This is a genomic window from Centipeda periodontii DSM 2778, assembly GCF_000213975.1.
In the GTDB taxonomy this organism is placed as follows: Bacteria; Bacillota; Negativicutes; order Selenomonadales; family Selenomonadaceae; genus Centipeda; species Centipeda periodontii.
This window is the reverse complement of record NZ_GL892076.1, coordinates 2,265,980-2,321,846: the sequence shown is the minus strand read 5'-3', so window position 1 is coordinate 2,321,846 and position 55,867 is coordinate 2,265,980. Positions and strand designations below refer to the sequence as shown.

59 protein-coding genes, 1 tRNA gene and 1 pseudogene are annotated in these 55,867 nt (G+C 55.0%); 46 read left to right on the top strand and 15 right to left on the bottom strand.

Annotation, left to right across the window (positions count from 1 at the left end; translation table 11 throughout):
- The first annotated feature begins 177 nt into the window (after positions 1-177).
- A complete protein-coding gene (locus HMPREF9081_RS10585; protein WP_006307300.1) occupies positions 178-936 on the top strand; it encodes a YdcF family protein in 759 nt (252 codons plus the stop codon).
- Complete coding sequence (locus HMPREF9081_RS10580) at positions 933-2,276, top strand: MATE family efflux transporter (RefSeq protein WP_006307299.1); 1,344 nt, start codon at positions 933-935, stop codon at positions 2,274-2,276. Before HMPREF9081_RS10585 ends, HMPREF9081_RS10580 begins: the two co-directional genes overlap by 4 nt.
- Before the next feature lie 78 nt (positions 2,277-2,354).
- Here the strand turns inward: HMPREF9081_RS10580 and HMPREF9081_RS10575 are convergent, their stop codons facing one another.
- Positions 2,355-3,152 (bottom strand): DeoR/GlpR family DNA-binding transcription regulator, encoded by a 798-nt coding sequence (locus HMPREF9081_RS10575; protein WP_040395086.1) that lies wholly within the window; start codon positions 3,150-3,152, stop codon positions 2,355-2,357.
- Positions 3,153-3,395: 243 nt separating this feature from the next.
- Between HMPREF9081_RS10575 and ulaG the strand changes: the two genes are divergently transcribed.
- The 12 genes from ulaG to HMPREF9081_RS10520 all read left to right on the top strand — a co-directional run bounded on the left by ulaG (position 3,396) and on the right by HMPREF9081_RS10520 (position 13,363).
- Positions 3,396-4,499 carry an L-ascorbate 6-phosphate lactonase gene (ulaG, locus tag HMPREF9081_RS10570; protein ID WP_006307297.1) on the top strand — a complete coding sequence of 368 codons (1,104 nt, stop codon included), beginning with the start codon at positions 3,396-3,398 and terminating at the stop codon, positions 4,497-4,499.
- 8 nt (positions 4,500-4,507) lie between these two features.
- A complete protein-coding gene (locus HMPREF9081_RS10565; protein WP_006307296.1) occupies positions 4,508-4,954 on the top strand; it encodes a PTS sugar transporter subunit IIA in 447 nt (148 codons plus the stop codon).
- A 25-nt stretch (positions 4,955-4,979) separates the two neighbouring features.
- A complete protein-coding gene (locus HMPREF9081_RS10560) occupies positions 4,980-6,467 on the top strand; it encodes a PTS ascorbate transporter subunit IIC (protein ID WP_006307295.1) in 1,488 nt (495 codons plus the stop codon).
- Positions 6,468-6,506: 39 nt separating this feature from the next.
- The gene (locus HMPREF9081_RS10555; RefSeq protein ID WP_006307294.1) at positions 6,507-6,785 is read left to right on the top strand and encodes a PTS sugar transporter subunit IIB; all 279 of its coding nucleotides are present in this window, start codon (positions 6,507-6,509) and stop codon (positions 6,783-6,785) included.
- A gap of 62 nt (positions 6,786-6,847) precedes the next feature.
- Positions 6,848-7,696: an L-ribulose-5-phosphate 3-epimerase gene (locus HMPREF9081_RS10550; RefSeq protein ID WP_006307293.1), complete on the top strand. Its 849-nt coding sequence runs from the start codon at positions 6,848-6,850 to the stop codon at positions 7,694-7,696.
- Between the two features lie 12 nt (positions 7,697-7,708).
- The gene (locus HMPREF9081_RS10545; RefSeq protein ID WP_006307292.1) at positions 7,709-8,758 is read left to right on the top strand and encodes a hypothetical protein; all 1,050 of its coding nucleotides are present in this window, start codon (positions 7,709-7,711) and stop codon (positions 8,756-8,758) included.
- Positions 8,759-8,770: 12 nt separating this feature from the next.
- Positions 8,771-9,469 carry an L-ribulose-5-phosphate 4-epimerase gene (gene araD / locus HMPREF9081_RS10540; RefSeq protein ID WP_006307291.1) on the top strand — a complete coding sequence of 233 codons (699 nt, stop codon included), beginning with the start codon at positions 8,771-8,773 and terminating at the stop codon, positions 9,467-9,469.
- A 155-nt stretch (positions 9,470-9,624) separates the two neighbouring features.
- The gene (locus HMPREF9081_RS10535; RefSeq protein ID WP_040395080.1) at positions 9,625-10,374 is read left to right on the top strand and encodes an adenine nucleotide alpha hydrolase family protein; all 750 of its coding nucleotides are present in this window, start codon (positions 9,625-9,627) and stop codon (positions 10,372-10,374) included.
- The gene (locus tag HMPREF9081_RS10530; protein ID WP_006307289.1) at positions 10,371-11,345 is read left to right on the top strand and encodes a glycosyltransferase family protein; all 975 of its coding nucleotides are present in this window, start codon (positions 10,371-10,373) and stop codon (positions 11,343-11,345) included. Before HMPREF9081_RS10535 ends, HMPREF9081_RS10530 begins: the two co-directional genes overlap by 4 nt.
- A 4-nt stretch (positions 11,346-11,349) precedes the next feature.
- Positions 11,350-11,607: a hypothetical protein gene (locus HMPREF9081_RS13965; protein WP_154647319.1), complete on the top strand. Its 258-nt coding sequence runs from the start codon at positions 11,350-11,352 to the stop codon at positions 11,605-11,607.
- Positions 11,604-12,650, top strand: a complete 1,047-nt coding sequence (locus HMPREF9081_RS10525) for a hypothetical protein (RefSeq protein ID WP_006307288.1) — start codon at positions 11,604-11,606, stop codon at positions 12,648-12,650. The genes HMPREF9081_RS13965 and HMPREF9081_RS10525 overlap by 4 nt, the downstream gene beginning before the upstream one ends.
- Positions 12,542-13,363: a hypothetical protein gene (locus HMPREF9081_RS10520; RefSeq protein WP_154647318.1), complete on the top strand. Its 822-nt coding sequence runs from the start codon at positions 12,542-12,544 to the stop codon at positions 13,361-13,363. The genes HMPREF9081_RS10525 and HMPREF9081_RS10520 overlap by 109 nt, the downstream gene beginning before the upstream one ends.
- Before the next feature lie 69 nt (positions 13,364-13,432).
- Here HMPREF9081_RS10520 and HMPREF9081_RS14610 read toward each other — a convergent pair whose 3' ends face one another.
- The 8 genes from HMPREF9081_RS14610 to HMPREF9081_RS10485 all read right to left on the bottom strand — a co-directional run bounded on the left by HMPREF9081_RS14610 (position 13,433) and on the right by HMPREF9081_RS10485 (position 17,347).
- On the bottom strand, positions 13,433-13,615 hold the full coding sequence (locus HMPREF9081_RS14610; protein WP_040395073.1) for a hypothetical protein: 183 nt from the start codon (positions 13,613-13,615) through the stop codon (positions 13,433-13,435).
- 47 nt (positions 13,616-13,662) lie between these two features.
- A complete protein-coding gene (locus tag HMPREF9081_RS13955; protein WP_006307285.1) occupies positions 13,663-13,839 on the bottom strand; it encodes a hypothetical protein in 177 nt (58 codons plus the stop codon).
- An 18-nt stretch (positions 13,840-13,857) separates the two neighbouring features.
- Positions 13,858-14,100 (bottom strand): DUF2442 domain-containing protein, encoded by a 243-nt coding sequence (locus HMPREF9081_RS10510; protein ID WP_006307284.1) that lies wholly within the window; start codon positions 14,098-14,100, stop codon positions 13,858-13,860.
- A 69-nt stretch (positions 14,101-14,169) separates the two neighbouring features.
- Complete coding sequence (locus HMPREF9081_RS10505; RefSeq protein ID WP_006307283.1) at positions 14,170-14,952, bottom strand: amino acid ABC transporter ATP-binding protein; 783 nt, start codon at positions 14,950-14,952, stop codon at positions 14,170-14,172.
- The gene (locus tag HMPREF9081_RS10500; protein ID WP_040395071.1) at positions 14,933-15,577 is read right to left on the bottom strand and encodes an amino acid ABC transporter permease; all 645 of its coding nucleotides are present in this window, start codon (positions 15,575-15,577) and stop codon (positions 14,933-14,935) included. Before HMPREF9081_RS10500 ends, HMPREF9081_RS10505 begins: the two co-directional genes overlap by 20 nt.
- 58 nt (positions 15,578-15,635) lie before the next feature.
- Entirely contained in the window at positions 15,636-16,442 is an 807-nt protein-coding gene (locus tag HMPREF9081_RS10495; RefSeq protein WP_006307279.1) for an amino acid ABC transporter substrate-binding protein, read from the bottom strand.
- Between the two features lie 276 nt (positions 16,443-16,718).
- Positions 16,719-17,138: a type II toxin-antitoxin system HicB family antitoxin gene (locus HMPREF9081_RS10490; RefSeq protein WP_006307277.1), complete on the bottom strand. Its 420-nt coding sequence runs from the start codon at positions 17,136-17,138 to the stop codon at positions 16,719-16,721.
- A 41-nt stretch (positions 17,139-17,179) separates the two neighbouring features.
- The gene (locus HMPREF9081_RS10485) at positions 17,180-17,347 is read right to left on the bottom strand and encodes a type II toxin-antitoxin system HicA family toxin (protein WP_006307276.1); all 168 of its coding nucleotides are present in this window, start codon (positions 17,345-17,347) and stop codon (positions 17,180-17,182) included.
- Positions 17,348-17,533: 186 nt separating this feature from the next.
- Between HMPREF9081_RS10485 and HMPREF9081_RS10480 the strand changes: the two genes are divergently transcribed.
- Together HMPREF9081_RS10480 and HMPREF9081_RS10475 are read left to right on the top strand one after the other, a co-directional pair.
- Positions 17,534-17,803 carry a hypothetical protein gene (locus tag HMPREF9081_RS10480; RefSeq protein WP_006307275.1) on the top strand — a complete coding sequence of 90 codons (270 nt, stop codon included), beginning with the start codon at positions 17,534-17,536 and terminating at the stop codon, positions 17,801-17,803.
- Positions 17,804-18,009: 206 nt separating this feature from the next.
- A complete protein-coding gene (locus tag HMPREF9081_RS10475) occupies positions 18,010-19,029 on the top strand; it encodes an HD-GYP domain-containing protein (protein WP_006307274.1) in 1,020 nt (339 codons plus the stop codon).
- 494 nt (positions 19,030-19,523) lie between these two features.
- Here HMPREF9081_RS10475 and HMPREF9081_RS10470 read toward each other — a convergent pair whose 3' ends face one another.
- Positions 19,524-20,747 (bottom strand): EAL and HDOD domain-containing protein, encoded by a 1,224-nt coding sequence (locus HMPREF9081_RS10470; RefSeq protein WP_006307273.1) that lies wholly within the window; start codon positions 20,745-20,747, stop codon positions 19,524-19,526.
- Between the two features lie 208 nt (positions 20,748-20,955).
- Between HMPREF9081_RS10470 and HMPREF9081_RS10465 the strand changes: the two genes are divergently transcribed.
- Genes HMPREF9081_RS10465 through HMPREF9081_RS10445 form a run of 5 tightly spaced genes read left to right on the top strand, consistent with a single transcriptional unit; the run spans position 20,956 to position 26,007 of the window.
- Complete coding sequence (locus HMPREF9081_RS10465) at positions 20,956-21,771, top strand: energy-coupling factor transporter transmembrane component T family protein (RefSeq protein ID WP_040395065.1); 816 nt, start codon at positions 20,956-20,958, stop codon at positions 21,769-21,771.
- A 13-nt stretch (positions 21,772-21,784) separates the two neighbouring features.
- A complete protein-coding gene (gene truA, locus HMPREF9081_RS10460; RefSeq protein WP_006307271.1) occupies positions 21,785-22,561 on the top strand; it encodes a tRNA pseudouridine(38-40) synthase TruA in 777 nt (258 codons plus the stop codon).
- A gap of 5 nt (positions 22,562-22,566) precedes the next feature.
- The gene (locus HMPREF9081_RS10455) at positions 22,567-23,811 is read left to right on the top strand and encodes a GspE/PulE family protein (protein WP_006307270.1); all 1,245 of its coding nucleotides are present in this window, start codon (positions 22,567-22,569) and stop codon (positions 23,809-23,811) included.
- Positions 23,804-24,799: a type IV pilus twitching motility protein PilT gene (locus HMPREF9081_RS10450; protein ID WP_006307269.1), complete on the top strand. Its 996-nt coding sequence runs from the start codon at positions 23,804-23,806 to the stop codon at positions 24,797-24,799. Before HMPREF9081_RS10455 ends, HMPREF9081_RS10450 begins: the two co-directional genes overlap by 8 nt.
- Positions 24,796-26,007 (top strand): type II secretion system F family protein, encoded by a 1,212-nt coding sequence (locus HMPREF9081_RS10445; RefSeq protein WP_006307268.1) that lies wholly within the window; start codon positions 24,796-24,798, stop codon positions 26,005-26,007. The genes HMPREF9081_RS10450 and HMPREF9081_RS10445 overlap by 4 nt, the downstream gene beginning before the upstream one ends.
- Positions 26,008-26,133: 126 nt before the next feature.
- On the opposite strand, the gene HMPREF9081_RS10440 is transcribed toward HMPREF9081_RS10445, so the two are convergent.
- A complete protein-coding gene (locus HMPREF9081_RS10440) occupies positions 26,134-26,496 on the bottom strand; it encodes a PTS glucitol/sorbitol transporter subunit IIA (RefSeq protein ID WP_006307267.1) in 363 nt (120 codons plus the stop codon).
- Positions 26,497-26,698: 202 nt separating this feature from the next.
- Here HMPREF9081_RS10440 and HMPREF9081_RS10435 point away from each other — a divergent pair, with 202 nt between their 5' ends.
- Both HMPREF9081_RS10435 and HMPREF9081_RS10430 read left to right on the top strand, forming a co-directional pair.
- Positions 26,699-28,564: a glucose PTS transporter subunit IIA gene (locus HMPREF9081_RS10435; protein ID WP_006307266.1), complete on the top strand. Its 1,866-nt coding sequence runs from the start codon at positions 26,699-26,701 to the stop codon at positions 28,562-28,564.
- Between the two features lie 5 nt (positions 28,565-28,569).
- On the top strand, positions 28,570-30,024 hold the full coding sequence (locus tag HMPREF9081_RS10430) for a sucrose-6-phosphate hydrolase (RefSeq protein WP_040395061.1): 1,455 nt from the start codon (positions 28,570-28,572) through the stop codon (positions 30,022-30,024).
- A gap of 58 nt (positions 30,025-30,082) precedes the next feature.
- Here HMPREF9081_RS10430 and HMPREF9081_RS10425 read toward each other — a convergent pair whose 3' ends face one another.
- Positions 30,083-30,283, bottom strand: coding sequence for a hypothetical protein (locus HMPREF9081_RS10425; RefSeq protein WP_040395058.1), 201 nt, complete (start codon positions 30,281-30,283; stop codon positions 30,083-30,085).
- 337 nt (positions 30,284-30,620) lie between these two features.
- On the opposite strand from HMPREF9081_RS10425, the gene HMPREF9081_RS10420 reads away from it, so the two are divergent.
- From HMPREF9081_RS10420 to HMPREF9081_RS10385, 9 genes are all read left to right on the top strand, one after another.
- Positions 30,621-31,073, top strand: coding sequence for a CtsR family transcriptional regulator (locus HMPREF9081_RS10420; RefSeq protein ID WP_006307263.1), 453 nt, complete (start codon positions 30,621-30,623; stop codon positions 31,071-31,073).
- 58 nt (positions 31,074-31,131) lie between these two features.
- Entirely contained in the window at positions 31,132-31,662 is a 531-nt protein-coding gene (locus HMPREF9081_RS10415) for a UvrB/UvrC motif-containing protein (RefSeq protein WP_006307262.1), read from the top strand.
- The gene (locus HMPREF9081_RS10410) at positions 31,652-32,722 is read left to right on the top strand and encodes an ATP--guanido phosphotransferase (protein WP_006307250.1); all 1,071 of its coding nucleotides are present in this window, start codon (positions 31,652-31,654) and stop codon (positions 32,720-32,722) included. The genes HMPREF9081_RS10415 and HMPREF9081_RS10410 overlap by 11 nt, the downstream gene beginning before the upstream one ends.
- A gap of 13 nt (positions 32,723-32,735) precedes the next feature.
- Positions 32,736-35,246 carry an ATP-dependent Clp protease ATP-binding subunit gene (locus HMPREF9081_RS10405; RefSeq protein ID WP_040395054.1) on the top strand — a complete coding sequence of 837 codons (2,511 nt, stop codon included), beginning with the start codon at positions 32,736-32,738 and terminating at the stop codon, positions 35,244-35,246.
- Positions 35,236-35,385: a hypothetical protein gene (locus HMPREF9081_RS14140; protein WP_006307247.1), complete on the top strand. Its 150-nt coding sequence runs from the start codon at positions 35,236-35,238 to the stop codon at positions 35,383-35,385. Before HMPREF9081_RS10405 ends, HMPREF9081_RS14140 begins: the two co-directional genes overlap by 11 nt.
- A gap of 28 nt (positions 35,386-35,413) precedes the next feature.
- Positions 35,414-36,802 carry a DNA repair protein RadA gene (radA, locus tag HMPREF9081_RS10400; RefSeq protein ID WP_006307246.1) on the top strand — a complete coding sequence of 463 codons (1,389 nt, stop codon included), beginning with the start codon at positions 35,414-35,416 and terminating at the stop codon, positions 36,800-36,802.
- A gap of 41 nt (positions 36,803-36,843) precedes the next feature.
- Positions 36,844-38,547, top strand: coding sequence for a flagellar hook-length control protein FliK (locus tag HMPREF9081_RS10395; protein ID WP_006307245.1), 1,704 nt, complete (start codon positions 36,844-36,846; stop codon positions 38,545-38,547).
- Positions 38,548-38,569: 22 nt separating this feature from the next.
- Entirely contained in the window at positions 38,570-39,109 is a 540-nt protein-coding gene (locus HMPREF9081_RS10390) for a flagellar hook assembly protein FlgD (RefSeq protein ID WP_006307244.1), read from the top strand.
- 138 nt (positions 39,110-39,247) lie between these two features.
- Positions 39,248-39,661 carry a hypothetical protein gene (locus tag HMPREF9081_RS10385; RefSeq protein WP_245529886.1) on the top strand — a complete coding sequence of 138 codons (414 nt, stop codon included), beginning with the start codon at positions 39,248-39,250 and terminating at the stop codon, positions 39,659-39,661.
- Positions 39,662-39,712: 51 nt separating this feature from the next.
- On the opposite strand, the gene HMPREF9081_RS10380 is transcribed toward HMPREF9081_RS10385, so the two are convergent.
- Positions 39,713-40,603, bottom strand: a complete 891-nt coding sequence (locus HMPREF9081_RS10380; RefSeq protein WP_006307242.1) for a LysR family transcriptional regulator — start codon at positions 40,601-40,603, stop codon at positions 39,713-39,715.
- A gap of 286 nt (positions 40,604-40,889) precedes the next feature.
- Here HMPREF9081_RS10380 and HMPREF9081_RS10375 point away from each other — a divergent pair.
- From HMPREF9081_RS10375 to ahbB, 13 genes and pseudogenes are all read left to right on the top strand, one after another.
- Positions 40,890-40,980, top strand: a tRNA-Ser gene (locus HMPREF9081_RS10375).
- 68 nt (positions 40,981-41,048) lie between these two features.
- Positions 41,049-42,383 (top strand): NCS2 family permease, encoded by a 1,335-nt coding sequence (locus HMPREF9081_RS10370; RefSeq protein WP_006307241.1) that lies wholly within the window; start codon positions 41,049-41,051, stop codon positions 42,381-42,383.
- Positions 42,384-42,405: 22 nt separating this feature from the next.
- On the top strand, positions 42,406-43,314 hold the full coding sequence (locus tag HMPREF9081_RS10365; protein WP_006307240.1) for a ComEC/Rec2 family competence protein: 909 nt from the start codon (positions 42,406-42,408) through the stop codon (positions 43,312-43,314).
- Complete coding sequence (locus HMPREF9081_RS10360; RefSeq protein WP_006307239.1) at positions 43,311-43,511, top strand: DUF3006 domain-containing protein; 201 nt, start codon at positions 43,311-43,313, stop codon at positions 43,509-43,511. The genes HMPREF9081_RS10365 and HMPREF9081_RS10360 overlap by 4 nt, the downstream gene beginning before the upstream one ends.
- A gap of 13 nt (positions 43,512-43,524) precedes the next feature.
- Entirely contained in the window at positions 43,525-44,616 is a 1,092-nt protein-coding gene (locus tag HMPREF9081_RS10355) for an N-acetylmuramoyl-L-alanine amidase family protein (RefSeq protein ID WP_050795030.1), read from the top strand.
- Positions 44,613-45,200: a GerMN domain-containing protein gene (locus tag HMPREF9081_RS10350; RefSeq protein ID WP_006307237.1), complete on the top strand. Its 588-nt coding sequence runs from the start codon at positions 44,613-44,615 to the stop codon at positions 45,198-45,200. Before HMPREF9081_RS10355 ends, HMPREF9081_RS10350 begins: the two co-directional genes overlap by 4 nt.
- A 149-nt stretch (positions 45,201-45,349) precedes the next feature.
- Positions 45,350-46,639 carry a trigger factor gene (gene tig / locus HMPREF9081_RS10345; protein ID WP_006307235.1) on the top strand — a complete coding sequence of 430 codons (1,290 nt, stop codon included), beginning with the start codon at positions 45,350-45,352 and terminating at the stop codon, positions 46,637-46,639.
- 24 nt (positions 46,640-46,663) lie between these two features.
- Positions 46,664-47,275, top strand: coding sequence for an ATP-dependent Clp endopeptidase proteolytic subunit ClpP (gene clpP / locus HMPREF9081_RS10340; protein ID WP_006307234.1), 612 nt, complete (start codon positions 46,664-46,666; stop codon positions 47,273-47,275).
- A gap of 14 nt (positions 47,276-47,289) precedes the next feature.
- On the top strand, positions 47,290-48,555 hold the full coding sequence (gene clpX / locus HMPREF9081_RS10335) for an ATP-dependent Clp protease ATP-binding subunit ClpX (RefSeq protein WP_006307233.1): 1,266 nt from the start codon (positions 47,290-47,292) through the stop codon (positions 48,553-48,555).
- 69 nt (positions 48,556-48,624) lie between these two features.
- A pseudogene (lon, locus tag HMPREF9081_RS10330) lies at positions 48,625-50,939 on the top strand (endopeptidase La).
- An 11-nt stretch (positions 50,940-50,950) separates the two neighbouring features.
- Positions 50,951-51,574 (top strand): ribosome biogenesis GTP-binding protein YihA/YsxC, encoded by a 624-nt coding sequence (gene yihA / locus HMPREF9081_RS10325; protein WP_006307230.1) that lies wholly within the window; start codon positions 50,951-50,953, stop codon positions 51,572-51,574.
- 118 nt (positions 51,575-51,692) lie between these two features.
- The gene (ahbA, locus tag HMPREF9081_RS10320) at positions 51,693-52,151 is read left to right on the top strand and encodes a siroheme decarboxylase subunit alpha (RefSeq protein WP_040395048.1); all 459 of its coding nucleotides are present in this window, start codon (positions 51,693-51,695) and stop codon (positions 52,149-52,151) included.
- A 20-nt stretch (positions 52,152-52,171) separates the two neighbouring features.
- Positions 52,172-52,663: a siroheme decarboxylase subunit beta gene (gene ahbB, locus HMPREF9081_RS10315; RefSeq protein ID WP_006307228.1), complete on the top strand. Its 492-nt coding sequence runs from the start codon at positions 52,172-52,174 to the stop codon at positions 52,661-52,663.
- Between the two features lie 117 nt (positions 52,664-52,780).
- On the opposite strand, the gene HMPREF9081_RS10310 is transcribed toward ahbB, so the two are convergent.
- Entirely contained in the window at positions 52,781-53,341 is a 561-nt protein-coding gene (locus HMPREF9081_RS10310) for a hypothetical protein (RefSeq protein ID WP_040395046.1), read from the bottom strand.
- A 10-nt stretch (positions 53,342-53,351) separates the two neighbouring features.
- On the bottom strand, positions 53,352-54,440 hold the full coding sequence (locus HMPREF9081_RS10305) for a dipeptide epimerase (RefSeq protein ID WP_006307226.1): 1,089 nt from the start codon (positions 54,438-54,440) through the stop codon (positions 53,352-53,354).
- A 170-nt stretch (positions 54,441-54,610) separates the two neighbouring features.
- Between HMPREF9081_RS10305 and HMPREF9081_RS10300 the strand changes: the two genes are divergently transcribed.
- On the top strand, positions 54,611-55,774 hold the full coding sequence (locus HMPREF9081_RS10300) for a DUF819 family protein (protein WP_006307225.1): 1,164 nt from the start codon (positions 54,611-54,613) through the stop codon (positions 55,772-55,774).
- The last annotated feature ends 93 nt before the right edge of the window (positions 55,775-55,867 follow it).

Sequence of the window (55,867 nt, the reverse complement as noted above, 5' to 3'; positions counted from 1 at the left end):
GCCTGTGGTATGCCATTTTCTATTTCTTTTGTTTGTGATGCCTACAAAAATTCCCTAAAATATCCTATAATATGATTCGTTGCACACGCACCTCATATCTGTGCAAAATTGCGTAACGATACGAGGTTTGGATTATTTTTGATGTGTTGTATTGTGTTTTGACAGGGCTGATGATACTTGATCTATATTTTGAAATTCGGTGCGGCATGGATACTCCCGCCGGGGATCTTTATTCTCGCAATGCTCGGGATTGCCGTCTATCTCTGGAAAAAACGACACCAACATCGTGCGGCAGGAGCGCTCACAGCACTTGTTCTTGCGCTCTATCTGCTCTCCATCGGAGCGGTTGCTGATCGTCTGATGGGAGACCTTGAGCGGACATATGATGTGCCTGCGGAAGCGCAGGGGGATGTGATCGTCATGCTCGGTGGCGGGGCGATCGCAGAGGTGCAGGATGTGGATGGTGTGGGGATGCTCGCGCAGAGTCCGTCGTCGCGGCTCCTCACAGTGCTGCGGCTCTATCACATCCATCGTCTGCCAATCCTGCTCTCGGGCGGGCAGGTGTTCAGCGACACCGGCTCAGAGGCGGAGATTGCGCGGCGCGTCCTGCGCTCGCTCGGCGTGCCCGATGAAATGATCTATGTGGAGGGGAACAGTCTCACGACAGGGCAGAATGCGCGCTATTCGGCGGAGATTCTGCGGCGTGAGGGCTTCACACAGCCGATCCTTGTGACCTCGGCGTTCCACCTGCCGCGTGCCGTGCTGAATTTCGAGAAGGAGGGGGTTACGGTGACACCGTATCCGACGGATTTCTGGGTGAGCGGCGATCCGCAGATCTATCTCATCAAGTTTGCACCAAACGCGGGGGCACTTCTCACAAATACGGTCTATCTCCAAGAGAAGCTGCGCATCTTTGTGACGAGGTACCTCGAATGACGAAGAACATGACGGAGGGCGATCCGACACGGCTCATCTTCTTCTTTGCCCTGCCGCTTGTCGCGGGCAATATGATGCAGCAGCTCTATGCCTTTATTGATACGCTCATTGTCGGACGTTTCCTTGGGGTGAACGCGCTCGCGGCGGTCGGCTGCACGGGCAGCCTCATGTTCCTGACGCTCGGCTTTATCATGGGGTTCTGTACGGGTGTTACGATCTACACGGGACAGCGGTTCGGCGCGGGTGATCGGCGGGGCGTGCGGCAGAGTGCTGCGGCGTGCATTCTACTCGGCGTTGCCGTGACACTCACACTCACCGTAATCGTCTTGCCGCTCACGCACACGTTGCTCGTGCTGATGGAAACGCCGCCCGAGATTTTGGACGGAGCGTATGACTTCATCTCGATCATCTTTGCGGGACTTATCATCTTTCTCCTGCTCTACATGCAAAACTGCCTCATCCGTGCGCTCGGTGACAGCAAGATGCCGACGATTCTGCTCGCCGTCACGCTCGCAATCAATGTTGCACTCGAGCCGATTGCCATCCTCGTACTCGGCTGGGGAATCCCGGGCGCGGCGCTTGCGACGGTTTTCTCACAGGGCATCGGTGCGCTCCTCTTCTGGATCTATATACGGCGACGTGTGCCTGCGCTCCATACGCACCTCTCGGACTGGAAGCCGAACACCTTCGTCCTTATGGCACATCTGCACATGGGGCTGCCGATGGCGTTTCAGTCCTCCGTCATCGCCATCGGTGCGATTATCCTGCAAGTCGCACTGAACAACCTCGGTGCACTGCCCGTTGCAGCGTACGCAGCGACGCAGAAGATCGACGCTGTCGCCGTTATGCCCATGCTCTCGTTCGGCTACGCGATGGCGGCGTACACGGCGCAGAACTACGGCGCGCAGAAATACGAGCGCATTCGCATAGGCGTGCGCGCGTGCCTCAAAATGTCGATGGCGTTTGCCGTCGGCATCGGCGTCCTCCTCATCGCGTTCGGCACATTCTTCCTCGAACTGTTCGTCGGTGCGGATGCGGCGGGGGCTGCGGAGGTCATCGCCTACGGGCATACTTACCTCATCGTCAATGGTTCGTGCTACGTTATCCTCGCACTCCTGCTTGTCTATCGCAACGTCCTGCAGGGACTCGGGCAGAGCGTCGTTCCGACCATTGCGGGCGCGATGGAGCTCATCATGCGCACGGGCGCGGCGCTCCTCCTCTGCGCGCCCCTCGGCTTCCTCGGCGCGTGTCTGGCGAATCCACTCGCATGGATCGGCGCGGCAATTCCTGTTGTGATCGCGTATTTTTGGACGGAGAAGACATTGCGGTGTGCGTCCTGAGCCGTGGTGCATTCGATCCATCAAAAAACTCGCTTTGCGTTATGCAAGGCGAGTTTTTTCGTGCTTTCGTGTAGTTCTTCAGATATTCTCCTCAACTTCAATGACGCGTATGCCTGTAGCAGCAATCTCGGCGAGGGCATCCGCATCCGCACCATTGCAGGTAATAAGTGTATGGACATGGCGGATGCTGCCGGAGCGGAAATTGTGCGTGTGCCCGATCTTACCGCGCGCGGCAAGCACATAGCAGTTGCCCTGACAGTGTCGCATCATCATCTCGTTGATGGCGGTTTCCGGCAACACTGAGGTTGTTATGCCGCTTTTCGCGTTGATCCCGGAGACGCCAAGGAACGTTTTGTTCGCATTGATCTTACTGAGTGTTTGGAGAGCAAAATCCCCGACGAGCGACTGCCGCCGCTCATAGATCTCCCCGCCCGTCAGGATGATCGTCACAGATGGGGCGTGCGGGTAGCCGATGACGTGGCTGTTGTTCGTCACGATAATGACACGCTTGTCCTTGATGTAGTCGAGAAGCAGCATCGTGGTCGAACTCGAGTTCATAAAGATGGTATCGCCGTCTTCGATGAGCTCGGCAGCACGGCGGGCAATGGCTTCCTTCTGGCTGCGGTCGATGCGCGCTTTCGGGTCTCCGTTCTCGGGGGGATCCTCTTCTTGTAAGGTGCCCGCGATCAGCTGCGCCCCTCCATGAAAACGTGTGACTAGCCGTTGCTTTGAGAATTCTTGCAGATCGCGCCGTATCGTTGTGGGCGAGACACCGAGTTCCTGTGCGGCGCTTTCCACCTCAATGGTCTTCTCCCGTTGTAGGAGCTTCAGGAGGTTTTGCTGACGTCTGTATATGACGGCTTTGCTGCTTTTCATTACATATTCCTTTCTATATTTGAGATATTTTCTCATAAAATATGCTTATCGTATTTGATATGCTCATTATATCAAAAATCGAAAAGGAATCAACCGTTAAAATAAAAAATGAACGTATAACGCATGATGAAAATAATTATCTTCCATAAAAATACTTGAAATGAGCATAAAATGGTGATATAATGACATAAAAGTTCCACAAAGCTATGTTTTATAATTCAATGAGCAAATAGGAGGAGCATTATGAGCAAGGTATCAGACATGACGCGTGAGAGCTGGATCATGAACACGTTTCCCGAGTGGGGGACATGGCTGGTCGAGGAGATCGAGGGCTATGAGGTTCCGCAGGGGCAGGTCGCTATGTGGTGGCTCGGCTGTACAGGAATCTGGTTCAAGACCCCCGGCGGCGCGAATTTGACGGTCGACCTCTGGTGTGGCAATGGCAAGCGCACGCACGGCAACGGCAAGATGGCGGTCGGTCATCAGATGGCGAATATGTGCGGCTGTCGCAACATGCAGCCGAATCTGCGCAACGTCCCCTTCGTCATCGATCCGTTCGCGTTCAAGCATGTGGATGCGGTTTTGGCAACGCACTATCATCAGGATCACATGTCGGCAGAGTGGGCGGCGCACGTCATTCAGAGCGGCATGACGACGACAGACGAGGACGGCAGGGACATTCCGGTTCCCTTCATTGGTCCGAAAAAGTCCGTGGAGACATGGATCAAATGGGGCGTACCTGCAGAGCGGTGCCGCACGGTTGTGCCGGGCGATGTCATCAAGATCAAGGATATTGAGATCATCGCGCTTGACAGCTTTGACCGTACCTGCATCGTGACGACGGATTCGACGGGACCCGATCGGGAGGAACTGACAGGCAAGTGTCCGACGGATATGGATGAGAAGGCGGTCAACTATCTCCTGAAGACGCCAGGCGGCAACATCTACCATTCGGGCGACTCTCACTTCTCGATCTACTTCGCAAAGCATGGCAAGGACTACGACATTGACGTCGCGTTTGGTTCGTTCGGTGAGAATCCGATCGGCATGCAGGATAAGATGACCTCCATTGACATCCTGCGCATGGCAGAGAATCTGCGATGCAAGGTGGTCTGTCCGATCCACTGGGATGTGTGGTCGAACTTCCAGGCGGACTGCGATGAGATCAAGCTCATCTATGATTTCAAGAAGGATCGCAACGAGTATGGGTTCCATCCGTTCTTCTGGCAGGTCGGCGGTCGCTATGTCTATCCGCAGGACAAGGACAAGATCTACTATCATCATCGCCGCGGCTTCGAAGACTGCTTCGAGCATCCGCAGAACATTCCGTTCCGTTCCTGTCTGTAAGAGAGAGGGTGACAGTATTGTTCAAGGAATTTGTTGCACAGAAACACTATTCGTTCCACGAGGGCTTTGACGACTGGCGAGATGCGATCCGCGCCGCCTGCGCACCACTCGAGGCGGACGGTAGCATCGAGCCGGAGTATGCCTCCTTTATCATCGAAAAGGTGGAGGAGCTCGGCCCCTACATCGTGATTGCCCCCGACATCTGCATCCCGCACGCGGAGCGCGGGCGCGGCGTGAACCATACGGCAATGTGCTTCATGAAGACCGAAAAGCCCGTACGTTTCCATGAGGACGGGGAGCATGACGCACGCATTTTCGTTGTCCTTGCGGCAGCGGACGACGAGGAGCACATCCAAAATCTGATGGAACTCTCGGAGTGCCTGTCGGATGAAACAATTGTCGCAAAGCTTCTTGCGGCAAAAACGCCCGAAGACCTGCGTGCGATTGAGGAATAGGATTCAGCCATAAGGAGGCAGGGGAATGGAAATTGTATTGTCTGTCTGGGAATTCTTCCAGAACAACATCCTCACGAAGCCACAGTTCTTTATCGGCTTCATCGTCTTTGTCGGCTACGCTCTTCTGAAAAAACCCATCTACGAATGCATAGCGGGCTTTATCAAGGCGGTCGTCGGCTACATGATCCTGATGGTTGCATCGAGCGGACTTGTTGGGAACTTCCGTCCGGTGCTGGCAGGGCTGAAGGATCGCTTTGACCTTTCGGCAGCGGTCATCGACCCATATTTCGGGCAGGCGGCGGCGCAGATGAGCGTGGAACACATCGGACGCTCGTTCTCGATGATGATGATGGTGCTCCTGATCGCGTTTGCCATCAACATCCTGCTCGTCATGCTGCGCAGGTATACGAAGATCCGCACGCTCTTCATCACGGGGCACGTCATGGTGCAGCAGTCCTCGACAGCGCTCTGGCTCGTCCTCTTCTGTTTCCCCGAACTGCAGGATCCGGGTGTTGTGCTCATGCTGGGCGTCCTGCTCGGTACCTACTGGTCGGTCGCCTCGAACCTCACCGTCGAGCCTGTGGCGAAGCTCACCGAGGGCGGTGGCTTTGCGACAGGTCATCAACAGATGTTTGGCATCTTCCTCGTTTCGAAGCTCGCCAAGAAGATCGGCAATCCGCAGAAGTCGCTTGAGAATCTGAAACTGCCGGGCTTCCTCTCCATCTTCAACGAGAATGTCGTTGCGACCGGTATTCTCATGACATTCTTCTTCGGCGCGATCATCTCGATTCTCGGTGCGGATCTCATGCACCAGATCGACAAGGGGTTCAGCGAGAAGCAGAATTTTGTCTTCTATATTGTTGAAAAATCGTTCAACTTCGCCGTCTACCTCACGATCCTGCAGCTCGGCGTCCGTATGTTCGTCTCGGAGCTGACCAACTCGTTCCAAGGCATCTCCGAGAAGCTGCTGCCCGGCTCCGTGCCTGCGGTTGACTGTGCAGCGACCTACGGCTTCGGTCATCCGAACGCTGTGACGTTCGGCTTTCTCTTTGGTGCGTTCGGTCAATTTCTCGCGATTATCGGTCTGATTGTCTTTGAGAGTCCGATCCTCATCATCAGCGGATTCGTACCGCTCTTCTTCGACAACGCGACCTTTGCCGTCTTTGCAAACCGTCTCGGCGGCGTGCGCGCGGCGGCGATCATCCCGTTCTTCAGTGGCATGATCCAGGTGCTCGGCGGCGGCTTTGCAGCGTACTACTTCACGACAGGGATGTTCGGCGGCTGGCACGGAAATTTTGACTGGGATACGATCTGGCCGTTCATCGGCGTCATCATGAACAACTTCCAGTATGTCGGCGTTGCAGTGGTGGTCATCATTCTGCTCACCATTCCACAGATCATTTACCGGCGCAATAAAGACACCTACTTCCTCATCGCCGAGGACTTCGACGAATACAAGGAAGTCATGGCGAAGAAGCAGGGCGTGCCTGTGGACAAGGTGGTTATCGACTAAGGTCAGTCTGTTGTATTTACTATAAAGGAGTGCATTAAAATGTTGAAAGTCATTGCAGCATGCGGCAGCGGTATGGGATCCTCGCAGATTATCAAAATGAAGCTCGCGAAGGTCTTCAAGAAGCTCGGCATTGATGCAGAGGTCTATCACACGAACGTCGGTGATGCGAAGTCACAGGCGAACAACTACGATGTTGTTTTTTGCTCGGCATCGCTCGTGGACACGTTCAAGGGGACGAAGCCAGTCGTCATCGGGTTGAAGAATCTCCTGTCCGAGGGCGAGATGGAGGAAAAGATTCAGGCTGCCGGCATTAAGTAAATCATACGAGAGGGGAGTCGCCGGCGGTGGCTCCTCTTTTTTCCAAATGAACGGGGGCAATTATGGGAAAAAGCTATCAGCTCGGACTCTATGAAAAGGCCATGCCGTCTGCGCTCACATGGCGCGAGAAGCTGACCGCTGCGAAGGAGGCGGGCTTTGACTATGTGGAGATGAGCATTGACGAAACGGACGAAAAGCTCGCGCGTCTCCATATGAGTGCGGCGGAGATGGAGGAGATCCGCGCTGCGATGCGCACGACGGGGATCCTGTTCGGCTCAATCTGTCTCAGCGGACATCGAAAATATCCGCTTGGGAGTCCCGATCCTGCGAAGCAGGTGCGGAGCATAGAGATCATGGCAGACGCCATCGACCTTGCGGTAGAGCTCGGAATTCGGACGATTCAGCTCGCAGGCTACGATGTCTACTACGACAAGGGCACAGAGGAGACGCGTGCGGCGTTTGCGCGCAATCTCGCGAAGTCTGCACTGCTTGCGGCGCGCAGCGGCGTGCAGCTCGGCTTTGAGACGATGGAGACGCCGTTTATGGATACGGTCGAAAAGGCGATGCACTACGTCGACCTCGTGGACTCGCCCTACCTCGGCGTTTACCCTGACAGCGGCAATCTGACGAATGCCGCGCTCATCTACGGCAAGAGTGTGCTCGATGATATGGAGACGGGACGCGGTCACATGGTCGCATTGCATCTGAAGGAGACTGTGCCCGGGAAGTATCGTGAAATTCCGTTTGGAACGGGGCACGTCGATTTCGACGCCATCGCACGGAAGGCGTGGGCACTCGGCGTGCGACGCTATGTCGGCGAGTTCTGGTACATAGGAAGCGCGGATTGGAAAGCTGACCTCGCCTTTGCCAATACATTCCTGCGCCGCGCACTCGATGCGGCAGCAGAGTAGAGAGGAAACAATATGCTGAATGTAAAGAAGAAGATCATTGGCGAACTTGCCAAATGCTACTCACTTACCATGCTGAACTACAAGGGCACGCGGCACTTCCTCTGCGCAGCGGAAAAGGTGGACAAGTGCTACCTTATCAACCTCGACGGTGACATCGAGGAGACCGTCTGGGAGGGACCCGGAGGTGTCATGACGATGGTGCAGGTTCCGGGCACGGATGGGCAGTTCCTTGCCACGCGCAAGTTCTACTCACCGAATGACGGCAAGGAGGCATCCATTGTCATCGTTACTCCGCGCGGAAAAGATGATTGGGAGGTGCGGACGCTCTGCGACCTGCCTTTTGTCCATCGTTTCGACATCCTGCAGTCGGGTGGACGGAACTATCTCATCGCCTGTGCGCTGAAGTCAGGGCATGAGTACAAGGAGGACTGGCGCTTCGCGGGCAGAGTTTTTGCCGCAGAACTGCCCGCCGATCTCTCGTCGTATAACGATGAGAACCAGCTGCAGCTCGAGATCCTGAAGGAGGGGCTGCTCAAGAACCACGGCTACTATCGTCACGTCGATGAGAGCGGCGCGATGAGCAGCATCGTATCGACGGACAACGGCGTGTTCCGCTTCTACCCGCCAACGGAGGAGGGCGATGCGTGGTGCATCGACGAACTCATTTCCGATGCGGCGAGTGATGGCCTGCTGCTTGATCTCGATGGGGACGGCGTGGAGGAGCTGTGTACGATCGCGCCGTTCCACGGCGACACGATCAACATTTACAAGCAGGAGAACGGGAAATTCACGCTCGTCTACACCTATCCTGAAAAACTCGAATTCCTCCACGCCATCTTTGGCGGCATGATCTGCGGAAAACCGACGTGGATTCTCGGACACCGCAAGGGCGAACGGCTGCTCCTCGCCTTTACCTATGAGGAGGGCAAGGGCTATGTCGCGCAGGAACTCGATCGTGGCTGCGGCGCGGCGAATGTCCTGCACTATGTCTACGAGGGCAAGGACATCCTCATCGCGACGAATCGCGAGATCGACGAGATCGCGCGCTACGAACTGACCTAAGGAGGGAACAGTATGCTGGAACAACTTAAGGAGCAGGTCTATCAGGCGAATATGCTTCTGCCGAAACACCATCTCGTGACGTTTACATGGGGGAACGTGTCGGGCATCGACCGCGAAAAGGGGCTTTTCGTCATTAAGCCGTCGGGTGTGGAGTACGATGAAATGAAGCCGTCGGATATGGTCGTCGTCGATCTCGACGGCAAGCGCGTTGAGGGAGATCTGAATCCGTCCTCGGACACCGAGACGCATCGCATTTTCTATCAGAAATTCCCGAACATCGGCGGCGTCGTGCACACGCATTCGCGCTGGGCAACCCTGTTTGCACAGGCGGGGTGTGGTGTGCATGCCTACGGGACAACGCACGCCGACTACTACTACGGCGAGATTCCGTGCACACGTGATATGACCGAGGAGGAGATCAAGAGTGGCTACGAGTACAACACGGGAGTGGTCGCTGTCGAGCGCTTTGAAAAGGCACATCTGAACCCCGACCACGTCCCCGCCGTCCTCGTCAAGAATCACGGCCCGTTCTGTTGGGGCAAAGATCCCTTTGATGCCGTGCACAACGCCATCGTTCTTGAGGAGGTCGCCATGATGGCGTTCCACACCGAGATGCTCATGCCGGGCGTGCAGGCAATGCAGCAGACACTCCTCGACAAACATTTCCTCCGCAAGCACGGCGCAAACGCCTACTACGGGCAGAAGAAGTAATACACATACGAATCATCCAAAGAGCAGACTATCTCTGCTCTTTTTTTGTATCGCCAACGTCTTTACGGGGGGGGTGAAAAGTGCTAACATAAAAGACAGAGAGAATCTGTGGATAAGTGCGTACGATGTACGCGCGAGAGAAAGGGATAAATTCTATGGAACAATATTCTAGCATGAATGAAGAAAACAGCTGCTCTTTGCAGTTTACGGGCGGGCGCGATTCTACATTGACAGCAATTCATTTGATAGAGAAATATCAGATGAAGACGTTGCATTTATTGACATTTCAGACGGACTTGATGACAGATATAGATAAAGTTTACAAAAACGTAGAGAAGCTGGAAGAGTACTTTAGGAAAAAAGCGAGGATAAACCACCACCTGCTGGATACGAACCAATTACTTAGAGATCTGGTACAAAAAAATTATTTCCATGATCTTATCCAATTCAAAACATATAATGCGGCAACATTTTGTCCATCATGTAGATTATCTCATCACGCAAACACGATTATATTTTGCAAGATCAATGGAGTTGGTAACTCAGCGGATGGTGTAAATGAGCTTACCGGCTTTGATCTGTTTCAGCAGGAATGGGCTGTTGATATGGTTCGTCAGCTTTACAAAGAATACGGAATTTCCTATCACACACCTCTCTTGCATCAGAAAACATCATCGGAAGTTCTTTTAGAAGAATATAATGAGAAAAATGCCTTGGACAACCCTTTTTATGAAGAACAGCCAAGGTGTATTGGCGGAGGACAATTCCATAATTTGTATTTGCGGTGTTATTATTTACCTCTGAAAGGAAAGCAAGCCTACATTGAGGTATCAAAAAAATGGATTGCGAAAAAATTGCCATTCATACGAGAGTATATAGATCGTGCATTGAGAGAAAAACTATGAAAAAAATATTAATGCTGTATCGGGATTTTGGATTTGATACGGGGGTGAAGGTATCAAATTATCATTTGGAGAACCTCATACATTCAGAAGGCATCTTGTGTCATTCGTATGGTTATCAAAATGATGAGGATTTACTTTCATATGTAAAATGCAACCCTGTTGATGTTGTTTTACTCCAAGCTCCGACTTTCAGGCGTGGCTGTATAGAGCAACTATTGGAAATAGGATGTACAGTATGCCTCGTTATTCATTCTACAATTTCGTTTTTGCAGGTAGAAGAAGAGGCATTTGACAATGTTCAGGAATATTTACAAATATCGCATCCTCGATTCTTTCTTGCAAATCCCTGCTGTTATGAGGTGGTGGGCTTTCTTTCGTATGCGAAAGCCAATGTGATCTATCTCCCCAATACATACAATTCCATAATAAAGCCGAGAAAGAGAAAACGAAATCATGATTTTATCCGCATAGCGTTGTTTTGTGCATATCGTCCATTTAAGAATATAATGACGCAGATTACTGCATGTAGTATTCTGTATAAGTATTTACCCATTGAACTTCATTTGTTAGAATCTAAAATGAACTCAGTATACCATAATACACTTTCCTTGTTGAGCAATATGAATTTTCCGTTTGTTCTTCATCCACAATGCAGTAACTCTGAGATGCATCAAATTTTAGAACAAATGGATATCGGTCTCCAAGTATCGTACTCAGAAACATTCTCGTACATTATTTATGAGCATATGATACATGGAACACCGACTGTTTCTTCGACAACTGTCCCATTTGCTACCAAGATAGTAGACTTTAATGATGCAGAAAAAATAGCAAGCGCCATTCTCGAACTTGTAGATAACGATGAAGTTTATGAGAATGCATCCGTGCAGGCAGTTGAAACAGCTAAAAGAATTAGAGAAGAAAATAATAGAGATGCGATGAAAGCTGTGCGACAGCTATTGGAGGTATAAAACCGTGAAAAAAGCAATCAAATTTTTTGGAATACGAGTTTTTGGAATAATCATTAGCATGTTTTCTCTATGCTGGATGCCATGGCATATTCGTGTAAAATGGGCACGATTTGTTTATTTTTTGACGTATGTAGACCCAAGAAAATTTCCTTCATATATGCAATTCATTGAAGAAACAAATGCTAAGTATCAAATGGGAAAACGTACGCGTGATGCTTATAAGAACATCGTATTAGTTCGTGAAAGCCATCTAGAAAAATGAAAAAGATAGAAAATAAATCATTCTTTATGGCTTTTCAAGATGAACAATTGATTGTCCTCAATGATAAATGCATAGGAGAAATTAGTCGATTTTGCCAACTCGTTGAACATGGAGGGGAAGTGCGTGTTCACCGTTTTTCTGATACTGCAGTATTACTTGAGTTAAGGAAGGAAAACACTACAAAGAGAAAGCAAAACTTTACGGTGACATTTCCCTCCTTAAAAGTGTTAAAACAAGAAAACTGGAAATACTGTTTTCCATCGCTTGAACCGTTTATTTCATCGGATTGTGCAGAATATGACCTTGAATATAGCACTTGGTTTCCTATGCAATTTCTTAGTATCTTTGGTGTAGGAGGACGCGTGCTAACCCTTGTTTCGTTAGATGAAACACAAGATCGGAAGAGGTTTTATCTCAACAAAACGAGCGATGGAGAAATTTACGCGAAGATATACTATCAAGGAGAGATTTCTCCTCAAGATATACTTGTTCTGCAGATAGTGCTTGATATTCGTGATGGAGATTGGCATGAAAGTTTATGCCTTTATCGTCAACTGTGGGAAAAACGTCATTTGAGCGGTGCAGTGTCACCTATTTGGCTGCAAAATTCATATGTTTTTCGTCAATGGTTTTTACATGAGAACTATGATGATGGGATTTTTGAGAAAAAGTCCGGGAACTATTGCATTGAGGAAAAGCTACAGGAAGATCAGAAGGCTTTGGGCGGCGTTGATTATGTTCAGTTATTTGATTGGGGGCAAACCCCAGAAAGCGGACGTGTAGGAGATTACATGCCATGGGCGTATCTTGGCGGCAGCTGGCGTCTTGCCGCAGGTTTTCAATATTTGAGAAGCAAAGGTGTACGAACAGGATTATATTTTGAAGGTTATCTTATCAGCAAATCGTCGCGCTTGGGGCGATTGAAAGGGCGTATATGGCAAGTAATGAATGCCAAGAAAAAATATATTCTTATGTTGGAGCGGCTTTTTGGACGTGTTGCCCGAGGGTTGAAGAATGGCATCAGGCTCTATATAACAAGATAAAATTAGCAATTCAACAGTTAAATCCCGATGCTGTTTACATTGATGAGTATGGCTGTGGGATTCAGTACTCATGTCATAACAATGCGCATCAACATTGTGCGGAAACGCAGTTGGATGGAGAGAGAATGTTTCTGAAAAGTTTAGGATCATTAAACACTTCTGTTTTAACAGAGTATTTTCCTGTAGATAACACCATCATGTATCAACAAGCATCACTCACCTATGGGAAAGGGATTATTAACTTAACGCGTTTTGCATTTCCTCTCTTTCGTCAATTTGTCATTATTCGATGTGATGAGCCCATCGGAAACGATATACAGAGTCTAAAACTTATATTTTTTAACGGACAAGGAATTTGGATTTCTGGTAACGTCAATGATGAAAAATGGTTTAGCTCAGAATTTTTGTTTTTATTGCGAAAAATTTATCGTATTTTGAAACAGAACAGACAATTTAGATCCGAAAATTGTATTCCATTGCTATATTACGATCCAGAAGGAATATGCGTTAATTCATTCATAGATGAAGAAGCAACGCTTTGGACACTTTATAACGCATCAAAGAGCAGAAAATATAAGGTGTTTTCCTTTTCAAAGCCGATGGACGTTTATGATGTATGGAGCGATAAAATCATAGGGGAGGGGATAAAGCAGGTAAAGATTTCAATTGATGCGGGAGAAGTTACTTGCTTGAAACTTCAAGGAGAAGAATAAAACAGGGCAGATACGGAGGCTCATCACCTCTGTATCTGCCCTGTTTGGTATTCCAATAGATGTTTTCCCTTAGGCGTAGGCTATACGTGGCGCATTGTGATCTGAAGCAGGGGAAGCAGAACCGTTATTATCGCGATTCAGTGCACGCTGCTGCGCAAGTTCTTCCTGATACCAACCCTCGAGTGCATCATACTCCCGCTTAAACTCAGGATCTTTTAGCTGTTCTTCCAAGAACTCTGACCATGTAGTCATGATGGATTCCTCCAAATGGAGTATTATCACAAATCTACAACGATGTTCTACGATTCTCCTTTAATAACGGTCTTCAAAATATCCTTTTTGGCCTCCTGTACCATTGCGGCGACCTCGGGCATTCCCAGTGCGGGCGCTTCCTTGATCATCTCGTTGAAGATGTCGATGAGCTCGTCTATCTCAAGCTCCTTGATGCGGTTGAGGTCTATAATCTGTGCGGACATGAGATTCCTCCTTTTTCATCAAACAGCAGGTACAGAATTGTCATAGAGCTCGTGTGGGGCAATGTCCTGCCCATCTGCCCATGTAACTGTAGCACCTGATACATGAACTGTTTGAAAAACAGCGGGAACTTTTAGCTTTTCGTACCATGACCCTTTGATGTACGGCATTACATCAAAAACTTTCTTCTCGCCTGTCTCAAAGAGCAGCAGCAATTTATAATCAGGAAGGGGCTGTACATCGAGTACTTTTGGCTGTAGCATGATATGTGCTCCTTTATTGCAGAGGAGGAATTTTGAATAGTTCTATTATACCATACCATTGGAGAAATATCATAGCATATTCCGCAGAAACTCCCGTGTCCGCTCCTCTTTCGGTGCACGAAAAAATGTCTGCGGCTCGCCCTGCTCGACGATGACGCCGTTTTCCATAAAGATGACATTGGTTGCCGCCTCGCGGGCGAACGCCATCTCATGTGTGACGACGATCATGGTCATGCGCTCGGCGGCGAGGGCGCGCATGGTGCGGAGTACCTCGCCCGTCAGCTCGGGATCGAGTGCGGAGGTCGGCTCGTCAAAGAGCATGATGTCGGGCTTCATGGCAAGCGCGCGTGCGATGGCAACGCGCTGCTGCTGTCCGCCGGAGAGCTGGCTCGGGTAGTAGTTCTCGCGATCGGAGAGCCCGACCTTCGCGAGGAGTTCGCGCGCGTAGGGGAGAATCTCATCCTTCTTCATGCCCTTGACATGGCAGGGCGCCTCGATGAGGTTCTCGATGACGGTCATGTGGGGAAAGAGGTTGAACTGCTGAAAAACCATGCCTGTGGACATGAGGATGCGTCGTACGTCCGATGTACTCGCATAGGTCGCCGTGGTCTCGCCGTCTTTCGTCCAACAGAGTTTTTCCCCGCGGATGGTAATCTCCCCGCGATCAATGGTTTCAAGTTTGTTGATGCAGCGGAGCAGGGTGGATTTGCCGGAGCCGGACGAGCCGATGATGGCGAGCACCTCACCGCGCGCGAGGCTGAGGTCGATGCCGCGCAGGACGCCAAGCGCGCCAAAGGATTTGTGAATGTCGCGCATGGAGAGCATGATCTCGTTAGCTTTCGTATCTGCCATAGTGCGCCTCCAGTTTCTTGAATCCATAGGTGAGCACGGCGGTCATCGCGAGGTAGAAGATGCCGGCAATGAGGAAGGGAGTCATGTCGAACTCGCGCTGAACGATGGTGCGCGCAACGCGCAGGAGGTCGTTCATGGCGAGGATGTAGACGAGGGAGGTGTCCTTGACGAGGTTGATGGTCTCGTTGCTGACGGGGGGCAGGGTGATGCGTAGCACCTGCGGCAGGACGATGCGCCGCATGGTGAGTGGGGTACTCATGCCGAGAACGCGTGCCGCCTCGAACTGTCCGCGCGGGACTGCCTGTATGCCGGAGCGGAAGATCTCCGCGAAGTAGGCGGCGTAGTTGAGGACGAAGGCGAGGAGTGCCGCCGCAATGTCGGGCAGCAGGATGCCGACCATCGGCAGGGCGAAGTAAACAAAGAGCAGTTGGAGCATCAGCGGTGTGCCACGCATGATCCAGATGTAGATTTCGAGTAGACGGCTGAGCAGCCGAAAACGCGAAAGCCTCCCGAGCGCGGCAAAGAGTCCGAGCGGGAGGGAGAGTGCGAGTGTGACACAGAAAATCTCGAGGGTGATGGTAGATCCCTCGAGCATGAGCAGTATCGTATCCAGTGTTTTATCCATTGATTTCATCCTAGCAGGAAAAAAGGACTGCCGCATCGGCAGCCCTCTTTTCTCTTATTTATTTCGTAATGTCCTTGCCGAACCACTCATTGGAAACCTTCGCCATCGTGCCGTCCGCCTTCATCTCATCCATGACTTTCTGCACCTCGCCCTGTAGGACGGTGTTGTCCTTCGCGAACGCGATGCCGAACTCGCTCACGGGACCGACCACAATGTCGAGCGCTTCGAGCTCCTCGGGATGTTTGCTCATGTAGTAGCGACCGACAATCTCATCGCCAATGACCGCATCGAGACGTCCGTTCTCGAGATCCATGAATGCCGCGACGTAGTCGGGGTACTTCTTGACCTCCTTGACCTCGTTCTTGTAGAAATCGGTTGCGTCGATGTACTCTTCGGCAGTACCCGCACTCTGCGTGCCGACGGTCTTGCCCGCAAGGCTCTTCTCATCCGTGACAGCGGTATTGCCCTTCTTCACGAAGATGATCTGACGGTTGTCCATGTAGGGCTTGGAGAAGAGCATGTTCTCCTTGCGCTTGTCGGTGATGTCGAGACCGTTCCAGAGGATCTGTACGCGTCCGCTCTTGAGCTCCGCCTCCTTGCTCGACCAGTCGATCGCCTTGAACTCGACTTCGCGTCCGAGACGTTTCGCTGCCTCCTTCGCGAGGTCGACATCGAAGCCGGTAATCTCGTTCTTCTCATTCTTAAAGCCCATCGGCGGGAAGTTGTCGTCGAGTCCGACGATGATTTTTCCCATTTCTGCTGCATTGTCCGTCGAGACCACTTTCTGATTTCCGCCGCAGCCTGTGAGGAGGGCTGCAGAGAGAGCCATGACCGCCGCACCCGCGAAAATGTTTTTCCAGTTCATTGTTGTATCTCCCCTTACCGTTGCTTTAATAAGATAAAGTGCTAACGTGTGATATTATACGGTATAGATTAAAATAAAGTCAAGTAAAATTTTCAACGGGCTTTGCGCTTTGCAAGCGGAAGCCGTCTCAATCGAGGCGACTTTTCTCGTGGAGTAAGGAGAGGGAACATAGGAGGGGGAGGACACGGCTGCGGCGGTGTCCTTTTTTGTTGTAGAGGAGGCGGATGTGCGGACGATATGAAAAACCCGCCACACGGGCGGGCAGCAGATCATGTGTCATGCAAGAGCTGCCTTTTTCTCGTAAAGAGCGGTAAGCGCGTCCTGCAGGACTTTGGAGATATTGAGCTGTTCTGCTTCGGCGAAGGTGTTGAGCCATGCGGGGATGGTGAGATTTTTGCGGACGGACTTGCTGCCGTACTTTGCGGCGTATGCGTCCATGTCGAGAGAGAGCAGGGAGACGAAGCCCTCGCCGATTTCGGGGTCGGGTTGAATGTCTTTGATGTTGCTTGCGGGCGGGATTTCGTTGCCGTCCTCAAGTTCGCCAAGAATCCAGCCCGATGCGGCATCCTCGCCCATTGCGATGGCGTTGGTGAGGTTGTCCCCTTCGCTGATACAGCCGGGCAAATCGGGGACAACGACGGTAAAGCCAGGGTTCACTTCACAAGGATAAAATACGGCGGGATATACGAGGTTCATATAAAAGCCTCCTTTTGGAGACGGGCTTTATTTTAAGCCCGTCATCCGCAAGACAGATTTGACAGTTTTCGGGTCGAGGTCGCCGGGATGATTCGGTATCGTGACTTTCCCTTTTTCTCTCTATGCTTGTAGTGCATATGCGAGCCGTTGGAGCTGTCCAGATACCAACCGTCCTTCTTGATGATGCGTTCAAGTTCCTTGAATCTCATCGTTTGCCCTCCTTCTAATTATACTATACGCATTATACACATGGAGGTCAATAGTTTTTTGAAATGCTTTCTTTGTAAATCAAAGGCAGGTGGTGAACGTGTCATATGGCAAACGAGGAGAATTTGATTCCGAACTGTGAACGAAGCCCGAGCGAAGCCTGAGAAAATGGGAAAAAAGGTGGCGTTGTGAGCGGCAAGGCGGATATTACGATCGGCACAAATAACATGCTCATCTACCCGCCCGAGAGTCAGCACCCGCCCGCCTTTATCGCGCCCGACGCTGCGCCTGCGCAGGTGCTCACGGAGCAGATTGATCGCCTCATCCGCGAGATGTACCGCATGAGTGGCATTGACTCTGTGATCGGCGTACAGTCGGCAAAGTCCGGCGTTGCGCGACAAAAAGCGGGCAAAAAGATGCGCCAAGATGGCGCGGCTGAATTTATCAGTGCTTCCTAAAAAGGCTTACATATCGGGAAATAGCGTACCTTTGCTCAAAGTAGAAAAATGTTTAATGTAAAGTCAAGTTTTATTTTATGGAGGCAGGGTTTTTTTCATAAAGGTCGAAATATTTATAGGTGCAATAGTTTCGTGCGAAATCAAGAGCATGTATCGAGGGAGGGCTTATCTTGCGTGCAATATCCGTGGACGATCTTGAAAATGGAATGATACTTGCGCGAACGATCGTCAATGCCAAACGAATGGTTGTCGTATCGGAGAATACTGAGCTTACTGCGGCGCATATCACGCGCCTCAAGTTTCTGAAGATCCCTGTTGTCTACATCAAGGACGAAAATGAGCTCAAAGAGGAACGTTCTCCGATCTTCTCGCGCAGCAATCTGTTTATCAAGCAGTATGAGAATGTGGTTGGGACGGCCCAGTCGATCTTTGAAGAGACAAAGAAGACGGGGAATGTGCCTGTTGCCGAGACGAATGAGATGGTGCAGGCCGATCTGCTGCCGCTCTCGCGCCGCAGCGGGGCGATCGACTATCTGAACGAGATCAATCATTTGGCGAGTGACATCTATAATCACTCGCTTCGTGTTTCGATCCTCGCGGGTGTTTTTGCCAAGTGGATGCAGATTAATCGTGAGACAGCAAAGGATATTGTGCTCGCAGGCTTTCTGCATGATATTGGAAAGTCGAAATTCGATCAGCGTCTGCTCGAAAAGAATATCGATACTCTTAAGGGAGAGGACTACGAGCGGTATGTCCAACATACGGTGGATGGGGCGCAGATTCTCAACAATGTCGCAGGACTGACAGAGGGCGTGCGCCTCACGGCGCTCCAACACCACGAACGGATGGACGGGAGTGGATTCCCCTTTAACATCAAGGGGGAGGACATTCATCTCTATGCGCGCATTGTTGCTGTTGCCGATCTTTACGATAATATCACGATCGAGCGTGAGGGATATCCGCGCCGCACCCCGTTCGACGCTGTGACGGAGATTGCGAGCCAGATGTATACGGCACTTGATCCTGAGGTCTGCATCCCGGTGCTGACGAATATCAAAAACGCCTTCCTCGGCTCGCGTGTCCTCCTCAGCAATCATCGTGAGGGTACGATCACGGCATATCCGCACGGTGTTGTGCCGCTCCCGATTGTCACGATCTCGGAGGATGAGGTGATCGATCTCAACGAGAACAAGAAGATTACGATTGTGGAGTACAATCCGAAGTAAAGGAAGCACTGATAAATTCAGCCACGCCATCTTAGCGCATCTTTTTTGTCCGCTTTTCGTTAGCAAATCCTCCACATAGCTTTGACTATGCGTCCGGTTTGCTGCCTCAATCGGACGAAAAAATCTGCGCCAATCTGACGGACTTCATTTTATCAGCGATTCCTAAAATTCTGCGCAAAAAAGGGGTTGTTGCATGAACACCCCTATCGGCTCGCTACGCTCGCCACTTACTGACCTGTCCGAGAAGCAAGCCCATAGGGCGCAGCTGATCAGGTAACAGGTCGTATGGGAAAACGTCCCGCAAGTCAAATCCGAAGGATGCAGACGCGCGGATGACGTTGACCGCTCCCCCGCTCTGGCGGGGGAAGCTAAGATGCAATTCTAGCCTTCCCCGTTTGACGGGGAAGGGGGACCGCGTAAGCGGTGGAAGGGGCACAAAGAAGGGGCGTTGTACGAAGTTTTAGCTTCGTGCAACAGCCCCTTTTTCTTATGATTTAGTCGATACGCTGCAACATATTGTACCACTCCAGTACAGTATCGTACTTTGGCTTCAAGCGTTCCGGAGCGACATGCAGCTGATCACAGGAGGCAATGACTTTCTCCCAGTCGCCCTGTTCGTAGGCGATGACGAGATTGAGCACACAGCGCAGATCGTTGTCCTCACCGAGCAGCGCATCGTTGAGATCATCCGCGAGAGCAACTTCTTTCAGTACCTCATCCATGGGCAGACTGAGCAGAACATCGAGGAGGGAGAACATCCCAAGCAGGAAGCCTGTGTCAGGCGTCAGTTTGGGACTCTTGAGATCCTCAGCAATGAGCTCGCAGAACTTCGCACGTATGAGCGAGAGGGTAAAGACTTCGGATGGCTTGTCCTCGGAAAAGGTCTGCAGACTGATGAGCGTTACCCAGCGACGTACACCGCCGGCACCAAGCAGCACCGTTGCCTGACGCAAATTGGAAACATGATTTGTGAGACCGATACCGACCGAATTGATGTAGGTGAGCAGTTTGTGGACAAGGGTAGTATCCGAGGAGATGGCTCCGGTGATGGCAGAGAAATCAAAATTCTGCCGATTGACTTCTTTGAGAAGACGCATACGAGAAAGGGCGTTGCTTGTCAATTTCTTTTGATGCAGGATTGCCGGCTTACAGAAGAAATAGCCTTGGAACAGGACGTAGCCAAAATCGCATGCCTGTCGGAATTCCTCTTCAGTTTCAATTTTTTCCGCGAGCAGACGAACGTGTTTGGGCAGAATCTCGCGCATTTTCTTGCGCTCTTTGGGGCTTTCCGTGATACGAAAGTCTACCTTGATGATGTCTGCCATGTTAATGAGCGGTTCGTAGCCGGGCAGGAGAACAAAGTCGTCAAGGGCGATCTTATAACCCGCCTCCTTCAGATCCCGCACGGCTTCCAAAATTTCCGGCGTTGGATGTACGGTCTCCAGAATCTCTACGACAACATTTTCCGGTGGGAGGAGTTTTGGTGCACGATTCAACAGATTTTGTTCAGTGAAGTTGATGAATGCCTTCCTGTTCGAGACCAGTTTTTTCATGCCAAAGTCGAGCATTGCACCGACCATGACGCTCTGCGTCGCCACATTGCCATCAAGAGTCGGATCAAAGGCATTCTTGAGTCCGTTGCGGAAAAGAATTTCGTATGCGTACACTTTTTTCTGCTGATCGAGTATGGCCTGTCGACCGATGAATACTTCTTCCATAGGAGAACCTTTCTCTATATATGTTCCATTGCCATGATATCTTCGTTGAGATATCCTTCGAAAGATATATTTATAACACCATAATACAAAGGCATTATAACATACCGGTTGAGAAAAAGAAATGAAAAAGATGGTCTTTAATGTTATAATGAAACTAAATTCGAATTTATCAGTGATTCCCTAAAAATGAAAATGGAAGTGATTGTTCTTGCTGAATGATATACAGATCGGACGCTATCTGCCCGGGGATTCGTTTTTGCACCGCATGGATCCGCGTGTGAAAATTGTTCTGCTCTTTTTCTTTCTCCTGCTCATCTTCTTTGTGGAAAATGTGACAGGCTTTGCTGTGCTCTCTGTGAGTGTTGCTCTTTTGATGGTGTTCTCCAAGGTGCCGCTCGGAATGCAGCTGCGTTCGATCCGACCGATTCTCTGGATTGTGCTCTTTACGTTCGGCGTGCATCTCTTTATGACTCCGGGCACCGAAGTCTTCCGCCTTGGTCCCTTCACGGCGACATGGGAGGGGATTGCGCGCGGTGCGTACATCGGTCTGCGCCTTGTACTGCTCATTCTCCTCAGCACGCTGCTGACGTTGACGACGAGTCCGCTGCGGCTGACGGACGGACTTGAGGCGCTGCTCTCGCCGCTGCGCCGCCTCCGTGTGCCGGTGCATGAGCTCTCGATGATGATGACGATTGCTCTGCGCTTTGTGCCGACGCTGCTTGAGGAGCTGGATCGCATTATGAAGGCGCAGAAGGCACGCGGCGCAGACTTTGAGCGCGGGAACATTGTGCAGCGCCTGCGCGCGGTTGTGCCCATCCTCGTGCCGCTCTTTCTCTCGGCATTTCGCCGTGCGGATGAGCTGGCACTTGCGATGGAGGCGCGCTGCTATCGCGGCGGCGAGGGGCGCACGCAGATGAAGGAGCTGCGCACAGGGCGCCTCGACTATGCGGCGATCGCGGTATTTGTAATCGGTGCAGTGGGAATTTGTGCCGTGAGTCTCGGAGGGCTGCCCATTGCGCCCTGAAAACGTGGCAGTGATGAAGGCGCGTGCGCGCAATCTTGTGCTGACGGTCGCCTATGACGGGACGAATTATCATGGATTTCAGCGGCAGACGCCGCCCGTGGTCGCCGTCCAGAATGTGCTTGAGCGCGCTCTTGCGAAGGTTTGCGGGGAGCAGGTGGAGCTCGCTGCTGCGGGACGTACGGATGCGGGCGTGCACGCCTATGGGCAGGTGGTGAACTTCTTTACGGATGGGCGCATTCCGGTGGAGCGTTTACCGCGCGCCGTGAATGGTCTCCTGCCGCCGGATATTGTCGTTACAAAGGCTTGGGAAGCGCAGCGGGATTTCAGTGCGCGTCATGCGGCGACGGGTAAGGCGTATGCCTATCGTTTGGAGGAGTGCACGATACCGAATCCCTTTACGCGCAATTATGCGTGGCAGATCTTTCGCCCCCTCGATCACGCCGCCATGCGTGCAGCTCTTTCTATGCTTGTCGGGACACATGACTACTCTTCGTTTCGCGCGGCGGGCGGAGCACCGATGTCGCCCGTGCGCACACTCGACGAGATCCGACTGGATGAGGAGGGGGCGGGGCGTTTTTCGTGCTATCTGCATGGCAACGGCTTCCTCTATCACATGGTGCGCAACATCATGAGCACGGTCGTAAACGTTGGGCTCGGCCGCATCTCGGTGGAGCGATTCGCTGCAATCTTTGCTGCATGTGACAGGCGGTTAGCAAGTCCGACAGCACCTGCCTGCGGACTTTATCTCCTCCGTGTGGATTATGGAAACGAGGACGATGGAAGGATGTGAGGTGTATGGAGCGGGGGGCGGCACAGCGCCTCATTGCTGAGGCCGTTCGCGAGCTGCGTCGCGGTGTGTCTGACGGAGAGGCGCGCGGCAGTCAGGTCATTGCCCTTGTCAATGCCATTTTGGATACGGCGCTCGCGGAGGAGGCAACGGATATCCACCTTGAGCCGATGGACGGCAAACTCCGCATTCGCATACGTGTGGACGGTATGCTGCGCGAGCGTCCGATTCAGTTTCCGTCGGAGCTTGCCCCGGTCATCATCGCGCGTCTGAAGGTAATGGCGGGCATCGACACGGCGAAGCGCAATCGGCCACAGGACGGACAGATCCGCTATCGCTCCGGCGATCGTTCGATCGATATGCGTGTCGCGGTTCTTCCTGTGGTGGACGGTGAGCGCATGGTCGTGCGCATCATGGACGCATCGGAGTGCTTTCTCGGCTGTGAGGAGCTGGACTTCACGCCGCGCAATCAGGAGATATTCGAGCGGTTGATTCGCCGCCCGACAGGGCTTCTACTCCTCTGCGGTCCGATGAACTCGGGCAAGACGACAACGCTCTACGCGGCGCTCTCGGCGCTGAACGATCCCAGCTGCCACATCATGACGCTCGAGGATCCTGTGGAGCGACGGATTGACGGGATCAGCCAGTTTCAGGTGAATCCGGAGGCTGGACTGACCTTTGTCGCGGGGCTTCGCGCAGCACTCCGACAGGATGCACAGAAGATCCTGCTTGGTGAGATACGCGATCGGGAAACAGCGGAGATGGCGGTGCGTATCGCACTCACGGGGCACGCGCTTTTCTCCACACTCCATACGGAGGATACAGTCTCAGCTGTCTTTCGTATGATTGAGATGGGGATTCCGCCCTATCTGCTCACAGCAACACTTTCGGGGGTGATTGCGCAGCGCCTTGTGCGGCGCGTATGTGAACGCTGTTCCGAGGAGTATGATGTTCCGGCTGGTTCGCGCGAGGCTGTGCAGCTGGGCGAGATCTATCATGAGGGGATGACTCTCATGCGTGGACGAGGATGTTCGCATTGTCATGGGACAGGCTACCGCGGGCGCATGGCGATTCATGAGGTGCTCCCCATATCGGAGTCAATTCGTGCCGCAATCCTTGCCGGATGCGATAAAGAATCTCTGCGGCAGACAGCCGTAAAGGACGGCATGGAGACGCTGTGGCAGGACGGTGCAGCAAAGGCGTGTGCGGGGGAGACAACGCTTGCGGAGGTGGGGAGAGCACTCTATGGATGAGGGAGCGATGATGGGGGATGTTTTGCGCCGTATGATTGCTGCAGAGGCTTCCGATCTTCATGTAGCGCCGCATCAGTGTATGCAGATACGCGTTGACGGAGCTCTTGTGCTGGAGGAGTGCACTCCAACGCCGCAGCAAATCATGCGACTGCTACATGAAATGCTCACTGAGGAACAGCACGCAGAGCTTCGTATGCGCGATGTGGATTTTGCTTGGGAGTACGCAGGGCGGCGCTTTCGTGGCAATGCCTATCGCATGCACGGCGGTATCGGGATTGCACTGCGCCTTCTGCCCGAACGTATATTGACTCCGAAGGAGATCGGAATGCCGAGGGCTCTGCGTGCGATTGCTGAGGCACGGGACGGACTGGCGCTCATCTGTGGTGCAACGGGGGCGGGTAAGACAACGACACTCGCCGCATTGATCGAGGTCATCAATCAGACGCGCGGTGTGCACATCATCACACTAGAGGATCCGATCGAATATATTTTTCCACCCGCGCGTGCCTTTCTTAGTCAACGAGAGGCAGGGCGTGATTTTTCTGCGTATCCTGACGCCATACGTGCTGCCCTCCGCGAGGATCCGGACATTCTCCTCATCGGGGAGATCCGTGACCGTGCAACGATGGAGGCTGCATTGATGGCGGCAACGACGGGCGTGCTTGTGCTGGGAACTCTCCATACGCGCGGTGCGGCGGAGACGGCACTACGCGTGGAGAGTATGTTCCCGTCGGACGTGCGGGATGCCGTGCGCGGACAATTTGCCGATGTCCTGACAGGCATCTTCGCCCAATGTCTTTTGCCGCGGGTGGGCGGAGGGCGTGTCGCCGCGTTCGAGGCACTCTGTGTGACGACTGCGGTGCGGAATATCCTGCGGCAGGGGAATTATAGCCAGCTGGATTCCGTAATGATGAGCGGGGCGGGGCAGGGGATGCAGACGGCAGAGATGGCAGAGGCTGCACTCAGGGCAAAGGGCATGATCGTATGAGGAAATTTTCGTACCGTGCGCGCACGATAGACGGTGCGGATATGCGTGGGACAATGACCGCTAACTCTGCGCCTGCTGCTGCACGTGCACTCGCGGCAGAGGGAAAGATTGCGATCGATATCCGTGAGCGGCGAGAGTTTCATCTGCCGACGGCACTGCACCTGCGCCGAGGAATGTCAGACGAGGCACGAATTGCGTTCCTGCAGGAGTTGGCGGTGCTCCTGAGGGCAGGTCTGCCTGTCCACGAAGCATTGGCACGACTTGCTGAGGGAGTGCCGCAGAATCCCTCTTACAGGAAAAGCCTTACAGCACTGCACACGGCAGTCCTGCAGGGGATGGCACTCTCACAGGCAATGGAGATGCAGGAAGAGGTGTTTCCCAAAAGTCTGATCGGGATGGTGCACGCAGGGGAGGAGAGTGGGACGCTCGATGCGATCCTAGGGGAGGCGGCTGCCGTGCTCACCGAGGCACACACGCTGCGCGAATCCTTGCGCAGTGCACTCGCCTATCCGCTCTTTCTGCTTGCGGCGACCATATTTTCTGTTCTGCTCATGACGGTGTTTGTCCTGCCGATCTTTGCTGCGCTTCTGCGTGATCTCGGCGTGGAACTGCCGCTGCCGACGCAGATCCTGCTGGGAGTGTCGGATGCGGTCGGACGCCAGCCCGAGCTGATTGGCGCACTTTTGCTCACCATTGCCCTCGCCGCAACACTTATGCTTCGCATGCCACGCCTGCGTCTCTGCGTTGATACAATCCTTCTGCACATTCCCGTGCTCGGGACATTCCTGTGTCATGCTTCTTGGCAGATGATTCTGCGAACTCTTGCCATCCTCCTTTATAGCGGCATTCGTCTGGATCGTGCTGTCGGACTTGCGCGCTCCGTGACGGGGAATCGTGCGCTTTCACATCACCTTGCGCGGATGGAGCAAGGATTGATCGAGGGGCGTACGTTCTCACAGGTAATCGTGCGGGAACCCTATCTGCCGCCGCTTTTGCGCGGCATGCTTGCAGCGGGTGAGGCTGCGGGTGATCTTGAACGCCTTCTGCAGCATGCGGCAGATTACTGCCAACGCAGAGCGGGCACATATGCCGTACGGATGGAGGCACTTGCCGAGCCCGTGATGATTGTCATCATTGCGTCCGTCATTTTCTTTGTTGTCCTCTCCGTCCTTCTGCCAATCTTCGATATGATGGATGCCTTGATGTAGGCAAACAAAAAGATGCGCCAAGATGATGGCGCTGAACTTATCAGTAACTCCTGAGGATATTTTTCCCGTTATAATAGAAAAAGCACTCCTGTCAATGCACGAGTGCTTTTTCTATAGAGAGTTAATTTATTTCCCTGCGAAGCTGAATTTCAGTCCCTGCGAGAGCGATGGAACAATACTGCCCTCGAGTTCGATCTGTCCGGGCATGGAGCCCTTTGCGTTGAAGAGGAGAGTGCAGTGTCCACTCTCACGGATTGTGTCGTTTGCATTCTCGCCGACGCGCACTACCTTGTACTTCTGCTTTCCAATCGTGAGTGTATCGCCGGCGGCGATATCGCTTACAAGCTCCCCCGGCGTGTGCTCGATGACCATTTCGGCAAGGTTCGGGTGTGCACCCTCGTCCAACAGGATGACGCTGTTGTTGGTTTCGAGGAATTTGCGCGCCAGCTTGCCGATGGTAGTGACCGTGACTTCATATTTTACGCTCATTTGTAATGCCTCCCCGGATGGACATCCGAAAATCCAAACGATTCCTTAAAATCATTCTACCACAAGCACTTCTCATTGTAAAATCTTTTCGCATCTTCCTGCATTGACAAGTGAAAAGGAAATTAGTACACTTTCACTGAAAGGAATCTGAAAGAGGTATGGGGAGATTCCATTGCGGCAATTTTACTAGGGGGGACATGATATGCAGGATATTCGTATTGACAGCCCGCTCAAGGGGCGGCTGATCCCACTATCAGAGGTGACGGACCCGGCATTCGCGAGTGGTGCGATGGGACGCGGCGCGGCGATTGCCGATCCGGAGGGGCGTGTCGTTTCGCCGGTGGACGGCGAGGTTACGGTACTCTTTGGCTCGAAGCATGCGATTGGGCTTCATTCGGCAGACGGCGTGGACATCCTCATCCATGTCGGCGTGGATACCGTGAAGCTTGAGGGAAAACATTTCACGGCGCACGTCGCGCAGGGGGATACGGTAAAGCGTGGGCAGCTCCTGCTTGAGTTCGACCCCGAAGCCATCCGCGCAGAGGGCTATGAAACAACGACGCCTGTGCTCGTGACGAATGCGGCGGACTACGGTAAGATCACGCTTGCACTGGACGATGCGGAGATTTCCTCCGGCGGCGACGATCCGGCAGAAGAAAAAGCGGAAGCAGTCGCTCCGGCGACAGTAGAGGATGATATCGATCCGAATCTGCCGAAGGAGGAACGCGTCGCAAAGTTGATCTGGAAGTATGTCGGCGGCGCAGGGAATGTGCGCAGCGCCGAGCACTGCGCAACGCGTCTGCGCCTCATCGTGAATGACAAGTCGATCATCGATGAAAAGGCGATCGAGAACATCGACGGCGTGAAAGGGCAGTTCTTTGCCGCGGCCCAGTATCAGATCATCCTCGGCACGGGTTTTGTCGATAAGGTCTTCGATGCCTTCGTCGCGGGAACCAACCTCGTGGGTGCTGTGAACAGCAAGCAGGAGGCGTACGATCAGATGACGCCGATGCAGAAGATCTCGCGTACGCTTGGCGACGTTTTTGTGCCGATCATCCCTGTGCTCGTTGCGACCGGTCTCTTCATGGGGCTGCGCGGAGCGGTGCAGAGCCTCGGCATTGAAATGAACGAGAATCTCGTTCGCATGAGCCAGATCCTCACAGATACGGCGTTTGCATTCTTGCCCGCGCTTGTCTGCTGGTCAACGATGAATCGTTTTGGCGGCACCCCCGTCATCGGCATCGTGCTCGGTCTTATGCTCGTTGCACCGCAGCTGCCGAATGCGTATGCGATTGCAGCGGGCGATGCCGTACCCATCACAATGGATATCTTCGGCATTCCGATCCCGGTCGTCGGTTATCAGGGATCCGTCCTGCCCGCGCTCGTCTTGGGCATCTTTGCTGCGCGCCTACAAAAGTGGTTCAAGACATTTGTGCCCGACATCATCGACCTCATCGTGACGCCATTCTTGACGCTGCTTGTCTCGATGCTGCTCGGACTGCTCATCATCGGCCCCATTATGCATACGCTTGAGATCGGCATTTTCGGCGCAGTGCGCACGTTCCTTGAACTCCCGTACGGCATCGGCGGCCTCATCGTCGGCGGCGTGCATCAGGTGATCGTCGTATTCGGCGTTCACCACGTCTTCAACGCACTTGAGGTACAGCTTCTCGCATCGACGGGGCTCGATCCGTTTAACGCGATCATCACGGGCGCTATCGTCGCGCAGGGCGGCGCCGCAGTTGCCGTTGCTGCGCGTACGCATGACGCAAAGAAGCGTGCCCTCTACATCTCCTCGGCAGTGCCTGCCTTCCTCGGCATTACGGAGCCTGCCATCTTCGGTATCAACCTGCGCTTTATGAAGCCGTTCATCTACGGGCTTGTCGGCGGTGCATGTGCCGGAGCGATTGCGGGGTTCCTGCATCTCGCGGGCACGGGTATGGGCATCACGGTGCTTCCCGGTACGCTGCTCTATCTTGACCACCTCGCCGAGTACATTCTCGTCAACGCCGTCGGCTTCGGCGTTGCGTTCGGTCTGACCTTCACCTTCTTCCGTCCCGAGGAGTGAGCACTGTGGAGAATTTCAACAAGCGGGAGATTGACCGGCGGCTTGCGGAGGGATTTCCCTTCACGCATCGCTGGCACAACCGCTTTCATCTCGAGATGCCGTTCGGTCTCATCAACGACCCGAACGGTATGACCTATCATAACGGCGCGTATCACATCTTCTATCAGTGGAATCCGTTCGGCTGTGCACACAAAAATAAATCGTGGGCGCATACGAAGACACGCGATTTCTGTACCTATCAGATTCCGCAGCTCGCGCTCTGGCCGACGGATGAACACGACAAGGACGGCTGTTACTCCGGTTGCGGTACGGAGGAGGACGGGCATCTGCGCGTCCTCTACACCTGCAACGCAAAGGACGAGGAGGGCAACCGCAGCTCGGTGCAGCGCTTTGGTACGTACACGAAGGCTGCGGGCGCGGTAAAGAAGGAAGAGATCATCATTGACGGACCGCCCGCAGGCTTTACAGCACATTTTCGCGACCCTTATCTCTTTGACTGGCGCGGCGTACGTCATCTTGTCATCGGCGCACAGACGGAGGACAAGCGCGGCTGTGTGCTCGTCTATCGGGAGGCGCCCATTCGTTGGGAGTGTCTCGGGGAGCTCCGCACACAGCTGAAGGACTTCGGTTATATGTGGGAGTGTCCAAATCTCCTCTCGTTCGGCGACTATGATGTGCTCGTCTTTTGCCCGCAGGGCGTGGAGGCGCGTGCCTATGACCGTCAGAATGTCTATCAGGCGGGCTACATCGCAGGGCACGCCTCGATGGATGCGATGGAGATGCTCATGCACGGACGGTTCAAGGAGCTCGACCACGGGTTTGATTTCTACGCGCCGCAGATCGTAACGCACGAGGGACGGCACATTCTCATCGGATGGATGGGCATGCCCGACCGTGAGGAGGAGTACCCGACGCGTGAGGAGGGGTGGATGCACAGCCTGACGCTGCCGCGCGTGTTGACGCTTCGGCAGGGGCATATTTTCTCTGAGCCTGTGCGCGAGCTTAAGGCACTGCGCCATCGCGAGACCGAGCGTGCGCTCGAGGCGGAGGGAGAGAGCGAGTTCTCCACGACACTCTACGATCTCACAGAGATGATTCTCGATCTGACGATGGGGGAAGCGTACAGCGTTTCCGTGGAGCTTGTCTTTGGACTTGAGAAACTTGTCTTTCGTTATGATCGCCTCACGCAGGTCATGACCATTGACCGCACGGGCATGAAGCTTGGAGGGCGGGGCAAGCGTGTCTTCAAACTCTATGCCGAGCAGACGCTCTCACTGCGGATGTATGTCGATCACGGTGCGGTGGAGGTGTTCTTCCAGCACGGCGAGGAGGCGGCGACCATCGCCATCTTCCCGGAGAAGAACATTCGCCCCATGTTGCGCGTCTTCTCTGATGTTGATATGCAGCAGATCTCGGGCGTGCTCTGGGAGCTTGAGTCGTTCCACTACGAAAGTATTTGATACAACAAAGAGGGGCGACTGTGTGGTTGCAGTCGCCCCTCTTTGTTGTATCCGGTTTTCAATGTGTATGATGACTGTCCTTCAGAATCCCGACAACGGCTCTCTGAACAACGTCAAGCACGTCCTTGAGCAGCGCATTATACATCTCACCACCATCGACGACGCCGCGTCCGTTCTCCGTGAGGAAGAATTTTTTCGGATGCTCCGATGCTGCATATGCTTCATCAAATTTTGCCTTGACCAATGCTTCAAAATCCATGAAAAGCCCTCCTTAAACACAATAACCAATAGAATCATTATAGCATATTTTTTGCGCGCTGTCCTGTTCTTTTACAGATTTTTCGGAGAAGCCGAACAACCGTTGCCTTAGGGAAGCACTGGTAAATTCAGCACTGCCATCTTGGCGCATCTTTTTTGCCCGCACCTCACCCTCGATCTTCCATAGAGCACCTATCTCTGTCCGGTTTGCGTCCTCGTTCGGACGAAAAAATCTACGCCAATGCTGACAGACTTAGTAATTGGTACTTGCCAAAAGTCAAAAAATCAAATATAATAAGGAAAAGCACAATTAAGGAACTATCGGAGAAGGTGATACGATGAGCAACATTGCCGATATGATCGAGTCCTACATCCTTCGTCAGCTCGCCACGCGTCAGGATGGTCAGGTGGAGCTGCGTCGGACGGATATTGCGGATGAGATTTCATGCGCACCGTCGCAGATCAGCTATGTGCTCTCCACGCGTTTTACACAGGATAAGGGATTCGTTGTTGAGTCGCGGCGCGGGCTGGGCGGATTCATCCGCATTGTGCAGGTGCCGCTGCGGGATCTCGTCTATCAGGATATGCTGTCGAAGCTCAACGAAGACACCGACATGGAAACGGTGCAGTCGATGGTACGCTACCTTGCCCAGCACGGGATGGTGGAGACACGCGAGGCCGCGCTCCTCATGCAGATGGTGACGGGACTCTTTCACTCGGAGACACTCGCCGCCAAGGAGCGCGTCCAGATGCTGAAGACGATGATGTTGACACTGGAGAATTTTCGATAGTTGTTCGATATAGATAAAAACGGAGTCAAATTTTGAGACTGGACGGAAAGGCATATCTATGATCTGTGAGGAATGCGGCCGCAATGACGCGATTGTGCACATTGTGCAGATCGGTCCCGGCGGTCGGAGTGAAAAGAATATATGTATGAGCTGTGCAGCGCGCTATGGGGCATCGATTCTCCGTGCACAGCAGGAAAATGTGTCGGCAGAGGACTTCCTCAAGGGGATCTTCGGCAGCAATCAGCAGGAGAGTTCCGCTGAAGAGGATGCACCGCACATCACATGCCCGAACTGTGGCATGAGATTTCAGGATTTTCCGCAGACGGGGCAGATCGGCTGCTCCGTCTGCTATGAGACGTTCCACCATGAGCTCACGCCGCTTCTGCGGCGCATTCACGGCTCGAGTGTTCATCGCGGTAAGATTCCGCGCCGTTCGGGGAGTTCCATCATGCTGCGCCAGGAGGTGGAGCAGCTGCGCGCCCGTCTAAAGGAGGCGGTGGCGCGCGAGGAGTATGAGAAGGCGGCGGAGTACCGCGATCGCATTCGCGGTCTGGAACGTCAGATGGAGGCACAGTCCTATGGCAGTTGACGAGCTCCTGCGGAGCGGGTGCCTTTCGTGGTTCGGTACGCAGGGCGCGGACAGCGATGTAGTGCTCTCGAGCCGTGTGCGTCTCGCACGCAATCTGGTGGGGCTGCCGTTTCCGGGACGCGCTGATCTCGGTCAGTTGGCAGAGATTCAACAGACGTTGGATGCTGCTCTTGCAGACATGGATACCGAGCTCGGACAGCCGTTTGACCGCATTGCGATGGATCAGCTGAGTGCGCTCCAGCGTGAGGTGCTGATTGAAAAACGACTCATCAGCGAAAAATTTGCCGAGGCACTTCCGTATCGGATGGCATACATCAGTGCGGACACGCGCATCAGCATCCTCGTCAACGAGGACGATCATCTGCACATCCAGTCGATGACGCCGGGACTTTCGCTCACCGAGGCTTTCGAAACGGCGTCACGTGTGGATGACTACATCGAGGAGCGTCTGGATCTTGCCTTTGACGAGACCATGGGGTATCTGACGGCATATCCGACGAATCTTGGAACGGGTCTGCGCGCCTCTGTCATCCTCCATCTGCCGGGGCTCGTCTATACGCGCAACATCGAGAACATTGTCAACACATCGCCGCAGTTGGGACTGGGAGTGCACCCGCTTGAGGGGATTGGCGAGGGCGCACATCTCTACAAGGTTTCCAATCAGCTCACGCTCGGTTATTCCGAGGCGGAGATGATCGAGAATCTGCAGACCACTGTGGGGGAGATCGTCGCACACGAGCGGCGCGCCCGCAAGGCACTTTCCTACTTCGGGAAGGACGGCATCGACGATGGCGTGTGGCGCTCGTTTGGCATTCTATCCTATGCGAGGTCACTGACGGAGCAGGAGCTCTTTGCTCTTGTTTCGCGCGTACGCTACGGCATCGACCGGGGGATCATCACAGAGGTAATGCCGGACTGCTACGCCGAGATCATCGTTGCAGCACGCGATGGTCATCTTCGGTACATGGCAGAAAACGAAAATTTATCCACGGGGGAAATCAGCGCCATACGCGCCTCGCGTGTGCGCGCGATCTTACAAAAATATCGAACGCAGGGATGAGGAGGGGGACAGCTTGAACTACCGTCAATTTTTTACACAGGCGGCGATCAAAGCCGTAGAGTTTTCACAGTATATCGCGCAGCGGCGCGGCAAGGGGTACATCGGAACCGGTCAGCTTTTGCTGGGAATATTACATATGCGTGACACAATCGCAGCGGAGGTGCTCGATAAATTCGGCGTGGACTATGACAGTGCGGAGCAGGTGATCCGCAGCTCGGACGGGTTTCAGGATGTCCTGCACCCAGCCGAGGATGTCCCGTACTATACGCGCCGTGCCCAGCGTGTCATGCAGGGGGCGATTGATACTGCACGCGAGGAACGTTCCTTTGTGACGACCGAGCATATTCTGCTCAGTCTGCTCACGGAGTCGGATGGCACGGCAGTCCATACGATCGAAGACATGGATGTCGACATCGAGGAACTGCAGAGCGAGGTTCTCGAGCGCATGAGCAATGCGGAGGAGTCCAAGGAGAAATCTCCGCGCAGGAAGCCCGCCAAGGGGGATGCCAAGGGCAAGGGGCTTCCCGCCTCACTCAAAAAATTCGGGCGCGATCTGATCGGAGTTGCCCGCAGCGGAGGGCTTGATCCCGTCATCGGCCGCAGTTCGGAGATCGACCGCGTCATCCAGATTCTCGCGCGGCGCACGAAGAACAATCCCATCCTCCTCGGTGAGGCAGGCGTTGGCAAGACCGCCATTGCTGAGGGCCTTGCCCAACGCATCGCGGACGGCGAGGTGCCGTTCCTGCTCGAAGACAAGCGTGTCGTCACGCTTTCCATGACGGCGCTCGTCGCGGGAACGAAGTACCGCGGAGAATTCGAAGAGCGTCTCAAGAACGTTGTGGATGATATCATCAAAGCGAAGAATATCATCCTCTTCATCGACGAGATCCATACACTCATCCGCGCCGGTGGTGCGGAAGGCTCACTCGATGCCGCGAATATTCTGAAACCCGCCCTTGCACGCGGGGAGATGCAGATCATCGGCGCGACGACACTCAGCGAGTACAAGAAGTACTTCGCCAAGGACAGCGCCCTCGCGCGCCGCTTCCAGACCGTCATGGTGGAAGAGCCGAGCGAGGAGGATGCAGAGAAGATTCTTCGCGGGCTGCGCGGTAAATACGAGGAGTTCCACCGTGCGCGCATTGAGGATGCCGCCGTTCGCGCGGCGGTGCGCCTCTCGAAGCGCTACATCACGGATCGCTGTCTGCCGGACAAGGCAATCGACCTGATGGATGAGGCAGCATCTCGTGTGCGCATGAAGAATATCGGCGACACCGACCAGATCACGGGTCTGCGTACAGAAATTGCCGAGATTGTAAAGCAAAAGGATGCAGCGATCAGCGGTCAGGACTATGAGGCGGCGGCGCGGCTGCGTGACCGCGAGCAGGAACTGCGTGCCCAACTCGACGCGGCGCGTCACGGCAGAGATCAGCGCGCGGAGATTGTCGTCACGGAGGACGATATTGCGGATGTTGTAGCGCAGTGGACGGGAATTCCCGTACAGCGCATTGCGACGAAGGAGTCTGACCGTCTGCTCGCTCTCGAAAAGCACATCAGCCGTCGTGTCATCGGTCAGGATGAGGCGGTGCGCGCGGTCTCCAAGGCGGTGCGGCGTGCCCGTGCGGGGGTTAAGGATCCGCGCCGTCCGATCGGCTCCTTCCTCTTCCTCGGATCGACAGGCGTCGGCAAGACGGAACTTGCACGCGCTCTTGCCGAGTCTGTGTTCGGCACGGAGGAGGCGATCATCCGCTTCGATATGTCCGAGTACATGGAGAAGCATACGACGTCACGTCTCATCGGAGCGCCTCCGGGGTATGTTGGCTATGAGGAGGGCGGTCAGCTCACGGATGCCGTGCGCAAGAAACCGTTCTCCATCATCCTGTTTGACGAGGTGGAGAAGGCACATCCCGATGTATTCCACATGCTCCTGCAAGTGCTTGAGGACGGACGGCTTACGGATGGGCAGGGCTTGGTCACGGATTTCCGCAACACGATCATCATCATGACATCGAATGCGGGCGCGAACCATCTGCGCTCGACGACCGGCTCGATCGGATTTTCCATCGGGCAGCAGGCGAAGGGCACGGATGAGGAGCGTGCAAAGAAGCGCGTCATAGAGGAGGTGCGGAAGATTTTCCGCCCCGAGTTCTTGAACCGTGTGGATGATATGATCGTCTTCAACGCGCTCGGCGAGCCGGAGCTCACGAAGATCGTGGATATCCTCCTGCGCGATGTGAAGGCGCGCCTTGCCGAGCAGGAGCTTAACATCGAGATTAGCCCCTCAGCGAAACGCGTGCTCATTTCAAAGGGGACGGATGTCAAATTCGGAGCAAGACCTCTGCGTCGTGCCATCCAGAAGAACATCGAGGATGAACTCGCCGAGCGCATCCTTGCACGCGACTTTACGGCGGGGGATGTCATCTCCGTGCGCAAGGCGGGTGACGGGCTGGATTTCGTAAAGAAAGACACGAGCCGAAACAAGCGTGACAAAAGCGAGAAGCAGGCATCCTATCATGAGGTTTGATGCGCGGCGTAATGTGCTGGCTCCAAAGGAACCAGGCGCGCGCGCGGGAGACTTTCTCCTCAATCTGGGATGGTCGCTCTACTGGCTCGTGCGTGCTCTTGTGCGGGCGCTGACAAATTGGAAACGGAAGGGACTGTAACAGACAGTCCCTTTTATTTGGGGATTTTATGGCAAAGAAGAAAAAGACCGCGTACGTCTGCCAAAACTGCGGCTATGACACCGTGAAGTGGATGGGGAAATGCCCCGGCTGCGGCGCGTGGAATACGATGGTGGAGGAGATTGTAGCTCCTCCTGCAGCGGAGCGCAGAGGTGTCGGTGCGGGGAATGCGGAGCGTCCGCAGCCCATCGCTGAGATTGCCGTGGAGGATCTGCCGCGCTTTTCCACCGGCTCGGGCGAGCTCGACCGCGTGCTCGGCGGCGGCGTCATCCCCGGATCGATGGTGCTCATCGTCGGCGATCCGGGTGTCGGCAAGTCGAGTCTCACGCTGCGTGTCTCGGCGGATATTGCGCGCGCGGGTCACCGCGTCCTCTATGTGACAGGCGAGGAGAGTGCGCGACAGATTCGCATGCGCGCAGATCGCCTGCAGGCAATCGCGGACGATCTGCTTGTCGTCAGTGAGACAAATCTCGACACGATCTGCGCTCATGTGGAACGTGAGAGACCTGCGCTCTTCATCATCGACTCCATCCAGACCATGTATCGCCCCGACATCGAGAGTGCACCGGGCAGTGTCTCACAGGTGCGTGAGTGCGCGATGGAGCTCATGCGCGTCGCAAAAACGGCGGGGATCGCGGTCTTTGTCATCGGACATGTGACGAAGGAGGGGAGCCTCGCAGGGCCGCGCGTCCTCGAGCACATTGTCGACACCGTGCTCTACTTCGAGGGGGAACGCAACGCAGAGTACCGCGTGCTGCGTGCCGTGAAGAATCGCTTCGGCAGTACGAACGAGCTCGGTCTCTTCGAGATGCGCGATGTCGGGCTCGTCGACGTGCCCGATGCGTCAAAACTCTTCCTCTCGGAGCGTGCGATGGAGAGCGGTTCCATCATCGTGCCGACCGTTGAGGGGACGCGTCCGCTGCTCGTCGAGGTGCAGGCGCTCGTCGCGCCAACCCCGTATCAGCCGCCGCGAAGGACGGCAGACTCCGTGGATGTGAAGCGCATCCAGCTCCTCCTCGCCGTGCTCGAAAAGCGTGTGAAGCTGCCGATCGGTGCCGCCGACGTCTATGTCAAGGTTGCGGGCGGCATCCGCCTCGACGAACCCGCCGCCGATCTTGCGCTCAGCGTTGCGATGGCATCCAGCTTCGCGAATCGCCTGCCGCGCCCGCACATGGTTGTCTGCGGCGAGGTCGGACTCTCGGGCGAGGTGCGTGCCGTCTCACAGGCAGAACTGCGCGTCGCCGAGGCACGGCGGCTTGGCTTCAAAGCGGCGCTCCTTCCCATGAAGAACTATCGGCAGCTCGAAGGGAAATTCACGGACATGGAACTCTTCGGTGCGGAGACCATCAGTGACGCGCTGAAATGCGCCATGCCCAGGGAAAAAACATTTAAGAAATGACGAATTCCTTTCGATAAACAAGTAGAAGAGGTGATGTGTAGATGAATGCAAATAATCTCATGGCTGTATCGACAGCAGATGGGATCTCTGCGGGGACAGGAGCGCCGAAGGGACGCACCGGATCTGCAGGGAATCGTGCGCAGGCAACCTCAGGGAAGAATTCGTTCAGCGATACGTTTGGCGCACTGCAAAAGGGAATGGATGCAGGAGCGGCAAAGACACAGACGCGCAAAGCACCCACAAGCACGACACAGACGAAGGTGCCGCAGGTGGAGAGCAATGCGCTGTCGCAGGACACACAGGATGTGACAGCGAAGGGACCGAAGACAGGCGCGGAGAAGAAAATATCATCCACAGATGACAGCGTAGCTTCAAGTGTTGCCGCAGCAGTCGCGGCAGTGGTGAATACAGATGCGGCGCCTGTGGATTCCGATGTCAACGAGGGACTGGACTCTGCGCTCATGGAGATCCTTCAGCGCTATGAGTTGACGGCAGATCAGCTCGGTGACACAAAGCTGCAGAGTGCAGTGCGCAGCCTCCTGCAGCAGCTGCCGGAGGAGGGCATTAAGAGCCGTAATTTCCTCCTTGCGCTTGCCGGGCAGCCCCTTACGGAAGAGGAGAACGGTAACGTCTTTCTTGCGCTTACCGAGGAGGGGGCAGCCGCAAATCCGAGTGCGGCAGTACAGAGCACACGAATGCCGCAGGATCTTGGGGCGGTACCGCAGGTCCTGCGCTTGACTGCGTTGTCCTCTCAACAGAGCACGGCATTGAATCCGGATGCTCCTTTGACGAGTGAACAGACGCCTGTCATGAATGCTACGGCAATGCTTCGCGGACAAACTTCGGCAGGAACAGTGGAGACAGCTGCCCTTGTGAATACGGCGGCAGGAGCACAGACAGCAATGGAGAATGTCGCGGCTCCGATCCTGCGCGCACAGGCAGAGCCCTTGTCTTCGGCGCAAGGAAAGTCTGGGGCGCAGCTTGTCGGTGAAAATCTGATCGTTGAAGATGGTGCCGAGGCAGCGAACCCGCTTACCGTACTGGCTCAGCGCACGATGCGCCATGATGCTTCGCAGGGTGATGCAGCGGGACAGGAAGAGCAGCCCATGCAGAGCGGACAGCAAACTGCTCGCATGACGACGACGTTGCCCTTTGAGGTTCCTACGCGGGGGGCGGAAACCACACCGCAGCCGGCACAGCCGATTGCGGCACAGACAAGCATGGCTCCCGCACAGGAGGTCGTTACTCCTGAACCAACACACGAAGCACAGCGTCCGCAGCCCGACTATGAGATCCCGCGTCAGATTGTGGAGCAGGCAAGACTCCTGCGCACACTTACCGATACACAGATGGTCATCCGTCTGCGTCCCGAACATCTCGGTGAGCTTACCCTGCGCGTTGCAGTTGGTGCAGATGGTGCCGTGCAGGCATCATTCCACAGCGATAATGCCCATGTGCGCAATGTAATCGAAAACTCCCTCGTCCAGCTCCGACAGGAACTGAACAATCAGGGGATCAAGATCGACCGCGTCGGCGTCTATGCGGGGCTCGCGGACGGGCAGATGCCGCAGAGTCAGGGGCAGGAAGCGTGGCAGCAGAGCAGCGGTCAGCACAATGGAGCGCAGCAGGTCTATGCACGCGGCGACGCCGACGACTATCTCGATGAGATCGATGGGCTTGCGCCGATTGCGGCGGAGGAAACCGGCGGCAGTGTTGGTGCGGAAGGCGTAGACTATCGCGTATAGAGCGCATTGAGGAGGAACTATCGTGGCAAATCCACTGAATACAATCAACGTCGGCGGCGTCGTGCAGAAGCTGTCGGACTATGAGGCAGCACAGAATCAGGCAAAGGCAAAAGACAAGAAGAATGACGCGCTTGGTAAGGACGCGTTTCTCAAGCTGCTCGTCACGCAGATGAAGTATCAGGATCCGCTCGATCCGCAGGACAACAGCGAGTATCTCTCGCAGCTTGCACAGTTCTCTGCACTTGAGCAGATGACGAACGTTTCCAAGGGGCTTGAGAATGTATCGAAGATCGTTGACAACATCAACTCCTCCGTTCTCATCGGACAGCTGAGCGGTATGATCGGACAGCCTGTCCAGTGGAATACCGTGGTCAAGGGCGAAGACGGAAAGCCTGTGAAGGACAGTGACGGAAAGGTCAAGACGCAGAGCTACGAGGGCAAGATCATCGGTGTCAGCATCACCGACGGTCAGCCGAGTGTGATCGCGGATGTGAACGGCAAGCCGTATCAGGTTCAGGTATCCGAGATTGTGCGCGTTGGTCGTCTCAAGGCAGGATCCTAAACAAACGAATCATATGAGATGCCGCCGAAGAATTCCTTCGGCGGTATTTTATACTTGCACAAAGTTTCTTCATCCATTATAATATAAATGCAATATCCCAAAGGAGAATGGGGTAATTATGAAATGGAGGGAACCATTATGGCAATACCGGCACTCAGAAGTGGTGGCTTCGGCACAAGCGTGTTCCAACGCTCGAACCGTGAGGCACAGCGCATCGGCAGACAGGTGACGCATGCGAAGATGGAGGAGGTCGCAGCCGTTACGGGCGGCTCGAACTTCGGCACAGGAACGAAGATCGGAAAGGGACCGTTTCATCAGACGCAAAACCGTGTCGTTCAGGACGGGGCGCAGAGCGCATCCCGTGCCACGCAGAAATCCACAGAGAACATGGATCCGAAGCGTCTTGGAACAAGCGTGTTCCAGCGCTCGAACCGTGAGGCACAGCAGATCGGCGGACAGGTGACGCATGAGATCATGCAGCAGGTCAAACAGGCATATGCGACCAGTCATCCGGTACAGAATCTCGGAAAGAACATAGACATTCAAGCGTAAAAAACCCCCGTGAAGATTCAACGTGCTGAATCTTCACGGGGGCTTTTTTGATCATTTTTTCATCGTATTGTCAAAGCGGCGGATCAGGAACTGTTGGAAACAGATGGCGGCAGGGGGGAGCTGCCGCTGTGTGTTCCATGCGATGCCGACCGCACGCTTGCAGATCGGGAATGAAACAGGGATATAGCGCAGCTCCGGATGTTCGACGCCTGCGAGCTTCGGCAGCAGACTGACGCCAAGCCCTGCCGCGACAAGCCCCGAGATCGTCGACACGTCGTCCCCCTCGAACGTGATCTCGGGATGGATTCCTGCAAGATCAAAGAACTGATCGACGAGAATGCGCAGACTGTAGCTGCTCTTCATCGCGACCAGCGGTTCATCCTCAAGCTCCTGCAGATTGATTTTCTCCCGCTCCGCAAACCGATGTCCGAGCGGTACGGTGACGAAGAGCTCCTCCGACCAAAGATAGACCCACGCGCTGTACTCCGTCGTCGGGATCGTAGAGCAGAGGCAGAGATCCGTTTCACCCGCAGCAACCTGCAGTGCAAGTGCTGCCGAGTCCTGCTGGTTGAGCTGAATGCGGATGTCGGGATAGAGCGCACGAAAGTCCTGCAGAATGTGCGGCAGAGCATAGCTGCCAAGTGAATGGATGAAGGAGAGGCGGAATTCTTTTGACACCTCCGCATGTGCATTGCTCGCCTCCTCGCGGGCGCTGTCGACCTCGCGCAGGATCCGATCCACACGGCGCAGCAGGCGCTCGCCCTCCGGCGTCAGTTCGATCTCGCCCTCACTTCGTTTGAAGAGGGGAACATCGAGATCCTTTTCGAGCTTTGCCATTGAGCGGCTGAGCGCGGGCTGCGTTACATCGAGCATGCGCGCCGCGCGTGTAAAGTGACGTATATTCGCCATTACTTGAAAGTATTTTAATTGTGCAAGTTCCATAAAGTATTCCTTTCGTGTATATCTATTATATCTTGGAAAAAATATATATACAATGTAGATAACGTATTTTTATACGGATTTTTCATATTTTTACTGTGGATCCTGAAATTCTAGATGCATTGTGTTATACTATGTACAGGCAATCGTGAGCCGAAACAGGTATCACAAAAGATGAAGCCTCTCGTAAGAAGTGGTGTTCTTGCGGGGGTTTTTCATTTTTTTCTTGACAACCTTCATATGTTCTGTTAATATATCCCGTGTCGCAGATAAAGCGAAAAGTGAATATGGAGTGGTACTCAAGAGGCTGAAGAGGACGGTTTGCTAAATCGTTAGAGTGGGTAACCGCTGCGAGAGTTCGAATCTCTCCCACTCCGCCATTTTTATACCTGGCCTGCGTCGGGTTTTTTTGTTGTTGGAATGATGATGCCGATAAGGAGATGCTTCTATGGAGATGCAGGGAACGCCGCCGTCGTTCGTTGAGCGGTATTTCAAGGTGCGGGAAAAGGGCTCGTCCGTCCGCACGGAACTGCTCGCGGGGCTGACGACATTCATCGCGATGGCGTACATCCTCTTTGTCAATCCGAACATCCTTGCGGATGCGGGGATTCCGAAGGACGCGGCGATTGCCTCGACGATCTGGATTGCAGCGCTCGCATCACTCGCGATGGGCGTCTTTGCGAACTATCCGGTCGCGCTCGCGCCCGGCATGGGTCTCAATGCGTTCTTTGCCTACTACGTTTGCGGCGTGCTGGGACTGCACTGGACGGTTGCGCTTGGTGCGGTGTTCTTCTCGGGCGTGCTCTTCCTCATCCTGACGGTCGGCGGCATTCGGCAGGCGATCATCAACGCTGTGCCGCGCGATCTGAAGCTTGCGATCAGCGTCGGCATTGGACTCTTTATCGCATTCATCGGTCTCAAAGGAACGGGGCTGATCGTCGAGAACTCCGCGACGTACGTCGCGCTCGGTCATGTGACCGCGCCGACGACGCTGCTCTCGCTCTTCGGGCTGCTCTTTACGGCGGCACTGATGGCGCGCAATGTGCACGGTTCGATCCTGATCGGCATCTTCGTCACCACGATTCTCGCGATGGCGTTCGGCATGACGCCTGCACCGCAGGGATTCGGCGATATTATCAGCACCTCACTCCCGCATATGGGCGCGACGTTCGGTCAGCTGGATCTTGCGGGGGCGTGGAACTACGGTCTTGTCTCCATCATCTTTACGTTTACGGTCGTCGAGCTCTTTGATAACATGGGAACCCTGATCGGCCTCACGACAAAGGCAAAGATGGTGAAGCCCGATGGGCATATTGAGAACATCGACAAGGCGCTGACGACGGATGCGGTCGGCACGATGGTGTCTGCGGTCTTCGGCACGTCGACGGTCACGTCTTACATCGAGAGTGCGGCGGGCATTGCTTCCGGTGGACGTACGGGGCTCACGGCGGTCGCGGCGGGTATGCTCTTCCTCACGGCGTTGCTCTTTACGCCGCTGATCGGACTCGTGCCCGCGTTCGCTACGGCACCCGCGCTGATTCTCGTCGGCGCGCTGCTCATGTCCGAGGTCGGCAAGATCGACTTCTCCGATTTTACGAATGCGCTGCCGGCATTCCTCACGATCATCATGATGCCGCTCACATCGAGTATTGCAAACGGTTTCGCGTTTGGCTTCATCAGCTATACGGTGATGAAACTCTTTGCGGGACAGTATAAGAAGATCAGCTGGATTATGTATCTCGTGTCGATCGCATTCCTGATCAATCTGGCACTGCGTTCGTAAACTGTAGGGAAGGGAGTTGCACATGAAACGGTGGATTCTGTCCGTCCTTGCGGGGGCACTGCTCCTCGCGGCACATCTGCTTGCGGGCTGTAGTTCTGCGCCTGCCTCCGATGCGGCACATACCACAGAGGGCACGATCACGGTCAAGGTGTTGAACATCGGGCAGGGCGACTCCATCCTCATTCAGACGGGGGAGAAGACTGTCCTTGTGGATACGAGCGATGTGGATGAGCGAGACAAGCTGCGTACGGAGCTGAAAAAGGCGGATGTCAAGAAGATTGACACAATCATCCTCACGCACCCGCACGCCGACCACATCGGCGGCATGGATGTTCTGCTCGATGAGTATCCCGTCGGTATGGTCTATGACAACGGCATGCCTTCGACCTCGAAGCTCTTTCTCGGCTATGTGAAAAAGCTCAAGGAGAAGAAGATCGAGCGCAAGGGACTCGTTGCGGGTGATCGCATCGACCTTGGCGGCGGCGCCGTGTTCGAGGTACTCGGTCCTTCGGCGGAACTCGTCAAAGAGGGCAATGTCAAGGGGTATAAGCACGATCCGAACAATGAGTCCGTGGTCGGACGGCTCGTCTTTGGCGATTTTACGATGATGCTGACAGGTGATGCGGAGAAGAAGGAAGAGCAGGCGATTCTTGCCGGAGACTCTGCCAACGTGCAGAGCAAAATCCTAAAGTCCGGTCACCACGGCAGCAAGACATCCTCTTCGGCAGACTTTCTGCGTGCGGTGAAGCCGGAGGCGGCGCTCATCTCCTGCGGGGTGAACAACGACTACGGGCACCCGCACAAGGAAACGATGAAGAAGTACCATGCGCTGAATATTCCCATCTATGTGACGGCAGAGAATGGAACGATCACCGTGACGAGCGATGGTAAAACATACAAGATTACGCCCGAACGGGGGGAGAAACAATGATCTCTGCTTATCTGGATCGCTTTGAAGGGAAATATGCTGTTCTCCTGTTGGGCGATGCGATGGAAAAAGTAAATTTTCCGCGCAGCTTTCTTCCTGCGGATATTTCCGAGGGAGACTATCTGACGATTTCGATGGAGCGCGACGCGGCAGCCACGGAGGCTGCCGAAGCTGAGGCGCTGGAACTCTTGAAACAATAAAACGGAGGTGTTATTGGCCTTGACATCGTGGAATGAATTTCGCGGGACGAGGACGCTGCTCACCGTGGCAGCGCTTTTTGTCTGTTTTTGTACATTTTTTTTGACCGGCACAGGCGAGGCGAAGGGAAAGACGTATCGCCTTATAAGCATTGAGAGCCATGCACTCGAGATTGACGGACGGGAAGCCGTACGCATTCAGATCGGAACGAACCGCACAGATCTTTCCTATGCAATCATGGCGAATGAACAAAACGAGCTGCGCGTTGCACTCGAGGATGTGAAGATCGACAAGAAATTCCCGCAGGAATACGTTCCCAATGGAGCGATTGCGGATAAAATCACCATGACGGCGGAAGAGAAGAGTGGTATTCTTCTCACGATCCATGCGGCAGAGCCCCTTTCCCATGCGGATGCCTACCGCATCTACACGATGCCCGGTGATCCATATGGAAAGGTAAAGGAGTATCTCGTGATCGATCTCCTTGCGCCGCTACCGCCTGCACCGCCCAGTCCCGCACGCGGGCATACGGTTGTCATTGATCCGGGGCACGGAGGCAGCGACTCGGGCGCAGTCGGTTACACGGGCATACGCGAGAAGGATGTTGCCTTCGCCGTTTCCCTGCGTACAGAGGAACTCCTGCGGCGTGCGGGTGCTGAGGTCGTTATGACGCGCACGGAGGATGTGGATGTATCCCATGCAGGCAGTTCGGCACCGCAGGAGCTTCAGGCACGCGTCGATGTAAGTCTTACGCACCCGGAGGCGGAGCTCTTCCTCTCCGTGCACTGCAATTCCTTTACGAATCCCGACGCGCACGGCATGGAGACTTACTACTATCCCAAGACGGATGCAGACGAACGCTTCGCAGCGCTCCTCAACGAGGAACTTGCGGCGGCGGGCGGGCTTCACAACCGCGGTGTCAAATACGCGCGCTTCTATGTTCTGCGGCATACCGAAATCCCTGCCTCCCTTGTGGAGCTCGGCTTCCTCTCGAACCCCGATGAGGAGGCACTGCTTGCGAACGCGGACTATCAGGAGAAACTTGCACAGGCACTTTTCCATGCCATTGAGCGTTATTTTGGTGAGGAAGGAGAAAACGAGAGATGATCATGCAACGGAGAACGATCACATACATATTTGCCGCGCTTGCCTGCGCTGCTGTTCTTGCGTTGACAGCGGGATGTACAGAGGAGCAGAAGGGGGCGCAGCCGGGGAGCACAGCACAGACGGAGCAGCAGACAAAGGACAAGGATGCTCCTCCTACCACGACGGCACCGAAGGAGCGCAAGGTGAACGTCTACTATGCAAAGAGTGACGGGATGGGGCTCGTCGCCGTCAGCCGCACGGTGAACACCGAGAAGGACGATGTGTATACGGCGGCGCTGAAGTCCCTCATGACCGGGACGAAGGAGAAGGATCAGACGAATGTCATCCCGAAAAAGGCAAAGCTTCGCAGTGTTGTGGTGAAGGACGGCGTCGCCACAGTGGATTTCTCAAAGGAAATGCAGCAGAATTTCAGCGGAGGATCGACGGGCGAGGAAATGCTCATCGGCTCGATCGTGAACACGCTGACGGATTTCCCGGAGGTGCAGAAGGTGCGCATTCTCATCAACGGCGCACCCGTTGAGACGCTTTCGGGGCATATGGATCTCTCGGAGCCGCTCCCGCGTATGACGGAGTTGCTGAAATAAGAGGGCGTTCACTCGCTTGTCATTTTGGCGTTTTTGTGATACGATACAAATAGAATCGCGGACGTTGCGCTCTTTGCATGTCCGCCTTGCGAGGAGCATGGCGAAAGCCCATGCTTCCATAGGAAAATAGCAGGAGGTTGTTTCATACAATGAAGGTTACGGCAGAGCATGGTGAGAACCGCGAGGTCACTCTGACGATTGAAGTTGAACAGGCGAAGTTGGAAAAGGCGACGGACGGTGCGGCAAAGCGCATTGCGGGACGTGTGAACATCCCCGGCTTCCGCAAGGGCAAGGCACCCCGCAAGATTGTCGAGAACTTTGTCGGCAAGGATGCGATTCTGCAGGAGGCGTTTGAGGACGTTGCCCAGCAGGCGTTCGAAGATGCTCTGACGGAGCAGAACATGGAGCCTGTGACGCGCCCCGAGATCGATATCGTCACACTCGAGGAGGGCAAGGATGTTGTCTTTACGGCGAAGTTCACGCAGCGCCCCGAGGTTACGCTTGGCGACTATAAGGGGCTGACGGTGGAGAAACCCGAGGTTTCCGTGTCGGACGAGGAGATCGATCGTCAGATCGAGGGCATGCGTCAGCATCAGGGAACGCTCGTGGACGCGCCGGCAGATGCCGCAGTCAAGAACGATGACTTTATAACGCTCGATTTCGAGGGCTTCGTCGACGGCGAGGCATTCGAGGGCGGCAAGGGGGAGGACTATCCGCTCCAGATCGGATCGGGCAGCTTCATTCCGGGCTTTGAGGATCAGCTCATCGGCGCGAAGATCGGTGAGGAGCGCGAGGTCAACGTCACATTCCCCGAGGAGTACCATGCGGAGAACCTCAAGGGGAAGCCGGCGCTGTTCAAGTGCACGGTCCGCAGCATCAAGTCGCGCGAGCTGCCGGAGCTGAACGACGAGTTTGCAAAGAAGGCAAGCAAATTCGAAACGCTCGCAGAACTGCGTGAGGACATCCGCAAGAACCTGCAGGCGAGCGCAGAGCGTCAGGCGGAGACCGACCGCCGTACGAAGGCGATCGACATGGCGACGGATAACTGCACGATGGAGATTCCGCCGGTCATGGTCGAGAACCGCATCACGGCGATGATTCAGGAGATGGCGATGCGCCTCGAGCAGCAGGGTATGAGCCTCGAGCAGTATCTCCAGTACGCGGGCCTCGACATGGCACGCATCCGTGACGAGTATCGCGAAACGGCGGAGAAGAACGTCCGCACGGATCTCATGCTCGAAGAGGTCGCAAAGGCTGAGGGGATCAAGGTTGAGGGAAGGGATCTCGACCAGGAAGTCTATGCGATGGCTCTCTCCTACGGTGCGACGCCGAAGCAGGTTCAGAAGATCATCAAGGAGCAGGGGCGTGTCAGTGACCTCGCCGCGACCGTTCTGCGCAAGAAGACAGCGCAGTTCATCGTGGACAATATCACGGCATAAGGGATCCCCTGTGGGGAGGAACGTATGAGTTATTATGTACCAATGGTGGTGGAGAACTCGAGCCGCGGAGAGCGTGCCTACGATATATACTCCCGCCTGCTCAAGGAACGCATCATCTTTTTGGGTGGACCGATTGACGACAGTGTGGCAAACGTTGTTGTGGCACAGCTGCTCTTCCTTGAGTCCGAGGATCCCGATAAGGACATTCATCTCTACATCAACAGTCCGGGCGGCGTCGTGACGGCAGGTCTTGCCATCTACGACACGATGCAGTACATCAAGCCGGATGTTTCGACAATCTGCATCGGGCAGGCAGCGAGCATGGGCTCCATTCTTTTAACGGCGGGAGCTGCAGGGAAACGCTATGCGCTACCGCACGCACGCATCATGATCCACCAGCCGCTCGGCGGTGCGCAGGGACAGTCGACCGATATCCAGATTCAGGCAAAGGAGATTCTGCGTCTGCGCGAGGTCGGCAACAATATCTTGGCACGCCACACGGGGCAGGATCCCGAGAAGATCAACGTCGACACGGAGCGCGACAACTTTATGTCGGCAGAGGAAGCCAAGGAATACGGGCTGATCGACGAGGTCGTTACCCGTCCCAAGGCTGCACCCGCAGAGAATAAAGGCTGAGGGGGTGTGACGCGATGAAATTTGGAGAGGAAGACAAGGGACAGCTCAAATGCTCCTTCTGCGGCAAGACGCAGGAGCAGGTGCGCAAGCTCGTAGCAGGACCCGGTGTCTATATCTGCGATGAATGCATTGAACTCTGCAATGAGATCATAGCAGAGGAATTCAGCGATGACGTTGAAGTCGGACTTAAGGATGTTCCGAAACCGAAGGAAATCCGCCATATTCTCGACCAATATGTCATTGGGCAGGACGAGGCAAAGAAATCTCTGTCCGTCGCCGTCTACAACCACTACAAGCGTATTAATGTGGGGCAGGGGAAGAACGAGGACGTCGAACTGCGCAAGTCCAACATCCTCATGCTCGGACCCACGGGCAGCGGCAAGACGTTGCTCGCACAGACGCTCGCGCGCATCCTGAACGTGCCGTTTGCGATTGCGGACGCGACCTCGCTCACGGAGGCGGGCTACGTCGGCGAGGATGTCGAGAACATTCTGCTGAAGCTGATTCAGGCGGCAGACTACGACATCGAAAAGGCGCAGCGCGGCATCATCTACATCGACGAGATTGACAAGATCGCGCGCAAGTCGGAGAATCCCTCCATCACGCGCGATGTTTCGGGCGAGGGCGTTCAGCAGGCGCTCCTCAAGATTCTTGAGGGGACGACGGCATCTGTGCCGCCGCAGGGCGGACGCAAGCATCCCCAGCAGGAACTGCTGCAGATTGATACGACGAACATTCTCTTCATCTGCGGCGGTGCGTTCGACGGCATTGAGGAGATCATCGAGTCGCGTCTTGGCAAGAAACAGATGGGCTTTGGCGCCGAGGTGCGCTCGAAAAAGCGTGTTTCCGTCGGAGAATCGCTCAGCAAGGTGATCCCCGAGGATCTGATGAAGAACGGTCTGATCCCCGAGTTCATCGGGCGCCTCCCTGTTGTCGTGACGCTCAACTCGCTCGACGAGGCGGCACTTGTACGCATCCTAACCGAGCCGAAGAATGCGCTCGTCAAGCAGTTCCAGAAACTCTTGGAGCTCGACGGCGTACGTCTCACCTTTGAGGATGATGCACTGCATCTCATCGCGAAGGAAGCGCTCACGCACAAGACGGGGGCGCGCGGACTGCGCTCCATCATCGAGGGCATCATGCGCAACGTTATGTACGAGGTGCCGTCGATTCAGGGCGTAACGGCGTGTCAGGTCACGAAGGATGTCGTCGCGAATCACAGCGACCCCATTCTGACCATTGACGGTGCCGGTGTGCAGAAGATGGCAGCTGCCAACTAAGATGATACGTTACGAAAGGAGCCTGCGTTGCGGTGCTCCTTTTTTCATATAGAGATGGAAGGAAATACGATGTCCGAAAAACGAACGCTTCCACTGCTCCCGCTGCGCGGTCTGGTGGTCTATCCGCACATGATGGTCAACCTCGACGTCGGCCGCGATCGTTCGGTCGCCGCCATCGAGAGCGCCATTGCGGGCGACAGCCAAATCCTCGTCGTGGCGCAGCGGGATCCGGAGAATGATGACCCGACGTCGGACGATCTCTACGATGTCGGAACCGTTGCGGAGATTCGCCAGTTCCTGCGCATGCCCGAGGGCGTGCTGCGCATTCTCGTTGACGGACAGAAACGCGCGGAGATCCTTGCCGTCCGCGAGGGCGATACCTATGCCGAGGCAGATGTGCATGAGGTCGCGGAGGCAGAGGACGAGGCGCCGAACAAGAATATGGAGGCGCTCGTGCACGGTGTCACGAGTAAGTTCGAGGAATGGGTGAAGCTCTCGCACAAGATTCCGCCCGAAGCACTTGTATCCATCTCCATCATGGAGGATATGGGACGCCTCGCGGACATCATCGCGAGCCATCTGAGCCTCCGACATGAGGTGCGGCAGGAGCTCCTTGCTGCCATTGACGTGCGCGCGCGCCTCGAGCGCCTCTATCAGGCGCTCATGCATGAGCTTGACATCATGGGGATCGAGCATGAGATCAACCGCCGCGTGCGCAAGCAGATGGACAAGGTACAGCGCGATTTCTACCTGCGCGAACAGATCAAGGCGATCCGCAAAGAGCTTGGGGAGGATGCGGACAAGGCTGCCGAGGTGGATCGCTATCGTGAGGCTCTTGCGTCGAAGGAGTTCCCTGATGCCGTGCGCGAGACCATTGAGCGCGAGATTCATCGCCTTGACATGAGCCACGCGATGAGCGCCGAGGTCGGCGTTATCCGCAATTACCTTGACACACTCATCGAGCTGCCGTGGTCGGAGATGACGGAGGAGCACGTCGACATGGCACAGGCACAGACGGTGCTTGAACACGATCACTACGGGCTTGAGAAAATCAAAGAGCGCATCCTCGACTACCTTGCCGTGCGGCGGCTCGCGCCCGAGCAGAGCGCACCGATTCTCTGCCTCGTCGGCGCGCCCGGCGTCGGCAAGACATCGCTCGGCGCGTCGATTGCACGCGCGATGGGGCGCAAGTTCATCCGCATCTCGCTCGGCGGCATCCGCGACGAGGCGGAGATTCGCGGGCACAGGCGTACCTATGTCGGCGCAATGCCGGGGCGCATCCTCGAAGGAATTCGCCGTGCGGGCACGCGGAACCCCGTATTTCTTTTGGATGAGGTCGACAAGATCGCAATGGACTTCCACGGCGACCCGTCGGCGGCGCTCCTTGAGGTGCTTGACCCTGCACAAAACTGCACGTTCAGCGATCACTTTGTCGAGCTGCCGTTTGACCTCTCGCGCGTATTCTGGATTGTGACGGCGAACAACCCTGCCAAGATCCCCGCCCCCCTGCGCGACCGCATGGAGATCCTGAACCTCTCAAGTTATACCGAACTCGAGAAGATCGAGATCGCTCGGCGTCACCTCCTGCCGCGTCAGCGCACGCAGAACGGGCTCAAGGCAAAGGACATCCGTGTGAGCGCGGGTGTCTGGCCCGAGATCATCCGCTCCTACACGCGCGAAGCGGGCGTGCGTGAACTCGAGCGCGTGATCGGACAGATCTGCCGCAAGGCGGCGCGCAGGATCGTTGCCGATGAGAAGCCGCCGATTTCCGTGACAAAGGCAAATCTCGCGGACTTCCTCGAGCGCCCGAAGTATCACGCGGCAAAGCAGGAGAAGAAGCCGCTTGTCGGCGTCGTGACGGGACTCGCATGGACGGAGGTCGGCGGCGATGTGCTGCGCACGGAGGTCAACATCCTGCGCGGGAAGGGCAAACTCATCCTCACGGGACAGCTCGGCGAGGTCATGCAGGAGTCGGCACAGGCGGCGCTTTCGTATGTACGCAGCCGTGCGGGCGTCCTTCATCTCGCCGAGGACTTCTACGAAAAGACGACATCCACATCCATCTGCCCGAGGGCGCGATCCCGAAGGACGGTCCCTCTGCCGGCATTACGATGGCGACCGCGATGATCTCGGCGCTCACTGGGCGCAAGGTGCGCTCCGATGTTGCCATGACGGGGGAGATCACCCTGCGCGGTAACGTCCTGCCGATCGGCGGGCTCAAGGAAAAGACACTTGCCGCCTATCGCGAGGGAATGAAGACCATCGTCCTGCCGCAGGAGAATGAGCGCGACATCGAGGATATCCCCGATGTTGTCCGATCCTCTCTCGAGTTCGTACCCGTTGCACATATGGACGAGGTGCTCAAGATTGCGCTGTATAATTAGGAGGTGTGCCTGTGACAGAGCCCGTTGTCGTTACGAAAGCAACCTATCTCGCCTCTGCCGTGCGGCGTGACCAGTATCCCGAGGAGCGGCGTCCCGCCGTCGCCTTTATCGGGCGCTCGAATGTCGGGAAATCCTCACTCATCAACTCGCTCACGCGTATCCGTCAGCTCGCGCGCGTCTCCTCGAAGCCGGGCAAGACACAGACGATCAACTTTTACGAACTCATCCTCAAGATCGACGGAGGCGAGGAGCGGCATTCCGTCCACCTCGTCGATCTGCCGGGCTACGGCTATGCAAAGGTCGGGCGCGCGAGCAGAAAGGTCTGGGCGAAGTTTATCGAAGAATATTTCCTCTGCGCCGAAGAACTGTGCTTCGTCTGCCTCCTGCTCGACATTCGGCACACACCGATGGAATCCGACCGCAGGATGTTTGACTGGCTTTTGGAGCATGACATCCCCGTGCTCGTCATCGCCACGAAGGCGGACAAGATCGGAAGGAATGCGCGCCGCACACAGATTGCGGCGATGCAGAAAGCGCTCGGCGTGCCCGAACTCACGATTCTCCCCTACGCATCGCCGAAAAATGAAGGACGCCGCGAATTGCTTGACGTGATGAAGGAGTATCTGGTAGAATAGGCACAGAAAGAAATGAAGCTGGTTCATCTTTCTGTGTCCGAATATCCGCCCATGAGCAAGGCAGGTGCACGATCGGCAGAAAGAAGGACTGTTGTCTGTGTATTAGGGGGATGTTATCGTGAATCCACTTACAGATTTTGACAAGCGGCTGCTGAACCTGCTGCAGGGCAACCTGCCACTGTGTTCACGGCCGTTTGCGCGTTTGGGCGAAATGCTGGAGACCACGGAGGAACATGTGCTCAGCCGTCTGAATGCGTTGAAATATGAGGGGTACCTCCGGCGGATCGGCACCTTCTTCAACTCGGAACAGCTCGGCTACCACGGCACGCTCATCGCGCTGCGTGTTGCCGAGGACCATCTTGCGGACGTGGTGCAGGCGGTCAACCGTTATGTAGGAGCGACCCACAACTACGAGCGCGAGGGGAAGTACAACCTCTGGTTCACACTCCTGACGCCGTCGCGTCGTGCGGAGGAAAAGATCCTCGCCGACGTCGCCGCGCTGCCGGGCGTGGAGCACCTGATGAGCCTCAAGGCGAATAAGCGCTACAAGATCAACGTGCAGTTCAAACTCGTGTGACCGTTGGAAGGTATCGAACTATGACCGAAGAGATAGAGATCAGTGAACTTGATCGAAAGATTGTCCGCCTTTTGCAGGGCGAGTTTCCGCTTGTTGCAGAGCCCTATAAGGCGCTTGCGGCAGAGATCGGCATTACGGAGGAGGAACTTCTCACGCATATCACCGCCATGCGTGAGGAGAAAAAGATTCGCAAGATGGGCGCCGTTCTGCGTCATCGTGAGGTGGGCTTTACTGCAAACTGCCTGTGTGTCTGGAACGTGCCCGATGGGCGCGTGGACGAGGTCGCAAAGCGTATGGCGGAGCATCCGCGCGTCTCGCATTGCTACGACCGCAACCGCACGGACGATTGGCAGTACAACCTCTATACGATGATCCACGGCTACAGCCGTGAAGAGTGTGAGGAGATTGCAGCGGAGCTCGCCGCCTCGACTGGCATCGAGGAGCGCCGCATGCTCTACACCAAGAAAGAATGGAAAAAGACCTCGATGCGATATTTTAGCGAGGATGACTAAAAGGAACTGCTGCATGAAGAGTTTGACCTGCTCCTAGGTCAAACTTCATGCAGCAGCATCTTTCATGTGTATATACATATGCGGCATGCAGTACTGTCTTGGCGCATCTTTTGTCAGCTAATGTACGGTATTTCCGAGCGCCATCGGCAGTACATGCGTCGCACTTGCCATCGCGCGCAAATCGGCGGCGGACTTTTCTGCCCAGATTGCAGCGACCTTCTTTTGAAATGCAAGCGCCGAGAGCGGCGCTTCTTTTTGTACGCGGATATTCTTTCGGATGATCTCGGCAAAATCCTCGGGGATGCTTGCCGTTCTCTGTGCGAGCAGGATTTTCAGTTTCGTGTCGACAAGATAGAGGTGTATGGTCGGATCGGCAAGGCTGTCCTCATCCGGCAGCAGATCCTCCTTTACAAGGGAGAGGGAGAGCGGCGCGTCGCCCCAACCGTCCTTGAAGATGCCGTCGATGCGGTAGAGGAGGAAGAGCACGCCGTCAATCTCCGTCACCGCAAGCGCGATCTCACCCGTGCGAAATGCCTCGACGGCGATGGCATCCGTGCGTGAAAGCTGGAGCAGGAACATCATGCCATTCTTGTCCACATGGAACATTCCTCCGTCTGCCTGCGCCAGAATGGGCAGAGGAAACGGTTCGCCGACGGCAAAATTCGTCGATGTACTCATGAACATCCCCTCACAGCATCCGCAGACCCGCAACACCGCGAATACCAAGACCCGGTGCTGTGGACGCAGTAATGTCCTTTTCGTTGAACACGGCGCCGCCCTCAATCGGATCCTCGCTGCAAAGTACGGGACCGTCGAGATCGATGCGCGTGACAATCTTCTTTGCACAGGCGAGGGCGACGGCGGCGTTGACGGAGATCTTCGCTTCGAGCATACAGCCGAGCATACACTCCATACCGTAGATCTCCGCCGCCGCAACGATCTGCTGTGCCGGATAGAGACCGCCGCATTTCATGAGTTTGATGTTCACCATATCAGCGGCGTGCAGCTGCATGATGCGTAGGGCATCGGCGGGGGAGAATACCGCCTCATCGGCAAGGACGGGAATGTCGCTTTCGCGTGTAACATAGGCAAGTCCCTCGATATCCGCAGCGGCGACGGGTTGCTCGACAAGTTCGATGTCGAGTCCCTTTTCTGCCATCTGCGCGAGAATGCGTACTGCCTCGCGCGGCTTCCATGCCTGATTTGCGTCGATGCGGATGCGCACATTGCTGCCGACTGCCTCACGCACGGCGGCGAGTCGTGCGACATCGAGCGAGGGGGTGACGCCGACCTTGATCTTGAGGGTGTCATAGCCGCGTCGAATCGCGTCACGCGCGTCGCGTGCCATCTCCTCCGGATCGTTCACGCTGATTGTGATGTCTGTGACAATGCCGTCCTTTGCGCCGCCGAGCAGCTTGTGCACGGGAATGTTCCATAGCTGTCCGTAGAGATCGTAGAGCGCCATGTCGACGGCTGCCTTTGCCGAAGAATTGTGAATGAGCGCCGTCTGCACGGATTGAATCAAATCCTCGAATTCGCTCACCTCGCGCCCGATGAGCAACGGCGCAAGATGTGTGCGGATCGCGTCGATGATGCCGCCTGTCGTGTCGCCTGTGACGACGCCCGTCGGCGGTGCTTCGCCGTAGCCCGTCGCTCCCGTATCCGTGCGGATGAGGACGATGACATCCTCCACGCTGTCCACGCGCCGACGTGCGGTCTTGAATGGTACGCGCAGGGGGACGGAGAGCATTCCGAGTTCGACCTTTGTGATTTTCATAGAAATCCTCCTTTGATTCCTTTGGTATACAGAATTCTTTCATAAATGTTCACATTTTAGGGCAGAAGTCCATTGTGTTATCTCATTGCTTTATTATATAATCAACATTGTCATTCTTCAAGGAATTATCCTGTTACAGATGATGTATTTGCAACAAAGGAGTGGATTTTATGATTACGGATGGATTTACCTATGTCGCCGTGCTCATCCTGCTTGCAGGCGCATTGGTGACGCTCGAAAAGGGGACGGGGTGGGCGCTGTTCCGCTATTTGCCTGCCGTCGTGCTCGTTTACCTCATCTCCATGCTGCTCTGCACGGTCGGTACGTGGGATATGGCGGCGACGAAGCCGGCGTATGGTGCGCTCAAGAACTCGCTGACGTACGCGATGGTCTTCACGATGCTGTTGCGCTGCGACATCCGCAAGGTGCTGAAACTCGGGCCGCGCATGCTGCTCGGCTTCTTCTCCGCGTCGATTACCATCATGATTGGATTCATTGTTGCCTTCCTTGTGATGAAGGGATTCATTGGCGCTGACTCGTGGATGGCACTCGGTGCGCTCTGCGGCTCGTGGCTCGGCGGCTCGGGCAACATGGTCGCCGTGCAGGCGGCGCTCGGTGTGTCGGAGGCGGATATGGGCTATGCGCTCGTGGTTGACTCGATCGACTACTCCATCTGGGTCATGTTCCTGCTCTGGCTCATCACGCTCGCGCCGCGCTTCAACCGCTGGAACAAGGCGGACACGACGCAGCTCGATGCCGTGTCGCGCAGCCTCGAGGAGGACGCAAAGCTGAACACGGGCACGATCACGTTTCAGAGTCTTATACTGCTCCTCGGCACGGCACTCATTGTTTCGGCGGTCGGTACAAACGTCGGCAAGATGCTGAACGCCGCCGTACCGTTTTTCGACAAGGCGACGTGGACGATCCTTTTTATCACGGTGCTCGGACTGATCGGTGCGGTCTCGCCGCTCGGGCGCGTGGCGGGTTCGGCAGAGATGTCGAATGTCCTGCTTTACTCCGTCATCGCACTGCTCGCCTCGCGTGCATCCCTGCTCGAACTTGGTGATGCGCCCTATTGGATCCTGACGGGCTTTATCATCCTCGGCGTACACTTTACGCTCATGTTCTTCCTTGCACGCATCTTCAAGCTCGACATGTTCACGGCGTGCGTCGCCTCCCTCGCGAACATCGGCGGCACGGCGTCTGCGCCCGTGCTCGCAGGCACGTACTCCGGCTCGCTCATCCCCGTCGGCATTCTGATGGCGCTGATGGGCTATGTCATCGGTACGCCGTTCGGCATCCTCGTCGCCCATACAATGGAAATGTTTAAGTAGGATCATTGTGCTCTTGCTAAAATAATAAGGGACTGTTGCATGAACGCCCCTATCGGCTCGCTACGCTCGCCACTTCCCCCGCTCTGGCGGGGG

Coding starts and splice junctions, on each gene's coding strand:
- HMPREF9081_RS10575 (WP_040395086.1), bottom strand. CDS start 3,152: ATGAAAAGCAGCAAAGCCGTCATATACAGACGTCAGCAAAACCTCCTG.
- HMPREF9081_RS14610 (WP_040395073.1), bottom strand. CDS start 13,615: ATGACTACATGGTCAGAGTTCTTGGAAGAACAGCTAAAAGATCCTGAG.
- HMPREF9081_RS10450 (WP_006307269.1), top strand. CDS start 23,804: ATGGATGAGGGAGCGATGATGGGGGATGTTTTGCGCCGTATGATTGCT.
- HMPREF9081_RS10530 (WP_006307289.1), top strand. CDS start 10,371: ATGAAAAAAATATTAATGCTGTATCGGGATTTTGGATTTGATACGGGG.
- HMPREF9081_RS10545 (WP_006307292.1), top strand. CDS start 7,709: ATGCTGAATGTAAAGAAGAAGATCATTGGCGAACTTGCCAAATGCTAC.
- HMPREF9081_RS10560 (WP_006307295.1), top strand. CDS start 4,980: ATGGAAATTGTATTGTCTGTCTGGGAATTCTTCCAGAACAACATCCTC.
- HMPREF9081_RS10470 (WP_006307273.1), bottom strand. CDS start 20,747: ATGGAAGAAGTATTCATCGGTCGACAGGCCATACTCGATCAGCAGAAA.
- clpP (WP_006307234.1), top strand. CDS start 46,664: ATGAGTTATTATGTACCAATGGTGGTGGAGAACTCGAGCCGCGGAGAG.
- HMPREF9081_RS10420 (WP_006307263.1), top strand. CDS start 30,621: ATGAGCAACATTGCCGATATGATCGAGTCCTACATCCTTCGTCAGCTC.
- HMPREF9081_RS10445 (WP_006307268.1), top strand. CDS start 24,796: ATGAGGAAATTTTCGTACCGTGCGCGCACGATAGACGGTGCGGATATG.
- HMPREF9081_RS14140 (WP_006307247.1), top strand. CDS start 35,236: ATGAGGTTTGATGCGCGGCGTAATGTGCTGGCTCCAAAGGAACCAGGC.
- HMPREF9081_RS10485 (WP_006307276.1), bottom strand. CDS start 17,347: ATGAGATTCAAGGAACTTGAACGCATCATCAAGAAGGACGGTTGGTAT.
- HMPREF9081_RS10410 (WP_006307250.1), top strand. CDS start 31,652: ATGGCAGTTGACGAGCTCCTGCGGAGCGGGTGCCTTTCGTGGTTCGGT.
- ulaG (WP_006307297.1), top strand. CDS start 3,396: ATGAGCAAGGTATCAGACATGACGCGTGAGAGCTGGATCATGAACACG.
- HMPREF9081_RS10525 (WP_006307288.1), top strand. CDS start 11,604: ATGAAAAAGATAGAAAATAAATCATTCTTTATGGCTTTTCAAGATGAA.
- HMPREF9081_RS10510 (WP_006307284.1), bottom strand. CDS start 14,100: ATGCTACAGCCAAAAGTACTCGATGTACAGCCCCTTCCTGATTATAAA.
- araD (WP_006307291.1), top strand. CDS start 8,771: ATGCTGGAACAACTTAAGGAGCAGGTCTATCAGGCGAATATGCTTCTG.
- HMPREF9081_RS10300 (WP_006307225.1), top strand. CDS start 54,611: ATGATTACGGATGGATTTACCTATGTCGCCGTGCTCATCCTGCTTGCA.
- HMPREF9081_RS10360 (WP_006307239.1), top strand. CDS start 43,311: ATGATCTCTGCTTATCTGGATCGCTTTGAAGGGAAATATGCTGTTCTC.
- HMPREF9081_RS10435 (WP_006307266.1), top strand. CDS start 26,699: ATGCAGGATATTCGTATTGACAGCCCGCTCAAGGGGCGGCTGATCCCA.
- HMPREF9081_RS10500 (WP_040395071.1), bottom strand. CDS start 15,577: ATGGATAAAACACTGGATACGATACTGCTCATGCTCGAGGGATCTACC.
- truA (WP_006307271.1), top strand. CDS start 21,785: ATGAAGGCGCGTGCGCGCAATCTTGTGCTGACGGTCGCCTATGACGGG.
- HMPREF9081_RS10395 (WP_006307245.1), top strand. CDS start 36,844: ATGAATGCAAATAATCTCATGGCTGTATCGACAGCAGATGGGATCTCT.
- HMPREF9081_RS10425 (WP_040395058.1), bottom strand. CDS start 30,283: ATGGATTTTGAAGCATTGGTCAAGGCAAAATTTGATGAAGCATATGCA.
- HMPREF9081_RS10475 (WP_006307274.1), top strand. CDS start 18,010: ATGATACTTGCGCGAACGATCGTCAATGCCAAACGAATGGTTGTCGTA.
- ahbB (WP_006307228.1), top strand. CDS start 52,172: ATGACCGAAGAGATAGAGATCAGTGAACTTGATCGAAAGATTGTCCGC.
- HMPREF9081_RS10440 (WP_006307267.1), bottom strand. CDS start 26,496: ATGAGCGTAAAATATGAAGTCACGGTCACTACCATCGGCAAGCTGGCG.
- HMPREF9081_RS10555 (WP_006307294.1), top strand. CDS start 6,507: ATGTTGAAAGTCATTGCAGCATGCGGCAGCGGTATGGGATCCTCGCAG.
- HMPREF9081_RS10455 (WP_006307270.1), top strand. CDS start 22,567: ATGGAGCGGGGGGCGGCACAGCGCCTCATTGCTGAGGCCGTTCGCGAG.
- HMPREF9081_RS10495 (WP_006307279.1), bottom strand. CDS start 16,442: ATGAACTGGAAAAACATTTTCGCGGGTGCGGCGGTCATGGCTCTCTCT.
- HMPREF9081_RS10520 (WP_154647318.1), top strand. CDS start 12,542: ATGGCAAGTAATGAATGCCAAGAAAAAATATATTCTTATGTTGGAGCG.
- tig (WP_006307235.1), top strand. CDS start 45,350: ATGAAGGTTACGGCAGAGCATGGTGAGAACCGCGAGGTCACTCTGACG.
- HMPREF9081_RS10490 (WP_006307277.1), bottom strand. CDS start 17,138: ATGAACCTCGTATATCCCGCCGTATTTTATCCTTGTGAAGTGAACCCT.
- radA (WP_006307246.1), top strand. CDS start 35,414: ATGGCAAAGAAGAAAAAGACCGCGTACGTCTGCCAAAACTGCGGCTAT.
- HMPREF9081_RS10415 (WP_006307262.1), top strand. CDS start 31,132: ATGATCTGTGAGGAATGCGGCCGCAATGACGCGATTGTGCACATTGTG.
- HMPREF9081_RS10535 (WP_040395080.1), top strand. CDS start 9,625: ATGGAACAATATTCTAGCATGAATGAAGAAAACAGCTGCTCTTTGCAG.
- HMPREF9081_RS10550 (WP_006307293.1), top strand. CDS start 6,848: ATGGGAAAAAGCTATCAGCTCGGACTCTATGAAAAGGCCATGCCGTCT.
- HMPREF9081_RS13955 (WP_006307285.1), bottom strand. CDS start 13,839: ATGTCCGCACAGATTATAGACCTCAACCGCATCAAGGAGCTTGAGATA.
- HMPREF9081_RS10370 (WP_006307241.1), top strand. CDS start 41,049: ATGGAGATGCAGGGAACGCCGCCGTCGTTCGTTGAGCGGTATTTCAAG.
- HMPREF9081_RS10365 (WP_006307240.1), top strand. CDS start 42,406: ATGAAACGGTGGATTCTGTCCGTCCTTGCGGGGGCACTGCTCCTCGCG.
- clpX (WP_006307233.1), top strand. CDS start 47,290: ATGAAATTTGGAGAGGAAGACAAGGGACAGCTCAAATGCTCCTTCTGC.
- HMPREF9081_RS10385 (WP_245529886.1), top strand. CDS start 39,248: ATGGCAATACCGGCACTCAGAAGTGGTGGCTTCGGCACAAGCGTGTTC.
- HMPREF9081_RS10505 (WP_006307283.1), bottom strand. CDS start 14,952: ATGGCAGATACGAAAGCTAACGAGATCATGCTCTCCATGCGCGACATT.
- HMPREF9081_RS10305 (WP_006307226.1), bottom strand. CDS start 54,440: ATGAAAATCACAAAGGTCGAACTCGGAATGCTCTCCGTCCCCCTGCGC.
- HMPREF9081_RS10350 (WP_006307237.1), top strand. CDS start 44,613: ATGATCATGCAACGGAGAACGATCACATACATATTTGCCGCGCTTGCC.
- HMPREF9081_RS10310 (WP_040395046.1), bottom strand. CDS start 53,341: ATGAGTACATCGACGAATTTTGCCGTCGGCGAACCGTTTCCTCTGCCC.
- HMPREF9081_RS10580 (WP_006307299.1), top strand. CDS start 933: ATGACGAAGAACATGACGGAGGGCGATCCGACACGGCTCATCTTCTTC.
- HMPREF9081_RS10380 (WP_006307242.1), bottom strand. CDS start 40,603: ATGGAACTTGCACAATTAAAATACTTTCAAGTAATGGCGAATATACGT.